This is a genomic window from Streptomyces sp. CB01249 (assembly GCF_001905735.1).
Classification (GTDB): domain Bacteria; phylum Actinomycetota; class Actinomycetes; order Streptomycetales; family Streptomycetaceae; genus Streptomyces.
Map to the genome: position 1 here is coordinate 121580 of NZ_LISW01000006.1, position 57009 is coordinate 178588.

A 57009-nucleotide genomic window follows, 5' to 3' on the forward strand; every position below is an offset into this window, starting at 1 on the left:
GACGCCCTGCCCCTCCGCGACGAACTGCGCGGCCAGTCCCCGTACGGCGCGCCCCAGCTCGACGTTCCCGTACGGCTCAACACCAACGAGAACCCCTACCCGCTGCCCGAGGCCCTGGTCGACCGCATCGCCGAACGGGTCCGCGAGGCCGCCCGCGACCTCAACCGCTACCCCGACCGGGACGCCGTCGAGCTGCGCACCGAGCTCGCCCGCTACCTCACCCGCACCGCCGGGCACCACGTCGAGGCCGCCAACGTCTGGGCCGCCAACGGCTCCAACGAGGTCCTTCAGCAGCTGCTCCAGACCTTCGGCGGGCCCGGCCGCACCGCGATCGGCTTCGAGCCCTCGTACTCGATGCACGCCCTCATCTCGCGCGGCACCGGCACCGGCTGGATCTCCGGTCCGCGCAACGAGGACTTCACCATCGACGTCGACGCCGCCCGCGCCGCCATCGCGGAGCGCCGCCCCGACGTCGTCTTCATCACCTCGCCCAACAACCCCACCGGCACCGCCGTCGACGCCGACACCGTCCTCGCGCTGTACGAGGCCGCGCAGGCCGCCAAGCCGTCGATGGTCGTCGTGGACGAGGCGTACGGCGAATTCAGCCACCACCCCTCGCTGCTCCCGCTGATCGAGGGCCGCCGCCACCTGGTGCTCTCGCGCACCATGTCGAAGGCGTTCGGCGCCGCCGGGCTCCGCCTCGGCTACCTGGCCGCCGACCCCGCCGTGGTCGACGCGGTGCAGCTGGTCCGGCTGCCGTACCACCTGTCCTCCGTCACCCAGGCCACCGCGCTCGCCGCCCTGGAGCACACCGATACGCTCCTCGGGTACGTCGCGCAGCTCAAGAGCGAGCGCGACCGGATCGTCACCGAGCTGCGCGGTCTCGGCTTCGACGTCACCGAATCGGACGCCAACTTCGTCCAGTTCGGCCGCTTCGCCGACAGCCACACCGCCTGGCGGCAGATCCTCGACCGGGGCGTCCTGGTCCGGGACAACGGCGTACCGGGATGGCTGCGGGTCTCCGCGGGGACCCCGGCAGAGAACGACGCGTTCCTCGACGCGGTTCGCGAAATTAAGAAGGAGCACGACGCATGAGCCCCCGCGTAGGCCGCGTGGAACGCACCACCAAGGAAACGTCCGTGCTGGTCGAGATCAACCTCGACGGCACCGGCAAGGTCGACGTCGCGACCGGGGTCGGCTTCTACGACCACATGCTCGACCAGCTCGGCCGGCACGGTCTGTTCGACCTCACCGTCAAGACCGACGGCGACCTGCACATCGACTCGCACCACACCATCGAGGACACCGCCCTCGCACTCGGCGCCGCCTTCAAGCAGGCGCTCGGCGACAAGGTCGGCATCTACCGCTTCGGCAACTGCACCGTCCCGCTGGACGAATCGCTCGCCCAGGTCACCGTCGACCTCTCCGGCCGCCCCTACCTGGTGCACACCGAGCCCGAGAACATGGCGCCGATGATCGGCGCCTACGACACGACGATGACCCGGCACATCCTGGAGTCGTTCGTCGCCCAGGCGCAGATCGCCCTGCACGTCCACGTCCCGTACGGGCGCAACGCGCACCACATCGTGGAGTGCCAGTTCAAGGCGCTCGCGCGCGCCCTGCGCTACGCCAGCGAGCACGACCCGCGCGCGGCCGGCATCCTCCCGTCCACGAAGGGCGCCCTGTGACCGGCCTCAACACCATCCTGATCCTGGTCGGCCTGTTCCTGGCCGGCGGGGTCTACTCCTTCTCCAAGCAGGGCATGCCCAAGGGCGTCATCGTCCTGCTCTCCATCGCATCGCTGATGTGCCTGGTGGCGGGCGTCCTGCGCATTCAAGGTCTCTGGGACTAGGAAGCGACGAGCGACACGTGGATACGAAGAAGAAGGTCGTCGTCTTCGACTACGGCTTCGGCAACGTCCGTTCCGCCGAGCGCGCCCTCGCCCACGTCGGCGCGGACGTCGAGATCACCCGCGACTTCGACGCCGCGATGAACGCGGACGGGCTGCTCGTGCCCGGCGTCGGCGCGTTCTCGGCGTGCATGGAGGGTCTGAAGAAGGCCCGCGGCGAGTGGGTCATCGGCCGCAGGCTGGCCGGCGGACGCCCCGTCATGGGCATCTGCGTCGGCATGCAGATCCTGTTCGAGCGCGGCATCGAGCACGGCGTGGAGACCGAGGGCCTGGACGAGTGGCCCGGCACGGTCGGCCCGCTGAAGGCCGACGTCGTCCCGCACATGGGCTGGAACACCGTCGAAGCCCCCGAGGACTCCCAGCTGTTCGCCGGGCTCGACGCCGGTGCCCGGTACTACTTCGTGCACTCGTACGCGGCGCACGACTGGGACCTCGAAGTCACCAACCCGAAGATCCGTGCCCCCAGGGTCACCTGGGCCACGCACGGCGAGCGGTTCGTGGCGGCCGTGGAGAACGGCGCGCTGTGGGCCACCCAGTTCCACCCCGAGAAGTCCGGCGATGCCGGCGCCCAGCTGCTGACCAACTGGATCGAGACGCTGTAATGCCGAAGCTTGAACTGCTCCCCGCCGTAGACGTCCGCGACGGCCAGGCGGTCCGCCTGGTGCACGGCGAGTCCGGCTCCGAGACCTCCTACGGCTCCCCGCTGGAGGCCGCACTCGCCTGGCAGCGCGCCGGCGCCGAGTGGCTGCACCTGGTCGACCTGGACGCCGCCTTCGGCACCGGGGACAACCGGAGCCTCATCGCCGAGGTCGCCGGCGCCATGGACATCAAGGTCGAGCTGTCCGGCGGCATCCGCGACGACGCCTCGCTCGCCGCCGCCCTCGCCACCGGCTGCCGCCGCGTCAACCTCGGCACCGCCGCCCTGGAGACCCCGGAATGGGTCGCCAAGGTCATCGCCGAGCACGGCGACAAGATCGCCGTCGGGCTCGACGTGCGCGGCACCACGCTGCGCGGCCGGGGCTGGACCCGCGACGGCGGCGACCTCTACGAGACGCTGGCCCGCCTCGACTCCGAGGGCTGCGCCCGCTACGTCGTCACCGACATCGCCAAGGACGGCACGCTCCAGGGCCCCAACCTGGAACTCCTGAAGAACGTCTGCGCCGCCACCGACAAGCCCGTCGTCGCCTCCGGCGGCGTCTCCTCGCTGGACGACCTGCGCGCCATCGCCTCGCTGGTCCCGGCGGGCGTCGAGGGTGCGATCGTCGGCAAGGCCCTGTACGCGAAGGCGTTCACCCTCGAAGAGGCGCTGGAGGCGGTCTCCGTATGACCGATTCCGCATCCGTGCGCCGCGTCTCCTCCGGCGCCCCCTGGGAGGAGAAGTTCGGCTACTCCCGCGCCGTCGAACTGCCGAACGGCCTGGTGCTCGTCTCCGGCTGTACGTCGGTGGTGGGCGGCGAGATCGCCGGGGGCGGCCCGTACGACCAGACGGTCACGGCCTTCAACGTCGCCCTCGACGCGCTGAAGGAGCTGGGCCTCGGCCGCGAGGACGTCGTCCGCACCCGGATGTACGTCATGCACGCCCGGGACACCGACGAGGTCGGCCGCGCCCACAAGGAGCTGTTCGACGCCGTGCGCCCCGCCGCCACCATGGTCGTGGTCTCCGGCTTCGTGGACCCGGGCCTGGTCGTCGAGGTCGAGGTCGAGGCCTACCGGGCGGGTGCGCGATGAGCCTCGCGGTACGCGTCATCCCCTGCCTCGACGTGGACAACGGCCGGGTCGTCAAGGGCGTCAACTTCCAGAACCTGCGGGACGCGGGCGACCCCGTCGAGATGGCGAAGCTGTACGACGCCGAGGGCGCCGACGAGCTGACCTTCCTGGACATCACCGCGTCCAGCGGCGACCGGGAGACCACCTACGACGTGGTGCGCCGCACCGCCGAGCAGGTCTTCATCCCGCTCACGGTGGGCGGCGGCGTCCGCACCCCGGACGACGTGGACAAGCTGCTGCGGGCCGGTGCGGACAAGGTGGGCGTCAACACGGCGGCCATCGCCCGGCCGGAGCTGATCCGGGAGATCGCCGAGCGCTTCGGCCGCCAGGTCCTGGTGCTCTCGGTGGACGCCCGGCGCACCCCCGAGGGCACCTTCGAGGTCACCACGCACGGCGGCCGCCGGGGCACCGGCATCGACGCCGTCGAGTGGGCCCACCGGGCGGCGGAGCTCGGTGCCGGGGAGATCCTGCTCAACTCGATGGACGCCGACGGGACGAAGGACGGCTACGACACCGAGATGATCGCCGCCGTCCGCAAGCACGTCCGCGTCCCCGTCATCGCCTCCGGCGGCGCCGGGCGGCTCGCGGACTTCGCGCCGGCCATCGACGCCGGGGCCGACGCGGTCCTGGCCGCGTCCGTCTTCCACTTCGGCGACCTGCGCATCTCCGAGGTCAAGGGCGCGCTGGCGGAGTCCGGGCACCCGGTGCGCTGACCCGCCGGTTGTGCGCGTGCACAGACATGGGGCGTCCTCCCCTGGGAGGGCGCCCCACGCTCGTCCGCGCACCTTCCGGGCCCCGGCCCGCGCGCCTAGCGTGCCGGGCGTGACTCCCCCCACGACCGTGCGCAGTCCGCTCCGGCTGTACGGCCGCAGCGGTGAAATCGCCGCCCTGGACGCCCTGCTGACGCGCCTTCACCACGGCGACGGCGGGGCGCTGGTCCTCACCGCCCCGCCCGGCTCGGGCCGCACGGCGCTCCTGGCCCACGCCGCCGCGACGCACCGGGACCGGGAGGCGGGACCCGTCCTCCACGTCGTCGCCGCCCCCGGCGAACGGTGGATGCCGTACAGCGGGCTGCACGCCCTGCTGGGCACCCCCGGCCCCGTACCGCCCGACGGTCTCCTCGCCCTGCTCCGGCGGACCGGTGGCGGGCGGCCGCTCCTCGTGTGCGTGGACGACGCCCACCTCTGGGACCCCGACTCCCGTGCCGCGCTCGCCTCCGCCGCCCGCCGGCTCGGCCCCGGCACCCCGGTCGCCGTGCTGATCGCCGCCGGGGACGGGGCCGGGTTCGCCGGGCTGCCCGCCCTCCGCCCCGGCCCCCTGGACGACGAGGCGGCCGCCGCGCTCCTGGACCGGCTCACCGGGGCGGACCGGGCCGACCCGGTCGTGCGCGGCGAAGTGCTCCGGGAGGCGGCCGGGAACCCCGGGCTGCTCACCGGTCTCACCGCCCGCCTCACCCCGGCCCAGCTCGCCGGGCGGACCCCGCTGCCCCACCCGCTGCCCGGCGGCGAGGAGGTCCTGGCCGCCCACGCCGACCGCGTCGGCCACCTCCCCGCCGCCTCCCGGACCCTGCTCCTCATCGCGGCCGCCGCCCACGCGCACGAGCCCGAGGGCGCGGGGGCGGACCTCGCCCTCGTACGCCGCGCCGCCGCGTCGGCCGCCGTCCCGCACACCCCGGGCCGGGCGACCGGCGTGCTCCGACTGGCCGGTGACCGCGTCCACTTCGGCGAGCCCCTGATGCGCCGCGCCCTTCTGCACCGGGCGCCCCCGGACCGCCGCCGCGCGGTGCACGCCCTGCTCGCCGGACTGCTCGCGCCCGGGTACGCCGCCCTGATCCAGCGGGCCTGCGCGTCCCCGGGCCCCGACGCCCCGCTCGCCGCCGCGCTGGAGGCGGCCGCCGCCCCGCCCCGCCCGCCCGCCGACCGCGCGACCGCCCTGGTCCACGCGGCCGCGCTGACCCCGGACGAGGCGGACCGGGCCTGCCGGTTCGCGGCGGCGGCCGAGCAGTACCGGCTCGCGGGCGATCCGGGGCGGGCCCGCGCCCTGCTGGCCCGGGCGGCCGCCCCACCCGGCCACGGCCCCGCCCACCGCACACGCGGCCTGCTCGCCCTCGCCGACGGGCCCGCCCCCGACGCCCAGGAGGCCCTGCTCACCGCCGCCGCGCTGCTCGCCCCGCACGATCCCGGAGGCGCCCGGGACGCCCTGCTCGGGGCTGCCGAGGCCGCCTGGGCGGCGGGCGACGCCCTCGGGTACCTCGACGCGCTGACCCGTATTCCCGCCGACGGCGCCGACCGGGACCTGGTCCCCTACCGGGACGGGATGTGCGCCGTGCTGCGCGGCCGGATCGGCGCGGGGCACCTGCTGCTGCGCCGCTGTCTCGACTCCGGCGCCCGCGATCCGGCGGCGCTGTTACGGGCCGGGGCGGCCGGTCTGGTGCTCGGCGACCTCGACGCCGCCTGCCGGGCCGGGGCCCGCGCCCTCGCCGCCGTAACCGCGAGCGGTGCCGAGGCCCTGCTGCCGCAGGCGCTGGAACACCTGGCCTACGCGGAGCTGCGCGCCGGCCGGCACGCCCGGGCCCGGGCCCACGCGCTGGACGGCCTGCGCGCGGCACGCCGTACCGGGCGGCCCAACACCGCCGCCCACCTGCACGCCGTACTCGCCCTCGCCGCCTCGGTGGAGAGCGGGGCGCGGGAGTGCGCGGCGCACGCCGGAGCCGCGCTCGCGGGCGCCGCGCCGCACGGGCTCGTCCAGGCGGAGACCCTGGCCACCTGGGCGCTGGCCCGGGCCGATCTGGCCGCCGGGCGCCCGGCGGAGGCGGCGGCGCGGCTCGCCCCGCTGGTCCGGCGCGGCCACTTCGCCACCCGGATGCTCGCCGTGCCCTGTTACGTCGAGGCGTCCGTGCTCGCCGGGCGGGCGGCGGTCCGGGGCGGGGGAGCGGACCCGGTGGCCGAGGCGGTCGCGGAGTTCGCCGTGTGGGCGACGCGCACCACGGACCCCCAGGTGCCGGCCCAACTCGCCCGCTGCCGGGCCCTGCTGGCACCGGAGGGCGAGGCCGCCGGGCGGTACGGGGAGGCCCTGGCCCATCACGACCGGGCCGGCGGCGACTTCGAACAGGCCCGGACCCGGCTGCTGTTCGGGTCCTGGCTGCGCAGGCGCCGCCGTACCCGCGAGGCCCGCGAGCCGTTGCGGGACGCCCTCGTCGGGTTCGAGCGGTGCGGGGCCCCGGCCTGGGCGGCCCGGGCGAGCGGCGAACTCCGGGCGGCCGGTGCGGCGGTGGATCCCCCGGGGTGTGCCGGGGCTGCCGCGCCGCTGGCCGGGCTCACCCCGCAGCAGGCCCGGATCGCCCGGTGCGTGGCCGAGGGGGCCACCAACCGGGAGGTCGCACGGCGGCTCTCGGTGAGCACCCGGACCGTCGACCACCACCTCCGCAACGTCTTCGCCGCCCTGGGCGTGCGCTCGCGGACGGAGCTGGCCGGACTGCTGGGGAACGGGCTCTGAGACCACCGGAGTTGCGGGACCGTGATGAGAAGGAGGCCGCACACCTCTAGGTACCGACTGGGCGGTATGTCATTCTGCGGGCGTCAGGATCATTCGCTGCGCCCGCGGCCCTGTCCTGGGCGGGGCGTGCCGGAGCCGGCCGTGCACCGAGCCGGCCGAATCCCGGTGGAGGCCGCCATGCCACAGGTCGTACGTTCGCGGGTCGGGGTGCCGCACGCTCCGCCGCCCGTCGCCCCGCCCCCGCGCCGCTTCCGTTCACTGGCCGACCGCGAGGCCGTCGCCGTCCTGCACCGGGCAGCCCGGGTCCTGGTCGCGGCGCTCCCGGAGCTGACGGACCGGATGGTGGAGGCGCTGCGGGAGCGGGAGCCCGGCTACCGCGCGGCGATCGAGGCCGACCCGGCGGAGATCTGGCAGGAGGTGCACCAGTCGCTGCGGCACAACGTCGGTTCGCTCATCCGGCCCCGCGAGTTCCGGGAGGCCGCGCACCGCACCTCGCGGCGGATCGGCGAGGTCCGGGCCGAGCAGGGGGTGCCGCTGGACGCGGTCCTGCACGCGTTCCGGATGGGCGGGGCGATGGTCTGGCAGGACCTGGTGGACGAGACCGCCCGCCGCCACCCCGAGGACATCCGGCTGCTGGTCCACGTCGCCGCGGACGTCTGGAACTTCGTGGACGAGCACTGCGGGCTCGTCGCCGACGCCTACCGCGGGGCGGAGCGCCGCCTCGCCTGGCGCCGGGAGAACCGGCACCGCCTGATGACCGCCGCGCTGCTCGACGGCACCGCCCGGGTCGCCGACCTCCCGGACACGGCGGCGGCCCTCGGCCTGCCGGAGGACGGCCGGTACGCGGTGCTCGCGCTCCGCGCCGCCCGCCGCTCCCCGCACGGCGCGGCGCACCCGCCCCTGGAGCTGCCCGCCGGTCCGGACGCCGTGTGGCACGCGGGGGCCGAGGCGGAGTACGCCGTGCTGTCGCTGGGCCGGGCCGACGGCACCGACCCGGCGGACGCCCTCGCCGAGCTGGCCGCCGGTCTGCGCGTGCCGCCCGGGGCCCGCGTCGGCATCGGTTCGGCGGTGGACGGTCTTGCGGCGGTCGGGGACGCCCGGCGCCTCGCGGACACGGCGCTGCGGGCCTGCCCGGCGGGCGGCGGGACCGTCCTGCTCGACGCGCATCTGCCCGCCGCCCTGGTCGTCTCCTCCCCGGTGCTCGGCGCGGCCCTCGCCGACCGGGTGCTCGGCCCGCTGGACCGGCTGGACGCGGCGGACCGGGACGTGCTCATCGACACGCTCACCGCCTGGTTCGACGCGGACGGCTCGGCGCCCCGGGCGGGCGCCCGCCTCTACTGCCACCGCAACACCGTCCTCAACCGCCTCCGCCGCTTCGAACAGCTCACCGGCCGCTGCCTGACCCGCCCCTCGGACGCGACCGAGGTCTCCCTGGCGCTCGCGGCCCGCCGCCTGCTGACCGGCTGAGGGGGCCGCGCCGGGGGGAGCGCGGGGCCGGACCAGATGTGCAGCTTTTCTTTCGCAAGAGATATTGCGCAACTTTTCTTTCCTATCTACGCTCCTCGGTATGGCACGCGAAGAATCACGCCGGGTCTCCGACCTCGGCACCCTCAAGGCGTTCGGACACCCCCTGCGGATGAAGCTCTACCGGGCCCTCTACATCGCCCGGCAGGCCACCGCGTCACAGCTCGCCGAGCAGGTGGACGAGGCGGTCTCGCTCGTCAGCTACCACCTGCGCAAGCTCGCCGACCACGGGCTGATCGAGGAGGCGGACCGGCAGGGCAGGGACGGCCGCGAGCGCTGGTGGCAGCCCGCGTCGGAGGGGCTGACCTTCCACGACGAGGACTTCAGCGACGCGCCCGAGAAGGCCGCGACGCACTCCGCCGTCACCCGCCTCTCCTTCGACCAGCACGTCGAGATGTACCGCCGCCACCTCGACGCGAACCGCACCTGGCCCGCCGACTGGCGCCGCGCCTCCTTCAGCTCCGAATACCTCGCCCGGCTGACCGCCGAGGAGCTCGCGGCGCTCTCCTCCGAGATGAACGACCTCATCAAGCGCTACGAGCAGCAGGGCCGCGCCCGCGAGGAGGCCGGCGACGGCGAGAACCGCGAGAACGTCGCGCTCCACGTGTACAGCTTCCCGTTCCGCACCTGACCAGGACCCCCGAGAGGACGAGACCGTGACCGCCACCCTGCCCGCCCCCGCCGAAGCCCCCGCCCGCCCGGCCCACCGCGACGGCAACATCCTGCGCTGGCTCGGCGCGTACACCGCGTCCATGATCGGCGACAGCGTCTACTACATGGCGCTCGCCTGGGCCGCCGCCCGCACCGGCAACGCCTCGCAGACCGGCCTGGTGCTCGCCGCCGGTTCCATACCCCGGGCGGTGCTCCTGCTCGGCGGGGGAGTGCTCGCCGACCGGCTGGGCCCGCGCCGCGTGGTCGTCGCCAGCGACACCGCCCGCTGCCTGGTGATCCTCGGCCTGGCCGGGGCCCTGCTGCTCACCTCGCCCACGGTGTGGATGCTGATCGCCGTCGCGCTCGTCTTCGGCGCCGTCGACGCCCTCTTCCTGCCCGCCGTCGGCGCCCTGCCGCCCCGGATCACCGCCGCGTCCCAGCTCGCCCGCGTCCAGGGCATGCGCGGTCTCGCCACCCGGACCGCCAACGTCGTCGGCGCTCCGCTCGGCGGCGTCGCCGTCGCCCTCGGCGGCCCGGTCCTCGCCTTCGCCGCGGCCGGGGTCCTCTTCGCCGTGTCGCTCCCGCTCCTGCTGGCCGTACGGATGGCCCCGCTGCCCGCGCCCGAGGCCGCCGCCCCCACCGGCAGCGCCTGGCACGAACTGGCCGACGGGCTCCGCCACATCCGCCGCCACCCGGTCCTCGGGCCCCTGATGCTCGTGGTCGCCGTCAGCGAACTCGGCTTCGTCGGCCCCCTCAACCTCGGCCTCATCCTGCTCAGCGACGAACGCGGCTGGGGCGCCTCCGGCATGGGCTGGGTCATCGCCGCCTTCGGCACCGGCGCGGGCGCCTCCGCCCTCCTCCTCGCCGTACGCGGCCGCGTCCCCAGGGCCGGACTGGTCATGTGCCTGACCGTCCTCGTCGGAGCCTGCGCCATCGCGGCCCTGGCCTACGTGCCCTCCGTACCGCTCGCCGCGGCCGTCGCGGTCCTCGTCGGACTCTTCGCCGGGCTCGGCGGCTCGCTGTGCGGCGCGCTCACGCAGACCGTCACCGAACCGGCCTACCTGGGCCGCGTCACCTCGGTCTCCACGCTCTTCACGCACGCCCTCGCGCCGCTCAGCTACCCCGTCACCGGCGCCGCCGTCGCCCTCTGGGGCACCGGCCCGGTCTTCGTCGCCAGCGCGGCCCTGTGCGCGACCGGCGTCGTCACCGGCCTCCTCATCGCCCCGCTCCGCCGGGCGGAACTCCCGGCCTGACCGGGGCCGCCCCAGCCCCTGCGCGTACCGGCTACATGCCCAGCTTCGCCGTCGTCACCCGGCCGACCGCCTCCGGCTCGCCCTCCAGCTCCACCCGCGCCGCGTCCTGCCGCCCGAACGCGAACAGCAGCAGCTCGCCCGGCTCACCGGTCACCGTCACCACCGGCGTCCCCCGGTGCGCCACCGCGGTCTGCCCGTCCGGGCGGCGCAGCACCAGGCCCACCGGCGCCTTCCGGCCCAGCATCCGCGCCGCCTTCTCCGTACGCGCCCACAGCACGTCCGCGAAGACCGGGTCCAGCTCACGCGGCGTCCAGTCGGGCTGCGCCCGGCGCACGTCCTCCGCGTGGATGTAGAACTCCACCGTGTTCGCCGCCTCGTCCAGCTGCTTCAGGCCGAACGGGGACATCCGGGGCGGGCCGGTCCGGATGAGCTGGATCAGCTCCTCGTACGGCTTCTCGGTGAACTCGGCCATGACCCGGTCCCGCCGGCCCTTCAGCGGCCCGATGAGCGTCCCGGCCGCCGCGTCCGGCCGCCGCTCCCGCACCACCACATGGGCCGCGAGATCACGGGCCGTCCAGCCGTGGCACAGGGTCGGGGCCTGCGGGCCCGCCGCCTCCAACAGGTCGGCGAGCAGAAGACGTTCGCGCTTCGCATGGGTCGACATGCCCGCCAGCGTACGGCCGCCGTCCCCCGTCCGCCCAGTGGACGCCCGCCCGGACACCCCGCGCCGCCACGGCACAATGGGGCCCATGAGCAGCACGCCCCCGCCCGGCACCCCCCGGACCGCCAGCGACCTCGACCCCGCCATCGCCGCCCGCCTCAAGCGCGGCGCCGACGGACTGGTCCCGGCCGTCGCCCAGCAGTACGACACCGGCGAGGTGCTGATGCTGGGCTGGATGGACGACGAGGCGCTGCACCGCACCCTCACCACCGGCCGCTGCACCTACTGGTCCCGCAGCCGCCAGGAGTACTGGGTCAAGGGCGACACCTCGGGCCACATCCAGCTGGTCAAGTCCGTCGCCCTCGACTGCGACGCCGACACCGTCCTCGTCAAGGTCGACCAGACCGGCGCCGCCTGCCACACCGGCGACCGCACCTGCTTCGACGCCGACGTCCTGTTCTCCGGACAGTAAGGTCTGCCGCCATGGACCTCGACACCTTCCGCAAGCTGGCCGTCGACCGGCGCGTCATCCCCGTCACCCGCCGCCTCCTCGCGGACGGCGACACCCCCGTCGGGCTCTACCGCAAGCTCGCGGGTGAGCGCACCGGCACCTTCCTGCTGGAATCCGCGGAGAACGGCCGCACCTGGTCGCGCTACTCCTTCATCGGCGTACGCAGCGCCGCCACGCTCACCACCCGCGACGGCGAGGCCCACTGGCTCGGCACCCCGCCTGTCGGCGTGCCCGTCGACGGCGATCCGCTGCACGCCCTGCGCGCCACCATCGAGGCCCTGCACACCCCGCACGACCGGGAGTCCGGCCTTCCGCCCTTCACCGGCGGCATGGTCGGCTACCTCGGCTACGACATCGTGCGCCGCCTGGAGAAGATCGGCGAGAGCGGCGGCGACGACCTGAAGCTCCCCGAGCTGACCATGCTGCTCACCTCCGACCTGGCGGTCCTGGACCACTGGGACGGCAGCGTGCTGCTCATCGCCAACGCCATCAACCACAACGACCTGGCCACCGGCGTGGACGAGGCGTACGCCGACGCCGTCGCCCGGCTCGACGCGATGGAGCGCGACCTGCGCCGCCCCGTCGAGAACGCCCCCGCCGCCCTGCCGCCCTCCGAGCTGCCCCCGTACACCGCGCTCTGGGGCGGCCAGGCGTACCAGGACGCCGTCGAGGACGTGAAGGAACGCATCCGGGCCGGGGAGGCCTTCCAGGTGGTGCCCTCCCAGCGCTTCGAGACCCCGTGCACCGCGAGCGCCCTCGACGTCTACCGGGTGCTGCGCGCCACCAACCCCTCGCCGTACATGTACCTCTTCCGGTTCGACGGCTTCGACGTCGCCGGGTCCAGCCCCGAGGCCCTGGTCAAGGTCGAGGACGGCCGGGCCATGGTCCACCCCATCGCCGGAACCCGGCACCGCGGCGCCACCCCGCAGGAGGACCAGGCCCTCGCCGACGAACTCCTCGCCGACCCCAAGGAACGCGCCGAGCACCTGATGCTCGTGGACCTCGGCCGCAACGACCTCGGCCGGGTCTGCGAGCCGGGCAGCGTCGAGGTGGTCGACTTCATGTCCATCGAGCGCTACTCGCACGTGATGCACATCGTCTCCACCGTCACCGGCAAGGTCGCCGAGGGGCGCACCGCCTTCGACGTGCTGACCGCCTGCTTCCCCGCCGGCACCCTCTCCGGCGCCCCCAAGCCCCGCGCCCTCCAGATCATCGAGGAGCTGGAACCCACCCGCCGGGGCCTGTACGGGGGCTGCGTCGGCTACCTCGACTTCGCCGGGGACTCCGACACCGCCATCGCGATCCGCACCGCCCTGCTCCGCGACGGCACCGCATACGTCCAGGCGGGCGCGGGCGTCGTCGCCGACTCCGACCCGGTCGCCGAGGACACCGAGTGCCGCAACAAGGCGGCGGCCGTCCTCCGCGCCGTCCACACCGCCAACCGCCTCGGCGGCGCCTGAGCCGTACGCCGGTGCCTCCCGGCCAGGGGCGCGGTGGGGCGTTCCGGGCCGGTGAGGGATAGTGGAGTACGTGAGTGCCGTCCCCGTACCCCAGCCCCGTACCGAAGCCGCCGCCGCGCCCGACAGTGCGGGGAGCCGCCGCACCCTGGCGGCCGGCCTGCTCCTCGGGGCGGCCGGAGCGACCGTCGTCCTGCTCGCCTCCGGGCAGACCTGGGCCGAGGGCAAGGCCTCCGTCGGCGGCGGCAGCCTGCCGCTGAGCGCCGACGGGCAGGACGTCACCGGACTCCCCGCCGCCCTCGCGATCGTCGGCCTGGCCGCCCTCGTCGCCGTCTTCGCCGTACGCGGCGGCGGCCGGCGCGTGGTCGCCGGACTCCTCGCGCTCAGCGGACTCGGCGCCGCGCTCAACGCCTTTTTCGGCGCGTCCGACAGCGGGGCGCTGGACGAGAAGGCCGCCCGGACCAGCGGCGACGCCGCCGCCGGCATCACGGCCCTCAGCCACACCGCCTGGCCGTACGTCACGGCGGCCGGCGGCCTGCTGATCCTGCTCGCCGGGCTGCTCGCCCTGCGCTACGGCAGCCGCTGGCCCACGATGTCCGGGCGCTACGAGCGCGACGGCACCCCCCGCCCCCGCAAGGCCCCCCGCCCGCTCGACCCCGACCGGCCCGAGGATCTGTGGAAGGCCCTGGACCGCGGCGAGGACCCGACGCGCGAGGCATGACCCCCCAGCTCACGTCCTACCCGTACGTACGGGACAATGACGGTGAGCTGGCACAGCGGCACGGGCCGTGGGCACAGCGACCCGAGCGATTCCAACAGCGCAACACCAACGAGGAGCAACTCATGGCGGGCAGCAGCCACGGACACACCCCGGCCGCCTGGACCGGTGTCATCATCGCCTTCATCGGCTTCTGCGTCGCGGGCGTCTTCATGGTCGCGGCCAACCCGGTCGGCTTCTGGGCCGGCATGGGCGTCGTCCTGCTCGGTGGTGTCGTCGGCCTCGCGATGAAGGCCGCGGGCCTCGGCATGCCGAAGGAGTCGGCCGAGCTGAGCGCCGCCCGCGCCCGCGCCGGACAGGCGCAGACCTCCTGACCCCCGCACCACGTACGCCGGAAAGGCGCGGCCCGGACCGGGCTGCGCCTTTCCGCGTCAGCGGCGACAATCACCGGGTGGACGCAACGCCAACGCCAAAGCCCGCCCCGGCTCCCGGGCCGCCGCCGCCCTTCGCCCCCGTGCGGGCCCCCCTCTTCCCCACGGCCCCCGCCGGCGCCTCGCGGCTGCGGCGGACCGCCGTCCCGGTGGGCGTGCTCGCCGCCGTCGTCGGCGCCTTCGGATACGTCGCCACCGTCGACCCGAACCAGCCCGGCCACTACCCCGTCTGCCCGCTGCTGCGGTTCACCGGCATCTACTGCCCCGGCTGCGGCGGCCTCCGCAGCGCCCACGCCTTCGCCCACGGCGACCTGGCCGCCGCCTTCGGCGCCAACGCGCTCGCCGTCGTCGGCTACGGGATCTTCGCCGTGCTGTGGGCCGTATGGCTGATCCGCGAGTCCCGCGGAAAGCCCCTGCGGATCGCGCTGCGGCCGGTGCACTGGTGGGCGATCGGCGCCGTACTGCTGCTTTTCACCGTCATCCGGAACCTCCCCTTCGGCTCCGCGCTCGCCCCGTGAAGTCCCAGGTAGTGGGACAGCCGCCGGGTGGATGCGGGCCCAGCGCCCTCCTGCGGATAACATCGGAGTGGCTGATCCTGTGGCCTGTTACGTTTTTTCACCGTTCCGGAAGGGGGCCGCTCGCGTGAGTGTGCTCGACGAGATCATCGACGGCGTACGCGCCGACCTCGCGGAGCGGCAGGCGCGCGTCAGCCTCGACGAGCTCAAGGAACGCGCCGCCCGTGCCCCCCAGGCCAAGGACGGCGTCGCCGCCCTGCGCGGCGAGGGCGTGACCGTCATCTGCGAGGTCAAGCGCTCCAGCCCCTCCAAGGGCGCGCTGGCCGCCATCGCCGACCCGGCCGCGCTCGCCGCGGACTACGAGGCCGGCGGGGCCTCCGTCATCTCGGTCCTCACCGAGGAGCGCCGCTTCGGCGGCTCGCTCGCCGACCTGGAGGCCGTCCGCGCCAAGGTCGACATCCCGATCCTCCGCAAGGACTTCATCGTCACCTCGTACCAGCTGTGGGAGGCGCGCGCGTACGGCGCCGACCTCGCGCTGCTGATCGTCGCCGCCCTCGAACAGGAGGCCCTGGTCTCCCTGATCGAGCGCGCCGAGTCCATCGGCCTCACGCCGCTGGTCGAGGCGCATGACGAGGAGGAGGCCGAGCGCGCGGTCGAGGCGGGAGCCCGGATCATCGGCGTCAACGCGCGCAACCTCAAGGACCTCAAGGTCGACCGCTCCACCTTCGAGCGCGTCGCCCCCGAGATCCCGGACCACATCGTCAAGGTCGCCGAGTCCGGCGTCCGCGGTCCGCACGACCTGATCGCCTACGCCAACGCCGGAGCGGACGCGGTGCTGGTCGGCGAGTCCCTGGTGACCGGCCGCGACCCGCGGACCGCCGTCGCCGACCTGGTCGCCGCCGGCGCCCACCCCGCCCTGCGCCACGGACGGGGCTGACCAGGCCGTGTCGTCCCTTCCGCATCCCGCTCCGGTGCGCTGCGCGCTGCCCTCGTGGCACCGCGGCTGCCGGGCGCCGGCGCGCCGGGTGCGCGGCCGGCGGGTGCGGTACGTGATCGGCGCCGAGCCCGGTCAGGTCAACGGCATGCGATGGCGCACGGGACGCGCGCTGTAGAGCGAGCCCGGCCGCGTTCCCGCGTGCCCGAAACCGCCCCGGTCCCGGACCGGGGCGGCGCTCCACTCACGGCGCAGACGGTGCAACCACCCCTGTGACGACGAGGAGCACGTCCCGCATGTCTTCCGACTTCTTCATCCCGGACCCGGAGGGTCTGATCCCCAGCGCCGAGGGCTACTTCGGCGCGTACGGCGGAAAGTTCATCCCGGAGGCGCTGGTCGCCGCCGTGGACGAGGTCGCCGTCGAGTACGAGAAGGCCAAGGCCGACCCCGCGTTCGCCGCCGAGCTCGGCGAGCTGATGGTCCACTACACCGGTCGGCCCAGCGCCCTCACCGAGGTGCCCCGCTTCGCCGAGCACGCCGGGGGCGCCCGCGTCTTCCTCAAGCGCGAGGACCTCAACCACACCGGATCGCACAAGATCAACAACGTGCTGGGGCAGGCCCTGCTGACCCGGCGCATGGGCAAGACCCGCGTCATCGCGGAGACCGGCGCCGGTCAGCACGGCGTCGCCACCGCGACCGCCTGCGCCCTCTTCGGCCTCGACTGCACCATCTACATGGGCGAGATCGACACCCAGCGCCAGGCGCTGAACGTGGCGCGCATGCGGATGCTCGGCGCCGAGGTCATCGCCGTGAAGTCCGGCTCCCGCACCCTCAAGGACGCCATCAACGAGGCGTTCCGCGACTGGGTCGCCAACGTGGACCGCACCCACTACCTCTTCGGTACGGTCGCGGGCCCGCACCCCTTCCCGGCGATGGTCCGCGACTTCCACCGCGTCATCGGCGTGGAGGCCCGGCGGCAGATCCTGGAGCAGGCCGGACGGCTGCCGGACGCCGCCGTGGCCTGCGTCGGCGGCGGCTCCAACGCCATCGGCCTCTTCCACGCCTTCGTGCCCGACGCGGACGTCCGCCTCATCGGCTGCGAGCCCGCCGGACACGGCGTGGAGACCGGGGAGCACGCGGCGACCCTGACCGCGGGCGAGCCCGGCATTCTGCACGGCTCGCGCAGCTACGTCCTCCAGGACGACGAGGGCCAGATCACCGAGCCGTACTCCATCTCGGCCGGTCTGGACTACCCGGGCATCGGCCCCGAGCACGCGTACCTCAAGGACGTGGGCCGCGGCGAGTACCGCGCCGTCACCGACGACGCGGCCATGCAGGCGCTGCGTCTGCTCTCCCGCACCGAGGGCATCATCCCGGCCATCGAGAGCGCGCACGCGCTGGCCGGGGCGCTGGAGGTCGGCAAGGAGCTGGGCAAGGACGGGCTGATCCTGATCAACCTCTCCGGGCGCGGCGACAAGGACATGGACACGGCGGCCCGCTACTTCGGGCTGTACGACACCGACGCGGCCGTCGAGGCGGACGCCGGCAGCCGGACCGCGGAGATCGAGGGGGACGCGCAGTGAGCGGCAACATCGAACTGCTGAACAGCACGCTCGCCGCGACGCGGGCCGAGAACCGGGCCGCGCTCATCGCGTACCTCCCGGCCGGCTTCCCGACCGTCGACGGCGGCATCGAGGCCGTCAAGGCCGCCGTCGCGGGCGGCGCCGACGTCATCGAGGTGGGGCTGCCGCACAGCGACCCGGTCCTCGACGGCCCGGTCATCCAGACCGCCGACGACATCGCGCTGCGCGGCGGCGTGCGGATCGCCGACGTGATGCGCACGGTGCGCGAGGCCCACGAGGCCACCGGGGCGCCGATCCTGGTCATGACGTACTGGAACCCGATCGACCGGTACGGCGTCGAGCGGTTCACGGCCGAGCTGGCCGAGGCGGGCGGCGCAGGGTGCATCCTGCCCGACCTGCCGGTCCAGGAGTCGGCGCTGTGGCGCGAGCACGCGGAGCGGCACGGCCTGGCCACCGTCTTCGTCGTCGCGCCCAGCAGCAAGGACGAGCGGATCGCCACCATCACCGACGCGGGCTCCGGCTTCGTCTACGCCGCGTCCCTGATGGGCGTCACCGGCACCCGTGCCTCGGTCGGCGCGCAGGCGCAGGACCTGGTCCGGCGGACCCGGGCCACCACGGAGATGCCGGTCTGCGTCGGACTCGGCGTGTCCGACGCCGCCCAGGCCGCGGAGGTGGCCGGCTTCGCCGACGGCGTCATCGTCGGCTCGGCGTTCGTCAAGTGCATGCTGGACGCCCCCGACGAGGCGGCCGGCCTCGCGGGCGTCCGTTCGCTGGCGGCCGATCTTGCCGAAGGTGTTCGAAAGCGCTGACACCTGGGGTAACCCGAACGGGTGGACCTCGGTCCGGGGAGGCACGCGAGTGCCTCCCCGGGTCGTTTGCGCGGTGTGAGCGAGAAGAACGAACAGGGTAAGAGGGCCGCGCGAGACCGGCTGATCCAGCAGCGCGAGCAGGCGAAGGCGCGCGACCGCCGGCGCCGCACGTTGATCGTGTCCACGGCCGTGGTGGGGGTCCTGGGCCTGGCCGCCGTCGTCGGCGTGATCGCGGCGAACACCGACGGCAAGAGCGACAAGTCCAAGGCGTCCGGACCCGCCGTCGCCCCGTCCGGGGCGACCGGCAAGGACGCCCTGGCCATCCGGGTCGGCGCGGACGACGCCCCGTCCACCCTCACCATCTGGGAGGACTTCCGCTGCCCGGTCTGCGCCCAGTTCGAGACCGCGTTCCGCGACACGATCCATGAGATGGAGCGCGACGGCCAGATCAAGGTCGACTACCACCTCGCCACGATCATCGACGGCAACATGGGCGGCAGCGGCTCCCTCAAGGCGGCCAACGCGGCCGCCTGCGCGCAGGACGCCGGGAAGTTCTCCGCGTACCACGACGTGCTGTACAGCAACCAGCCGGCGGAGACCGACGACGCCTTCGGCGACAACGACAAGCTGATCGAGCTCGCCAAGAAGGTCCCCGGTCTCGACACGCCCGGCTTCCGCGGCTGCGTCGAGGACGGCAAGCACGACGCGTGGGTGCAGAAGTCCAACAAGGCCTTCAGCGACGGCGGCTTCCAGGGCACTCCGACGGCCCTGCTCAACGGGGAGTCGATCTTCCCGAAGAAGGGCGACGAGGCGATCACCGTGGCCAACCTGAAGAAGTGGGTCGCCGAGGCCAACAAGGGCAAGAAACCGGCCACCCCCACGGCCACGCCGTAGGGCCCGGAGGCCGGCTCCGACGGGGCCGGCCGGGGGAATCGATGGCCCGCTCGTTACCCAGACGTTGCCGGGCGGGTTGTCCTCCCTCCCGTCCGGCAGGGTAGCGTCGACGCTGCCATGAACCTTGCCTACATTCCCAGCCCGTCGACCGGCGTGATCGATCTCGGACCGATCCCGCTCCGCGGCTACGCGTTCTGCATCATCATCGGTGTCTTCGTCGCCGTCTGGTTCGGCAACAAGCGCTGGATCGCCCGAGGAGGCACCGCCGGCACCGTTGCCGACATCGCCGTCTGGGCCGTGCCCTTCGGGCTCGTCGGCGGCCGGCTCTACCACGTCATCACCGACTACCAGCTGTACTTCAGCGAGGGTGAGGACTGGGTCGACGCCTTCAAGATCTGGCAGGGCGGCCTCGGCATCTGGGGTGCGATCGCGCTGGGCGCGGTCGGTGCCTGGATCGGCTGCCGCCGCCGCGGGATCCCGCTGCCCGCCTGGGCCGACGCCCTCGCCCCCGGCATCGTCCTCGCCCAGGCGTGCGGCCGCTGGGGCAACTGGTTCAACCAGGAGCTGTACGGCAGGGAGACCCACGTCCCGTGGGCGCTGAAGATCAGCGACGGCCCGAACCGGGTGGCCGGCACCTACCACCCGACGTTCCTGTACGAGTCGCTGTGGTGCGTCGGCGTGGCGCTCCTGGTGGTCTGGGCCGACCGCCGCTTCAAGATGGGCCACGGCCGGGTGTTCGCGCTGTACGTCGCGGCGTACTGCGCCGGGCGCGCGTGGATCGAGTACATGCGGGTGGACGAGGCGCACCACATCCTGGGCCTGCGGCTCAACGTGTGGACGGCGCTGATCGTGTTCGTGCTCGCGGTGACGTACATCGTGATCTCGGCGAAGCTCCGCCCGGGCCGCGAGGAGATCGTCGAGCCCGGGGCGCCGGAGGCGCCGGAATCCTCGGACAAGGCGGACGAGGCCAAGTCGGACGAGCCGGAGGCCGTGGAGGCGGAGGCCGATGCGAAGCCGGACGCCGACGCGGATGCGGACGCGGACGCGCCGAAGGCGGACGGTACGGCGGAGGCCGCGAAGGGCTGACGCCGCGCGCTAGCTGAGTGAGGGGCCGCCGAGGTTTTGGGCGGCCCCTCACCCATTTACAGCCCGTCCGGCGATTGAGGACAAAGCGGTCAGGTGGAGCGCCAGGTCACCGCTTCCGCTGGGCCAGCGCCAGCGTCCGCCGCGCCTGCGCAACCACCGCCGCGTCGACGAAGCGGCCGTCCGGGAGGGCCTGGGCGCCCGCCTGGTCGCGGGCCGCCTCCACGATTTGCCAGGCCGCTTCGACCTCCTGCGGTGTGGGGCGGAAGGCGCGTTCGATCACCGGGAGCTGGCGGGGGTGGATCGCCGCCCGGCCCAGGAAGCCCAGGGCCCGGCCGTGGGCGCAGGAGGTCCAGAGGCCGTCCAGGTCCCGGACGTCCGCGAAGACCGACTGCGTGGGCGGCGCCAGGCCCGCGGCCCGAGCGGCGACCACCACCCGGCTGCGCGACCAGTCGAGCCCCGCGTCCTCCCGTACGCCCAGATCCGCGCGGAGGTCCGCCTCGCCCAGGGCGATGGCCTGGACCTGGGGGTGGGCGGCGGCCACCGAGTACGCGTGCTCGATGCCGAGCGCCGACTCCAGGAGCGGGCACAGGGCCACCCCGGGGGCCCGCGCCGCGATGTGGTGCACGGACGCGGCGTGGGTGATCTTCGGCAGCCGCAGCCCGCCGAGCCCCGGCAGCCCGGCGAGCGCCAGCACGTCCGCCTCGTCGTTGACCCGCACGTGCACGGGCGGCGCCGCGCCGGACGGCGGGTCCGACAGCAGCTCCACCGTCGCCGCGCGGGCGTACTCCTTGCGGTCGGGGGCGACCGCGTCCTCCAGGTCCACGATCACCACGTCCGCCCCCGAGGCGGCCGCCTTGCGCACGACGTCCGGCCGGTCCCCGGGCACGTACAGCAGGGTGAGGGGGGCCGCCGCGCTCACAGCACCCGCTCCGCCCGCAGCGCCGAGATCTCGGGCCCGCTCAGCCCCAGCTCGGTCAGGATCTCCTCGGTGTCGGCCCCGTGCGGGCGGCCCGTCCAGCGGATCGCTCCCGGGGTCCGGGAGAGCCGGAAGAGGACATTCTGCATCCGCAGCGGGCCCAGCTCCGGGTCGTCCACCTCGGTGACCGTGTCCAGCGCCCGGTACTGCGGGTCCTCCATGACGTCCCGTACGTCGTGGATGGGCGCGATGGCGGCCTCCGCCTTCTCGAACGCGGACAGGGCCTCCTCCCGGCTGTGCCGGGCGATCCAGTGGCCCACGGCCTCGTCCAGCTCGTCGCTGTGCTCGGCGCGGGTGGCGCCCGAGGCGAACCACGGCTCCTCGATCAGGTCCGCCCGCCCGACCAGCCGCATCACCCGCTCCGCGACGGACTGCGCGGAGGTGGAGACGGCCACCCACTCCCCGTCCGAGGTGCGGTAGGTGTTGCGCGGGGCGTTGTTGCGCGAGCGGTTCCCGGTGCGCGGCTGTACGTAACCGAGCTGGTCGTACCAGAGCGGCTGCGGGCCGAGCACGGTCAGGATCGGCTCGATGATCGCCATGTCGACCACCTGCCCCTCGCCGGTCCGGTCGCGGCCGGCGAGGGCGGCCATCACCGCGTACGCCGTGGCGAGCGCGGCGATCGAGTCGGCCAGGCCGAACGGCGGCAGGGTCGGCGGCCCGTCCGGCTCCCCGGTGATCGCCGCGAAGCCGCTCATCGCCTCGGCGAGCGTCCCGAAGCCGGGCCGGTGGGAGTACGGGCCGAACTGGCCGAAGCCGGTGACGCGCACCAGCACGAGCCGGGGGTTGACCGCGTGCAGCTCGTCGGGCCCGAGCCCCCAGCGTTCCAGCGTGCCCGGCCGGAAGTTCTCGATGATCACGTCGGTGTCCGCGGCGAGCCGCAGCAGCAGATCGCGGCCCTCCGGGGCGGACAGGTCGAGCGTCAGGTTGCGCTTGTTGCGGCCGAGGAGCTTCCACCACAGGCCCACGCCGTCCTTCGCGGGCCCGTGGCCCCGGGAGGGGTCGGGGCGGACCGGATGCTCGACCTTGATCACCTCGGCGCCGAAGTCGCCCAGCATGGTCGCGCAGAGGGGGCCCGCGAAGAGCGTGGCGAGATCGACCACCCGCAGTCCGGTGAGCGGCGGCGCCGCGGGGGCGCTCACGCGCCGTCGATTTCGCTGCGGTACGGCATGGAGACCGAGGCGCCCGGCTTCTGCACGCAGAGCGCGGCGGCGGCCGAGGCCCAGGCGACGGCCTGCGGGACCGGGCGGCCCTCGCCGATCGCCACGGCCAGGGTGCCGACGAAGGTGTCCCCGGCGCCGGTGGTGTCGACGGCGGTCACGTCCGGGGCCGGGAAGTGGATGGTGCGGCTGCCCCGGGCCGCGTACAGGCTGCCCTTCGAGCCGAGCGTGATGAGCACCGCCGGGACCTGGCCGAGCAGGATCTCCGCCGCCGCGTGCGGGTCGTCGTAGCCGGAGAGTTCCGCGGCCTCGTGCTCGTTGGGGACCAGCAGGTCGACGTGGTCGAGGAGCTCGGAGGGCAGCTCCTGCACGGGGGACGGGGTGAGCACGGTCCGTACGCCCTGGGCGTGACCGGCGCGGGCGCCCTCGATCACGGCGGACATCGGCAGCTCCAGCTGGAGCAGCAGCAGATCCGCCTCGGCGATGGCGGCCACCTCGCCCGGGCCGAGCGCGGTCATGGTGCCGTTGGCGCCGGGGATGACCACGATCGCGTTGGAGCCCTTGGCGTCGACCACGATGTGGGCGGTGCCGCTGGGGCCCTCGGCGGTGTGCAGCAGGTCGGTGTCGACGCCGGAGTGCTCCAGGTTCTCCCGCATCCGTACGCCGTACTCGTCGTCGCCCACCGCGCCGATCATCAGCACGTCTCCGCCCGCGCGGGCGGCGGCGACGGCCTGGTTGGCGCCCTTGCCGCCGGGGATGGTGCGGAACTCCCGCCCGGTGACGGTCTGACCGCGTTCCGGAGCCCGGTCGACGTAGGCCACAAGATCCATATTGGTGCTGCCGAGCACCGCGATTCTGGTCATGGGCGGAGTGCCTCCTCGTGGGTGAGCCGATGGGTCAGGTCGGCCAGGGTGTCGAAGCCGGTCCCGTCGAAACCGGGGACGGACGTGGCGAGCCGGTTCTTCAGCGGGGTGGTCCACCGGTCGGGCAGCGCGTCCGGCCGCCCGGCGAGCAGTCCGGCGAGCGAACCGGCGGTCGCGCCGTTGGAGTCGGTGTCCCAGCCGCCGGACACCGCCTTGCAGACGGAACCGGTGAAGTCGCCGTCGGCGTGGGTGAGGGCGGCGGCCAGCAGGGCCGCGTTGGGCAGCACATGCACCCAGTGATACCTGCCGTACGCCGCGTGCAGCCGGTCCACGACCGTATCGAAGTCCCGTTCCTCGCGGGCGGCTTCGATGCCGTCGCGTACCGCCGCCGCGAACCGCGAGCGCGGCGGCACCACGCGCAGCCCGGTGGCCAGGCAGCCGTGCACATCGGTCTCGCCGCCGGCCGCCTCGGCCAGCGCCGCCGCCGTGAACATCGCGCCGTAGACGCCGTTCCCGGTGTGGGTGAGGACCGCGTCGCGGTACGCCTGTTCCGCCGCGCCCGCAGGGTCGCCGGGCCGGGTCCAGCCGTGCACGTCGGCCCGGATCTGCGCGCCGATCCACTCCCGGAACGGGTTGCGGTGCCGGGCGGTGTCCGGGGGCTCGATGCCGTCGAGCAGATTGCGGTACGCGACCCGCTCGGCGGTGAACGTACGCCCCGCCGGGAGCTCGTCCAGCCACAGCCGGGCCAGGTCCGCCGTGGTGAACGCGGCGCCGTGCCGCTGGAGCAGCAGGAGGGTCAGCAACGGGTGGTTGAGGTCGTCGTCCTCGGGCATCCCGTCGATGTTCTCGGCGAGCGAGGTGGCCGCGGAGCGCCGGTTCCACGGGTAGGTGGCGGCCAGCGGGGCGGGCAGGCCCCGGGCGGTGAACCAGGTGTTCAGCGGCCAGTTGCCGGTGGCCCGGGCCAGGGCGCGGATGCCTTCCAGCGGCAGCTTCTCGACCGGCTTGCCCAGCAGGCAGCCGGCGGCGCGGCCCAGCCAGGCCGCGTGCAGCCGCTCCGGGCCGGCCGGCCGCACGTCCCGGGCATGCGGCCACTGCGGGCAGGCGGCCCGGATCTCGTCCAGGCCGTCCGGCTCGTCACCGGCCAGCGGGGATTCCAGCAGGGCGAGTTCGTCCAGCAGCCGTTCGGCGACCGCGCGCAGCCCGGGCGGGGCGCCGGGGTCGGACGCGCCCGCGCGCTCCGGGGCGGGGGAGCCGCCGGCCTCGTACCACCGGCGGGCGAGGGCGCGCGCGTCGCGGCCGTCCTCGGCGGCCTGCCGCAGCTCGTGGCCCACCAGGTCCTCCGGCTGCACCCAGGTCACCCGCACCGCCGTGGTCACGGGGTGCCCGCCAGCGTCGCGAAGGCGGCCTCGTGGGCGCGGCGGCGGGCGGTGTCCCGGGCGAACACCTCGCGGGCCACCTCGGCCAGCGTCCGGGCCGGGGCGCGCAGATCGAGGCGGCTGGCCTCCGCGACCGTCGCGGCCCAGTCGGCGGGGACGGCGCTCTCGCCGTGCAGGGCGCCCGCGAGCGCGCCGCTCATGGTGGCGATCGAGTCGCAGTCGCGGCCGTAGTTGACCGAGCCGAGGACCGCCTGCCGGTAGTCCCCGTCGGCGGCGAGCAGCATGCCGAGGGCGACCGGCAGCTCCTCGATCGCGTGCAGCCGGGACGGGCGGCGGGCGCCGAGCGAGGGGGCGCGGTAGTCGGGGCCGACGGTGTCGAAGGGGGCGACGGCCGCGCGCAGCGGGACGAGCGCCGACTCGACGTCCCGGTGGCGGGAGGCCGCCTCGCAGACGGCCTCGATCGCGGCGCGGGTGCCGTCCTTGGCGAGCGCCAGGCACGCCTCCACGACCGTGGCGGGCGTCGCCCCGGGCGCGCAGGCGGCGGCGACCCCGGCCGCGAAGACGCCCGCCGCCTCCCTGCCGTAACTCGACTGGTGGGCGCCCGCGACGTCGATCGCCTCGGCGTACGCCGCCTGCGGATCGGCGGCGTTCACCAGGCCGACCGGCGCCATGTACATCGCCGCACCGCAGTTGACGATGTTCCCGGAGCCCGCCTCGCGCGGGTCGACGTGCCCGTAGTGCAGCCGGGCGACGATCCACTTCTCCGCGAGGAAGACCCGCTGGAGCGGCAGCGCCTCGGCCTCCAGCTCCGGAATCCAGCGCGGTTCGCCGATCATCTCCGGGACGAGGTGGTCGGCGACCGCGTACGCGTCGAGGTGGCCGCGCACCTTCCCGTACACCCGGACCAGCGCGTGCGTCATCAAGGTGTCGTCGGTGACGTGCCCGTCGCCCTTGTGGTACGGGGCGATCGGGCGGGCGGTGCGCCAGTCGTCGCCGTCCCAGGGGCCGACGATCCCGGTGATCCTGCCGCCGTGCCGGGCCGTGATCTGCTCCGGGGAGCGGCCCTCGACCGGGCCGCCCAGCGCGTCGCCGACGGCGGCGCCGACGAGGGCGCCGGCGATCCGGTCATCGAGCGTGGGCGCCCCGGGAGTCGCGGGCGTCGTGGCTGTCGTGGGGGAGGGGGACGTCGTGGGCGCCAGGGGCACGGTGGATGTCATGTCCGAATTGTCCACCCGTGGGGGCCGGTTCCGTGGCTGCCAGCAGTCCGGCGAGTTCCACCAGATCCGTGCCGGCGAACCGGGGGAGCGCGCAGCCGGCCAGCGTCCGGCAGGTCTCCCGCCAGCCGTCCGGCACGGAGCCGATGGTGCCCAGCGCCCCGGTCAGCGCCCCGGCCAGGGCGGGCGCGGAGTCCGCGACCCGGGACAGGCAGGCCGCCGCGGGCACGGCCTGCGCGATGTCGCCCCGGGACGCGGTGGCCAGGGCGAGGGCGACCGGTACGGTCTCGGCGGCAGCGATCCCGTAGCTGTAGACGTGGTCCACGATCTGGTGCTCCAGGACCGGGACGAGCGCGAACGCCCCGGCCCGCTCCCCGGCGAACTCCCGGGCGATCCGGACCGCGTGGGCCGCGTTGCGGGCGATCTCGGTGCCGTCCGGGAGCTGGGCCAGCGCCGCGTCGACCGCCGTGTCCACGTCCGCCCCGCCCAGCGCCTCGGCGCTCGCGGCGGCCATGGCCCGCGCCCCGTGCACCCCGTCGCCGTCCTGCGTGAAGCGCGCGTCGAACTCCGCGAGCTCCGCCGCCGCTTGCGGGTCGCCCGGGTGGACGACCGCCAGCACGGCCGCCCGTACGCACGCCGCGTCGTCGAAGTAGTGCGGATTGTCGTGCCCGGTGGCGGGCGGCCGCAGCCCGGCGGCGAGGTTCCCGAGCCCGGCCCGTACCGAGATCCGGGCCCGCAGCGGCAGCACCGCCGCCTCCACCTCGGTCGCGCGCGCCGCGGCGGCGGCGACCTCGGCGGCGAGCGCGTTCCAGGCCCCGGAGACGGCGGCGCGCACCCGCCCCGGTCCGGGGGCCGCCAGCACGGTCGCCGCCGCGAACGCCGCCCACTCGGCGTCGTCGGACGGCCCGAGCCGCAGCGGCTCGGGCGGCTGGTTGAGGGCGATGGGCACGGGGAGGGTGGTCGTCGCGTTCTGCTCGGCGAAGGCGTCCAGCTCCCGGGTCAGCCGCCGGGTCCACTCCGGCATCCGGGCCGCCCGGTGCCGGGCCGCGGGCCACCCGGCGGCGTCCCCGGCGGCCAGCCCGACGAGCAGCCCCTCGATCCGGGCGCGTCGCGTGCCGCTCATCGCCGCACCGCCCCTTCGCCACCGGCTTCGCCGTCCGCCGCGCCCGGCGCCAGCAGGTCCGCGATGTCCACCACGTGGTATCCCCGCATCGACGGCAGGCAGCTGCCGCGCACCGGGCCGATCGCGTCCGACCAGAGGCGCGGGATCGCCGACGCGCCGTGCAGCGCGCCGGAGAGGGCGCCCGCCACTGCGGCCGTCGTATCGGCGTCGCGGCCCATGTTGACGGCCATGAGCACCGCCGTACGGAAGTCGCCGCGCGCCGCCGCGAACGCGCCGAAGGCCAGGCCCACCGCCTCGGGGGCCAGGTCCGTCCAGGGGTAGCCGCCGACCACCACGGCCGAGCGGACCGCGCGTTCACCGGTGAGGCGGTCGGGGTACGGGCGCTGCGCCGCCGTCACCGCGCGGCGCAGGGAGCGGGCCGTCCAGGAGTCCATGGGGACGACCGAGAGCGCGGCGGCGATCACCGAGGTGACCGAGGCGCCGGACATCGCGGCGGCCACCCCGGCGGCCACCGCCTGGCCGCCGTAGATGCCCTCGCCCTCGTGGCTGACCCGGCCGTCGACCGCGACCAGCCGGGCCGCCTCGGCGGGGCGGCCTGCCGCGAAGACGCCGAAGGGCGCGGCGCGCATCGCCAGGCCGTCGCTCCACGCGTGCCGGTGCTGGGCGGAGATCGGCGCGGCCAGGCCCCGGCGCAGGTTCTCCAGGGTGCCGCGCTCGCTGAAACCGGCGCCCCGGAACGGCCCCTCGTCCAGATCGGCGATCCACAGCCGCCAGGCCCGCTCGACATCGGTGACGGTGAGCTCCGAGCCGTGCCGGGCCAGCAGCAGCCCGGAGAAGATCGCGTACTCCGTGTCGTCGGTGCCCGCCGGGTCGTCGCTGACGAAGCCCTCGATCCGGCCCCAGCGGCGGCGGATCTCGGAGGGCCGCATGTTCTCCGCCGGGGCGCCGAGCGCGTCGCCGACCGCGAGGCCGAGCAGCGCGCCCCTGGCCCGGTCGACGGGCCCGCCCGGTTCCGGATCCTCCGTAAGCCGTGCCGTCTGTGTGCCGCCCGCCCGCGGCGCCGTCGGATTTCCTGCGACCGTCTCCATCGCGTCGACCCTTCGCTCGTACCGAGCCAGTACTCGTGCCTGTGGGATCCGTTCCACGCCGAGCCCGGACGAAGGCCGGTTACGCACACAAAAGGGCCACTCGGATGACGCCTTCCGGACAGCAAGGCAAGCCGTACCTATCCGGTTACGCAGGGTGGTAAGTACGGCCTGCCTTGCTGGCAGGAGCGATTTTTCGTGCGTATTTTCGATGGTGTCGAGCGGGGGCGGGCGGGTAGGAGGCCCGTCTCCGGAACACCCGGACCAGGGGAGAGGGATAAGTCGTGGCCATCATCGAGACCGAAGCCGTACTGCACGAGGCGCACCGGGACAACCACACCCACCGTGACGTCAACGGCGGCTGGCTGCGCCCCGCGGTCTTCGGTGCGATGGACGGCCTCGTCTCCAACCTGGCCCTGATGACCGGCGTCGCCGGCGGCGACGTCTCGCACCGCACCATCGTCATCACCGGCCTCGCCGGACTGGCTGCCGGCGCCTTCTCCATGGCGGCCGGCGAGTACACCTCCGTGGCCTCCCAGCGCGAGCTGGTCGAGGCCGAGCTGGACGTCGAGCGGCGCGAGCTGCGCAAGCACCCCGTGGACGAGGAGCGGGAGCTCGCCGCGCTCTACGCGTCCCGGGGCGTCGAGCCCGCGCTCGCCCGCGAGGTCGCCCGCCAGCTCTCGCGCGACCCGGAGCAGGCCCTCGAAATACACGCCCGCGAGGAGCTGGGCATCGACCCGGGCGACCTGCCGTCGCCCCTGGTGGCCGCCTTCTCCTCGTTCGGCGCCTTCGCGCTGGGCGCCCTGCTGCCGGTGCTGCCGTTCCTGCTGGGGGCGAGCGCGCTGTGGCCGGCCGTGCTGCTGGCGCTCGCCGGGCTGTTCGGCTGCGGCGCGGTGGTGGCCCGGGTGACCGCCCGCAGCTGGTGGTTCAGCGGACTGCGCCAGCTGGCGCTGGGCGGCGCGGCCGCCGCGATCACGTACGGCCTGGGCGCCCTGTTCGGCGTGGCCATGGGCGGCTGACCCCGCCCGCTTCTCCCTCGCGCTTCCTCCGCGTAACGGGCCGGTTCACGCAATCGGCCCGTTACGCGTACGCCACGCGTGTGACGTACGTCTTGGCCCGCGCCTCTGGGCGCGACCACGCCGCGCACCGTAAAATGAGTCTCTATGCAGGGCTGCACATAAGTAGCCACTACCCGGCGGTTTCGTTTTCCCCGCCACCGGGCATGAGCCGTAGACACCGCAGGCAACGACGCCTGCTCTCCGCGTCTCCCGGGCGCCGATCCTCCGACAGCGACCCACTCCACCGTCGTCGACGGTGTCCGCATGTTGGAATGGTTCATCCGCTTTTTGAGAAGCGCCCCATCATGTAATCTGCACGAAATTTCGCAGAGGGCCAACGTCGTCCCTCGGCACTGCATATGCCACGACGACGACGGGAGAGCCGATGCGCACCGACGCCTGGTCGCCCATGGACGGTCGCCCCGCCCCCCAGGGGATGTACGACCCCCGCAACGAGCACGACGCCTGTGGCGTGGGGTTCGTAGCCACTCTGACCGGTGTGCCCGGCCACGAGATGGTCGAGCAGGCTCTGACCGTGCTCCGTAACCTCGAACACCGCGGTGCCACCGGATCGGAGCCCGACTCCGGTGACGGTGCCGGCATCCTGCTCCAGGTCCCGGACACGTTCCTGCGCGCCGAGGTCCCCTTCGCGCTCCCCGAGGCCGGTGGCTACGCCGTCGGCATCGCCTTCCTGCCCGCCGACGACTCCACCGGGGCCGTCCGCGAGCTGGAGAAGATCGCCGGCGAGGAGGGCCTGACGGTCCTCGGCTGGCGCGAGGTCCCGGTCACCCCGGACATCCTCGGCAACGGCGCCCGCGCCACCATGCCCGAGTTCCGCCAGCTCTTCGTCTCGGACGGCGAGAGCACCGGCATCGCCCTGGACCGCAAGGCGTTCCTGCTGCGCAAGCGCGCCGAGCGCGAGGCCGGGGTCTACTTCCCGTCGCTCTCCGCCCGCACCATCGTCTACAAGGGCATGCTCACCACCGGTCAGCTGGAGCCCTTCTTCCCGGACCTCTCCGACCCCCGGTTCGCCACCGCGGTCGCCCTGGTCCACTCGCGCTTCTCGACCAACACCTTCCCGAGCTGGCCGCTCGCCCACCCGTACCGCTTCGTCGCGCACAACGGCGAGATCAACACGGTCAAGGGCAACCGCAACTGGATGAAGGCCCGCGAGTCCCAGCTCGCGTCCGGCCTCTTCGGCGACGCGCCGCTCGACCGGATCTTCCCCGTCTGTACGCCGGACGCCTCCGACTCCGCGTCCTTCGACGAGGTCCTGGAGCTGCTCCACCTCGGCGGCCGCTCGCTGCCGCACTCGGTGCTGATGATGGTCCCCGAGGCGTGGGAGAACCACGACTCCATGGACCCGGCACGCCGCGCGTTCTACCAGTACCACTCCGCGATGATGGAGCCCTGGGACGGCCCGGCCTGCGTCACCTTCACCGACGGCGTCCAGGTCGGCGCGGTCCTCGACCGCAACGGTCTGCGCCCCGGCCGCTACTGGGTCACCGACGACGGCCTCGTCGTGCTGTCCTCCGAGGTCGGCGTCCTGGACATCGACCCGGCCAAGGTCGTCCGCAAGGGCCGCCTGCAGCCCGGCCGCATGTTCCTCGTGGACACCGCCGAGCACCGCATCATCGAGGACGACGAGATCAAGGCGTCCCTCGCTGCCGAGCACCCCTACCAGGAGTGGCTGGAGAGCGGTGAGATCGAGCTGGAGGACCTCCCCGAGCGGGAGCACATCGTCCACACGCACGCCTCCGTCACCCGCCGCCAGCAGACCTTCGGGTACACCGAGGAGGAGCTGCGCGTCATCCTCGCCCCGATGGCCCGCACCGGCGGCGAGCCCCTGGGCTCCATGGGCACCGACTCGCCGATCGCCGCGCTCTCGGCCCGCCCCCGGCTGCTGTTCGACTACTTCACCCAGCTGTTCGCGCAGGTCACCAACCCGCCGCTGGACGCCATCCGCGAGGAGCTCGTCACCTCGCTGCGCTCCGTGCTCGGCCCCTCGGGCAACCTCCTGGAGCCGGGCGCCGCGTCCTGCCGCAGCGTCGCGCTGCCCTTCCCGGTGATCGACAACGATGAGCTGGCCAAGCTCATACACATCAACGCCGACGGTGACATGCCGGGCATGAAGGCCGCCACGCTCTCCGGCCTCTACCGGGTGCACGGCGGCGGCGACGCGCTGGCCGCCCGGATCGAGGAGATCTGCACCGAGGTCGACGCCGCCATCGAGGACGGCGCCCGCCTCATCGTCCTCTCCGACCGGCACTCCGACGCCGAGCACGCGCCGATCCCGTCGCTGCTGCTCACCTCGGCCGTCCACCACCACCTCATCCGCACCAAGCAGCGCACCCAGGTGGGCCTGCTGGTCGAGGCCGGGGACGTCCGCGAGGTCCACCACGTCGCGCTGCTGATCGGCTACGGCGCCGCCGCGGTCAACCCGTACCTCGCCATGGAGTCCGTCGAGGACCTGGTCCGGGCCGGCACCTTCATCGAGGGCATCGAGGCCGAGGACGCCATCCGCAACCTGATCTACGCGCTGGGCAAGGGCGTCCTGAAGGTCATGTCCAAGATGGGCATCTCCACGGTCGCCTCCTACCGCGGCGCCCAGGTCTTCGAGGCGGTCGGCCTCGACCAGTCCTTCGTGGACCGCTACTTCAACGGCACCGCCACCAAGATCGGCGGCGCCGGTCTCGACGTCGTCGCCAAGGAGGTCGCCGCCCGGCACACCAAGGGCTACCCCGCCTCCGGCATCTCCGCCTCGCACCGCGCGCTGGAGATCGGCGGCGAGTACCAGTGGCGCCGCGAGGGCGAGCCGCACCTGTTCGACCCGGAGACGGTCTTCCGCCTCCAGCACGCCACCCGCAACCGCCGGTACGACATCTTCAAGAAGTACACGGACCGGGTGAACGAGCAGTCCGAGCGGCTGATGACGCTCCGCGGCCTGTTCGGCTTCACCTCGGACCGCCCCTCGATCGACATCGAGGAGGTCGAGCCCGTCTCGGAGATCGTCAAGCGGTTCTCCACCGGTGCCATGTCCTACGGCTCCATCTCGCGCGAGGCCCACGAGACCCTCGCCATCGCGATGAACCAGCTGGGCGGCAAGTCCAACACCGGTGAGGGCGGCGAGGACGCCGACCGGCTCTACGACCCGGCCCGCCGCTCGTCCATCAAGCAGGTCGCCTCCGGCCGCTTCGGTGTCACCAGCGAGTACCTGGTCAACGCGGACGACATCCAGATCAAGATGGCCCAGGGCGCCAAGCCCGGCGAGGGCGGCCAGCTGCCCGGCCACAAGGTCTACCCGTGGGTCGCCAAGACCCGGCACTCCACCCCGGGCGTCGGCCTGATCTCCCCGCCGCCGCACCACGACATCTACTCCATCGAGGACCTGGCTCAGCTGATCCACGACCTCAAGAACGCCAACCCGCAGGCCCGCATCCACGTGAAGCTGGTCTCCGAGGTCGGCGTCGGCACCGTCGCGGCGGGCGTCTCCAAGGCGCACGCGGACGTGGTCCTGATCTCCGGCCACGACGGCGGCACGGGCGCGTCCCCGCTCACGAGCCTCAAGCACGCGGGCGGCCCCTGGGAGCTCGGCCTCGCCGAGACCCAGCAGACCCTGCTGCTCAACGGCCTGCGCGACCGCATCGTGGTGCAGACCGACGGCCAGCTCAAGACCGGCCGCGACGTCGTCATCGCCGCGCTGCTCGGCGCCGAGGAGTTCGGTTTCGCGACCGCGCCGCTCGTCGTCTCCGGCTGCGTCATGATGCGCGTCTGCCACCTCGACACCTGCCCCGTCGGCATCGCCACCCAGAACCCGGTGCTGCGCGACCGCTTCTCCGGCAAGGCCGAGTACGTCGTCAACTTCTTCGAGTTCATCGCGCAGGAGGTCCGCGAGCTCCTCGCCGAGCTGGGCTTCCGCACGATCGAGGAGGCCGTCGGCCACGCCGAGCTGCTGGACACCGACCGCGCCGTCACGCACTGGAAGGCGCAGGGCCTGGACCTCGCCCCGCTGTTCTACGTCCCCGAGCTGCCCGAAGGCGCGGTCCGGTACCGGAGCACCGAGCAGGACCACGCCCTCGACAAGGCCCTCGACAACGAGCTGATCAAGCTCGCCGCCGACGCCCTCAAGGCCGACAGCCCCGAGGCCGCCCAGCCGGTCCGCGCGCAGATCGCGATCCGGAACATCAACCGGACCGTCGGCACGATGCTCGGCCACGAGGTCACGAAGAAGTTCGGCGGTGCGGGCCTGCCCCAGGACACCATCGACATCACCTTCACCGGCTCCGCGGGCCAGTCCTTCGGCGCCTTCCTGCCCAGCGGGGTCACCCTGCGCCTGGAGGGCGACGCCAACGACTACGTCGGCAAGGGCCTGTCCGGCGGCCGCGTCGTCGTCCGCCCCGACCGCGGCGCCGACCACCTCGCCGAGTACTCCACGATCGCGGGCAACACCATCGCCTACGGCGCGACCGGCGGCGAACTGTTCCTCCGCGGTCGCACCGGTGAGCGCTTCTGCGTCCGCAACTCCGGCGCCACCGTCGTCTCCGAGGGCGTGGGCGACCACGGCTGCGAGTACATGACCGGCGGCCACGCCGTGGTGCTCGGCGAGACCGGGCGCAACTTCGCGGCCGGCATGTCCGGCGGTGTCGCGTACGTCATCGACCTCAACCGCGACAACGTCAACGCCGGCAACCTCGGCGCGGTCGAGGAGCTGACCGACACCGACAAGCAGTGGCTGCACGACGTCGTGCGCCGCCACCAGGAGGAGACCGGCTCCACCGTCGCCGGGAAGCTCCTCGCCGAGTGGGACACCTCGGTGGCCCGCTTCAGCAAGATCATCCCGTCCACCTACAAGGCAGTGCTCGCCGCCAAGGACGCCGCTGAGCTCGCCGGTCTCTCCGAGCAGGAGACCACCGAGAAGATGATGGAGGCGGCGACCAATGGCTGACCCCAAGGGCTTCCTGACCACCGGCCGCGAGGTCGCGCAGACCCGCCCGGCCGGCGAGCGCGTCAAGGACTGGAACGAGGTCTACGTTCCGGGCTCGCTGCTCCCGATCATCAGCAAGCAGGCCGGCCGCTGCATGGACTGCGGCATCCCGTTCTGCCACAACGGCTGTCCGCTCGGAAACCTCATCCCCGAGTGGAACGACTACGCCTACCGCGAGGACTGGACCGCCGCGTCCGAGCGCCTGCACGCCACGAACAACTTCCCGGAGTTCACCGGGCGGCTCTGCCCGGCGCCCTGCGAGTCCGCGTGCGTGCTCGGCATCAACCAGCCGGCCGTCACCATCAAGAACGTCGAGGTTTCGATCATCGACCAGGCGTGGGACCGCGGCGACGTAACCCCGCAGCCGCCGGAGCGCCTGTCCGGCAAGACCGTCGCCGTCATCGGCTCCGGTCCGGCCGGCCTCGCCGCCGCCCAGCAGCTCACCCGGGCCGGTCACACGGTCGCCGTCTACGAGCGCGCGGACCGCATCGGGGGCCTCCTCCGGTACGGCATCCCCGAGTTCAAGATGGAGAAGTCGCACATCAACCGCCGCATCGAGCAGATGCGCGCGGAGGGCACCAAGTTCCGCACCGAGACCGAGATCGGCCGGGACATCGACGCCGCGAAGCTGCGCCGCCGCTACGACGCCGTGGTCATCGCCGCCGGTGCCACCGTCTCGCGCGACCTGCCCGTCCCGGGCCGGGAGCTGAACGGCGTGCACTACGCGATGGAGTACCTGCCGCTCGCCAACAAGGTGCAGGAGGGCGACCTGACGGTCTCCCCGATCACCGCCGAGGGCAAGCACGTCGTCGTCATCGGCGGCGGCGACACCGGCGCCGACTGCGTCGGCACCGCGCACCGCCAGGGCGCCCTGTCCGTCACCCAGCTGGAGATCATGCCCCGGCCGGGCGAGGAGCGGAACGCCAACCAGCCCTGGCCGACCTTCCCCATGCTCTACAAGGTCACCTCCGCGCACGAGGAGGGCGGCGAGCGGGTCTACTCCGTCTCGACCACCCACTTCGAGGGCGACGAGGACGGCAACGTCCAGGCCCTCCACCTGGTCGAGGTGGAGTTCAAGGACGGTAAGCTGGAGCAGAAGCCCGGCACCGAGCGGGTCATCCCCGCGCAGCTGGTCACGCTCGCGATGGGCTTCACCGGCACCGACCAGGCCAACGGTCTGGTCCAGCAGTTCGGTCTGGAGCTCGACGAGCGCGGCAACATCGCCCGCGACCAGGACTACGCGACCAACGTCGACGGCGTCTTCGTCGCCGGGGACGCGGGCCGCGGCCAGTCCCTCATCGTGTGGGCCATCGCCGAGGGCCGCTCCGCGGCACGCGGCGTGGACCGCTTCCTGACCGGAGCCAGCGCCCTGCCGGCCCCGATCCGCCCGACGGACCGTGCCCTGACGGTCTGATACGGCACACAGACGTCCCGCACAACGGCGTGCGGAACTGAACGCGGCGCCTGCCCGTCCCCGACCGGACGAATCGGCAGGCGCCGTGGCGCATTCGGAGGCAGGCGACTCAGGCGGTCAGCGCCAGCGCGCAGGTCGCCGCCGCCGTCGCCGTCACCGCGAGGACCAGGCCGGTCAGCGCGAAGCGCCGTACCCCGATCCGCGTCCCCTGGAACCGGCACCGCTCGAACCACAGCAGCGTCGCCAGCGACCCCCACGGGGTGACCAGCGGGCCCGCGTTGACCCCGATCAGCAGGGCCAGCAGCTGATGGTGGTTGTCCGCCGGGACGACCGCCTCGCCCGCCACGTACGCCGGAAGGTTGTTCAGTACGTTGGCGAGCCCCGCGCCCACCCCGGCGGTGCGGAGCATGCCCGCGAGGCCGTCGTCCGAGCCGAGCGCCCGCACCAGCAGCTCGTGCAGCCCGTGCGCGTTGACGGTCTCCACCACCAGGAACATCCCCGGCACCAGGACGAGCAGCCGCCACGGGATCAGCGAGAGCCGCAGCTCCTCGCGCCGCCGCACCGCGTACGCCACCACCACGACGACCATCGCCACCAGCGAGGCCGACCACAGCGGCACGTCCACCACCAGGATCGCCAGCAGGAACCCGGCGCACGCCACCGAGCAGACCCCCAGCAGCACCCGGTCCTCGGGCGAGGGCACCGGCGGCGGGGTGTACGTGTCGGCGCCCCGCCGCCCCCGGCGCCAGTAGAAGACCCACAGGCACAGCGCCGTCATCCCGATCGCGGCCAGCTGCGGCAGCCACATCACGGCGGCCAGACCGGCCGGGGACAGCGCCACCCGGTCCGCCGCCAGCAGATTGGTCAGATTCGATACGGGGAGCAGCAGGCTCGCCGTGTTGGCCAGCCAGACCGTGGTCATCGCCAGCGGCACCGCCGCGATGCCCACCCGCCCGGCCAGCGCCAGCATCACCGGGGTGAGCAGCACGGCCGTCGTGTCGAGGTTCAGGGTGATCGTGGTCAGCGAGGCGAACGCCACGCACAGCGCGAACAACAGCGGATACCGCCCGCGCCCGGCCCGCGCCACCCACGCCGCGACCACGTCGAAGACCTGCGCCCGGCCCGCCAGCTCCGCCAGCACGATCACCGTCGCCAGGAACGCGAGCAGCGGCCCGATGCGCCGCAGCTGGTCCTGCGCGGGCCCGGACGGCAGCAGCCCGGTCGCCGCGAAGACCACTCCGAGCAGGAGCAGACCGCCGGCCAGCCAGTCCAGGGGATGCAGCCGCCGCACCAGGGCACGCGAGCGCTCCGTGAAGTGATCATTCCGCATGCGCTCATCGTGTCAGACCCGAATACCTGACAGAGGATGACGGGATTCTCCGGTTCCATGGCCTCATGACCACCAGCACCTGGACCGACTTCCGCACCGCCGAGCCCGACTTCGCCGACACCGTGCGACGGCGGTTCGCGCCGTACAAGCACCATGTCCTCGCCACCCTCCGCAAGGACGGGTCGCCCCGGCTCACCGGCCTGGAGGTGGACTTCTGGGAGGACGAGCCGCACCTCGGCATGATGCCGAACTCCCGCAAGGCCCTCGACCTGCGCCGCGACCCCCGCTTCTGCGTGCACGCCAACCCCGGGCCCGACGCCGAGATGGCCGACGGGGACGTCCGGATCTCCGGGCGCGCCGTCGAGGTGACCGACCCCGCCGTCCTCGCCCGCTTCATCGGGGAGCGCACCCCGCCCGAGCCCTTCCACCTGTTCCGCGTCGAGCCCACCGAGGTGGTGCGCGTGGGCCTGGAAGGAGGCGACACGCTCGTCATCAGCACCTGGCGTCCCGGCCGCCCGCTGCGCACGATCCGACGGGGCAACGACGACTGACCGACCCTCCTCCCGACATCCGGCGGCGGCTCGTGCTACGGTGGTCGTGTTGCAGTTTTGGTACCCATGAACTTTATGTGCGCCTGACGGGAATGCTTCGTCAGGCGCTTTATTGTTTTCCGGCTTTCTCCGGATGGGGCTCAATGCGGCGACTTGGAATTCGTAAAGTGCGAATTTCCGGCACTGCACCTCCTTAGGAGATCGACATGGCTACTGGAACCGTGAAGTGGTTCAACTCTGAAAAGGGCTTCGGCTTCATCGAGCAGGACGGCGGCGGCGCCGACGTCTTCGCCCACTACTCGAACATCAACGCCCAGGGCTTCCGTGAGCTCGTCGAGGGCCAGAAGGTCAGCTTCGACGTCACGCAGGGCCAGAAGGGCCCGCAGGCGGAGAACATCGTCCCGGCCTAATTTTCGCCGGACGCGTACCTCGCAGCCGGGGCCCGCACCATCAAGGTGCGGGCCCCGGCTCGTGCTGTCCCAGGAGGACAATCCCGATATGACCCGCTCCGAACGCCAGGACCGTCCCGCTCGCAACCGCCCGTCCAGGGCGCGCGGCACGGACCGGGCACAGGCAACCGCACAGGGTTCCGGCAAGGGAACCGGAAAGGCGTCGCCCCGTCGCAGGGCCACGCCGCCGCAGGGCGAATTCGCGCTGCCCGAGACCATCACCCCCGCACTGCCCGCCGTCGAGGCGTTCGCCGAGCTGGACATGCCCGCAGCCCTGCTGAAGACCCTTGCCGCGCAGGGCGTGACCGAGCCGTTCCCGATCCAGGGCGCCACGCTGCCCAACTCGCTGGCCGGCCGTGACATCCTCGGCCGGGGCCGCACCGGCTCCGGCAAGACCCTCGCCTTCGGGCTCGCGCTCCTGGCCCGCACCGCCGGCCGCCGCGCCGAGCCGAAGGCACCGCTGGCCCTCGTCCTCGTCCCGACCCGCGAGCTCGCCCAGCAGGTCACCGACGCGCTGACCCCGTACGCCACCTCGGTCAACCTGCGCCTGGCCACCGTCGTCGGCGGCATGTCGATCACCCGGCAGTCCGCCACGCTGCGGCGCGGCGCCGAGGTGCTGGTGGCGACCCCGGGCCGGCTCAAGGACCTCATCGAGCGCGGCGACTGCCGCCTGGACCAGGTCGCGATCACGGTCCTGGACGAGGCCGACCAGATGGCCGACATGGGGTTCATGCCCCAGGTCACCGCCCTGCTCAAGCAGGTCGAGGCGGGCGGTCAGCGGATGCTGTTCTCCGCGACCCTGGACAAGAACATCGACCGCCTGGTCAAGATGTTCCTGACCGACCCCGTCGTGCACTCGGTCGACCCGTCCGCCGGTGCGGTCACCACCATGGAGCACCACGTCCTCCATGTCCTGGACGAGACCGACAAGAAGGCCGTCGCGACCCGGATCGCCGCCCGCGAGGGCCGCGTGATCATGTTCGTGGACACCAAGCGCGCGGCGGACCGTTTCGCCAAGCGGCTCCTCGCCAGTGGGGTACGCGCTGCCGCGCTGCACGGCGGGCGCTCGCAGCCGCAGCGCAACCGGACCCTGGACCAGTTCAAGAACGGCCAGGTCACGGCCCTCGTCGCGACGAACGTGGCGGCCCGTGGCATCCACGTGGACGACCTCGACCTCGTCGTCAACGTGGACCCGCCCACCGACCACAAGGACTACCTCCACCGGGGCGGCCGCACCGCCCGGGCCGGGGAGTCCGGCAGTGTCGTCACCCTCGTCCTGCCCGACGAGAAGCGCGACATGACCCGTCTGATGCGCGACGCGGGCATCGACCCGCGCACCACGCGCATCCGCTCCAGCGACGAGGAGCTGACCCGCATCACGGGCGCCCGCGAACCGTCCGGGGTCGCGGTGGTCATAGAGGTTCCGCAGCCGACGCAGCCGAAGCCGCGGCCGGCGGGAGCCCGCTCGGGCAGCCGGGGCCGAGGCCGGGGGGCGGGTGCGTCCCGGGGCTCCGCCCCACGGACAGGGGCCGCTCGCGGAAGCGCACAGCGCACCCGCCGCGCCGCGTAACACCCGTCGCCGGAGGGGCCGAAATCAAGCCCCTCCGGCGATTGAGGAGCGGGGGTCCGGGGGCAGCGCCCCCGGGACGGTGACCGGTCACGTCGTGCAGTCCAGTACCGCGCGACACAGCGCGCACCGCACCCGTACCCGCCCCCGCACCGGGACCCGGTTGCGCTGGTGGCAGACGGGGCACGGGAACGCCACCCGCAATCCGTCCGCCGCCGTCTCGAAGGCGTACGACCCGCCGGGCCCCTCGGACCCGGTCCGTCGGTCCAGTGCGTAGCGGCGCCGCCCCGCCCACCCCGCCGCCGTCAGCGGCGCCCGCGCCGCATCGCGCAGCGCTCGGGCCCGCCCCTCCGCGTACGCGGTGTACGCCTGCGGACTGGTGAACCAGGGCGAGGGGTCCTCGCCGAACACCAGCGCGCGCTCGGCCAGCACGTACCCGAACTCCTCCGGCGTCAGGTACCCCAGCTTCTGGCTGGACGTCGCGTCCTCGCGGAACGCGTCGAGGAGCAGCCACCCCGCCCCCAGGTAGGCCGCCGCCGTGTCGGTCAGGATCTCGTTGTCGCGGGTGCCGGGGAACTCCAGGCCCAGCCGGTGCAGCAGCACATGCGCGACCTCGTGCGACAGGGCCGCCCCGATGTCCCGGCGATGGGTGCGGAAGCGGTCGTTCAGCTCCACGAAGTACTCCGGCCCCGCCGCGAGTTCGACGCTGCCCGCGTGCTCCATCGACCGGAACGCCACGATCACCCGGGCATCCGGCAGCCGGTAGTGGTGCACCATCGCCCGCGCCACCCGCTGCGCGCCCAGGTGCAGATCGTCCGCGTCGGCGAACGCGGCGTCGACCGGGGCGAGGCTCGTCGCGAACCGCTGGACGCCGTCGGCCGACAGCCTGCGGTACAGCGCGGTGATCGCCGAGCGGACCGTCTCCAGATGCGGGAACCCGTGCTCGACCGGGCTGCGGCGGGGGCTGTCCGGCACGTTCGTACCCCCGCTCGTCCGCCAGGCCGACTCCTCACCAATGTAGACCGGGAAGAGCGCCCCGGGGTTGTCAGCCGCCGGTCCGGACCGGCAGCCCCGGGCCCAGCCGGACGAACGGCGCGCCCGCGCCCTCCGTCTCCAGCACCCACACCTCGTTGACCCCGTCCCGCAGCACCGGCCCCGGCACGTACAGCGTGTGCTGCGGGCCCTCCGACCAGTACCGGCCCAGGCAGAAGCCGTTCACCCAGACGAACCCCCGCGTCCAGCCCGGGAGTTCGAGCCCCGCGTGGTCCGCCCCGGCCGTCAGCTCGAACGTGCCCCGGTACAGCCCCGTCCCGCCCTCCCCGTCGACCGGTGCGAACGGCACCCCCGCGACCGCGCCCGGCTCCTCGAACGCGTCCAGGCGCAGCGCCCGCGCCCGCACCCCGTGCAGATACTGGCGCTCGTGCAGCACGCCCCCGGTGATGCCCTTCGGCTCGCCCAGGCGCGGCCCGTAGTTGACCCGGCCCAGCGACTCCACCCACAGCTCCACCTCGGCGGGCCCGGCCACCGGCTCCTCCAGGGTGGCGGCCCCCTCGCTCAGGACGCCCCGGCGCACCCCGTCCACGTACACCACCGCACGGTCCCGCAGCCCCGAGACGCCCAGCGGGTACGGGCGGCGCGGCCCCGGCACGGCGACCCGGTAGCGGACCAGGCCGCGGTCCACGCCCAGCTCCTCGAACGTCGGCGGCACCCCGGACTCCGCAGCCTCCTCGTCGCCCAGCGCCTCCAGCACCGTGCGCAGCGGCGCCCACTCGGTCAGCTCCGCCCGGACCGGGGCGGCGAGCCCGGCCGGCTCCGGCGGCAGCGGGGGCAGCGGCCCGTCCGCGTAGGCGGCGAGGACCTTCCGGAACAGCCGGAACTTCTCCGTGGCCCGGCCGTACTCGTCCACCGGCGCGTCGTAGTCGTACGACGTCACCGTCGGCAGCAGCTCCTGGTCCTGGAGCGGGCCGGAACGGTTCGCGCCCGCCCACCCGGCGAAGTTCGTGCCGCCGTGTGCCATGTAGACGTTCACCGACGCCCCGCACTCCAGGATCTCCGCCAGCGCACCGGCCGCCTGCGCCGGATCCCGGACCACCGGCGGCGCGCCCCAGTGCTCGAACCAGCCGCACCAGAACTCCATGCACATCAGCGGGCCCGACGCCTGGTGGCGGCGCAGCACCCGGAACGCCTCACGGGCGCCCGAACCGAAGTTGGCGGTGGCGAGCAGCCCGGGCACCGAGCCGCCGGTGAGCATGTGGTCCTCCGGCCCGTCCGAGGTGAACAGCGGCACGCTCACCCCGTACGCGCGCAGCAGCTCCGCCACCCGGCGCAGATACACGCCGTCCGTGCCGTAACTCCCGTACTCGTTCTCGGCCTGCACCATGATCACCGGGCCGCCGCGGTGGATCTCCCGCTCGGCGACCTGCGGCAGCAGCTCCGCGAACCAGGACCGGACCGCGTCGAGATACCCCTCGTCGCGGGTCCGCACCCGGCGCTCGAACCGCCCGGTCACCCACGCGGGCAGACCGCCGTTCTCCCACTCCGCGCAGATGTACGGGCCCGGGCGCACGATCGCCCACAGACCGGCCCGGTGCGCCGCGTCCAGGAAGCGGCCCAGCGCCCCGGTGTCCCGGAAGCGGCCGGGCACCGGCTCGTGGAGATTCCACGGGACGTACGTCTCCACGCAGTTCAGGCCCATCGCGCGCAGCATCGCGAGCCGGTGGTCCCACTGGCCCTCGTGCACCCGGAAGTAGTGCAGGGCCCCGGACAGCAGCCGTACGGGCTTCCCGTCGATCCGGAAGCCGTCGTCCTCGACGGTGAAGTCAGCCATGGTGCCCGTTCTCCTGATGCGCGGAATGTCTCGGTCCAGCCTCAGCCCTGGCGTGCGGCCGGTCCATGGACAAAGATCTTGGCTGTTTGGACGCGAGTTGCCCGGACCGGGCGAGAGGGAGCCCATGTACCACACCTGGATGCGCTTCTTCACGCCCAGCCCGCTCCACCACCGCCTGGGCCTGGTCTGTCTCGGCGTCGGCCTCCAGCACGGCACCCTGCCGACCGTCGGACCGCGCACCCTGGACCACCATGTGGCCGTCGTCGTGCACGCGGGCAGCGGCTGGTTCGCCGGGCCGGACGGGCGGCGGGTCCCGGTCACCGCGCCCAGCCTCATCTGGCTGACCCCGGGCACCCCGCACCACTACGGCGCCGACCCGGGGACCGGCTGGGACGAGAGCTTCGTGGACTTCACCGGGCCCGCCACCGCCACGTACACCGAGCTCGGCTACATCGAGCCCGACCGCCCCCTGGTCCCCCTCGCCGACACCGCCGCCCCGCGTGCCGCGATCGGCCGGATGGTCCGGGCGGCCCGGCGCGGCAACCCGCTCCTGGAGGTCGAGACGGGGGCCGCCGTGCACGAACTCCTCGTCGCCCTGCGCCGGGCCCGCGCCGACGTCGGCCCCGACGGCGACCCGGTGCTCCAGGCGCTCGCCCGGGACGCCTTCCAGCCGCTGTCCGTCGCCGAGCACGCCGCCCGGCACGGGATGACCTCCGCCGAGCTGCGGACGGCGGTGCGCCGGGGCGCGGGATGCAGCCCGAAGGACTACCTCCTCACCATCCGGCTCGGGCGCGCGAAGGAGCTCCTGGCCACGAGCGACCTGCCGGTCGCGGCCGTCGCCCGCCGCGTCGGCTACGACGATCCGGCCTACTTCTCCCGGCTCTTCGCGCGGCGCGTCGGCATCGCCCCGGTCCGCTTCCGCGAACAGCAGGGGCGTACGGTGCCGGGCGGCTGGAGCGACCGCGTCCCGGACCCCGAACACCCGCCGACGATCTCCTCGTAGCCCCGTAAGCTCGCTGCCCATGACCACGAACGACATCGACGCCTCCGTACGCGTCGAACTCGACCGGCTGCGCCAGAGCATCGACAACATCGACGCCGCCGTCGTCCACATGCTGGCCGAACGCTTCAAGTGCACCCAGCAGGTCGGCCACCTCAAGGCCGCCCACCAGCTCCCCCCGGCCGACCCGGCCCGCGAGGCCCGCCAGATCACCCGTCTCCGCGAGCTCGCGGAGAGCGCCCACCTCGACCCGGCCTTCGCCGAGAAGCTGCTCAACTTCATCGTCGCGGAGGTCATCCGCCACCACGAACGCATCGCGGAGGAGTCCGCGAACGGCACGGAGGCGACCGGGGGGCGTTAGGGGTTTTGCGCCCCGGCCCCGGCCGCCTCCGCGCCCGCGTTCCGCCTCCGTCAGGGGGAGATCTCCTCCAGGGGCCGGTTCGCCGTCTCCTCCGCCAGGGTGCCGGCGACCACCGCGCCGAGCACCGCCACCGCGGCGAGCATCACGAAGACCGCGACCACGCTGTCGTTCGCCGCGTAGACGACGCCGACCAGGATCGGGCCGAGGATCACGCCCAGGCGGTTGACCGCGCCGCCGACGCTGCATCCGAGCGCCCGCATCCGGGTCGGGTACAGCTCCGGGGTGTACAGGTACAGGCAGATGTTGGAGCCGAAGAAGCCGACCGCCGACAGCGAGGTCCAGATCAGCACCTGGACGGGGGAGCCGGCGCCGAGCGCGGCCAGGGTGAGCAGCAGGGCGGCCGAGGCGCCGAGGCAGATCGCGAAGACCTTGCGGCGGCCCAGGACGTCCACGGTGAGCGCGACGATCAGGCAGCCGAGCAGTCCGGCGACCGAGGTCACCGTGGAGTAGAGGAGGGCGTCGGAGAGGCCGAGGCCGTACTCGTCCTTGTAGATGCTCGGCAGCCAGGACGTCACGCCGTAGTTCACGAAGTAGCCGGTGAACCAGATCGCGCCGACGACCAGGGTGCGGCGCCGGTAGCGGCCGGTGAACAGGCCGCGCACGCCGGTCGCGGCCCGCTCCGCCGCGGTGGCCGCGGCGGATGCCTTCTCCGGAGCCCGCACAGCGCCCGGCGCCGGGAGCGGCCGGCCCGTCGCGGCCGCCACCTTCGCCTCGATCCCGGCCATCACCGCTTCCGCCTCCGCGAGGCGGCCCCGGTCCGCGAGCCAGCGCGGGGACTCCGGGACGCGGCGCTGCACGAGGAAGGCCAGCAGGCCGGGGACGGCGGCGACCACGAACATCGTGCGCCAGCCCGCGGCCGGGACGACCCAGGCCGCGACCAGCGCGCCGACGGTGAGCCCGGCCGGGAAGACCAGCTCGTACAGCAGGACGAAGCGGCCCCGCTTGAAGCTGCGGGTGATCTCGCTGATGAAGGCCGCCGCCACCGGCACCTCGCCGCCGATCGCCAGCCCCTGCACGAACCGGAGCGCCAGGAACGGGGTGAGCGAGGTGCAGGCGGTGAGGGCCAGGCTCACCAGGCCCGATACGGCGATGCAGTACGCGATGACCTTCACCCGGCCGTAGCGGTCGGCCAGCCGCCCCGAGAGCAGGGCGCCGACGAGCATCCCGACCGAGCCGACGGTCAGGACGGCCGTGGCGTCGCCGGTGCTGAGGTGCCACTCGTCCCGGAGTTCGGGCAGCGCGTAGGCGATCAGGAGCTGGTCGAACGCCTCGAAGAAGGTGACCACACCCACGATCAGGCGGACGGTGACGTGCCAGCGGGACGGCGGCAGCCGCTCGAACCGGGCCGCGATGGCGGTGCGGGTGGTACCGGCGGGCGAGGGGCCCGGCGCGGCGTCCTGTGAGATGTCGGTGCTCATCCAGGGTTCCTCCTGCTCCGCGGGGGGCCCGGAGCGGTTGGGGGAGCCAGGTGTACGTGTTCGCAGAGGATGCGGTGGGCCGAGCGTACGGGTGGGGGAGCGGCACGCGGTGCCCGTGAGGCGGTGACATCGCCCACGAACCTCTGTAAGCACCTAGCTTCTTAGGGCTTAAGTTCTACCGGTCCGGGGGCGGCGGCCGTCAAGGGCCGGGGAGCAAAAGACTTTTTGCCCGGGCTTTTTGTCCAGGGGGGCTTGCGGGCAATTACTTAAGTGCTTAGCTTTTTAGGCCTGAGGTACCGGCTCCGGCCGGACCGGGAACCGATCACGACCGCAGGAGGCCAACCGATGCTTGCCGACGAGGTGTTGGTCGCAGGACAGTGGCGCCAGGGCCGGGGCGCCCCCATCGAGACCGCCGACCCGGCCACCGGCCAGGTCATCGCCACCGTGCACGCCGCGTCCCTCGAAGACGTCGAGGAGGCCGCCGCCGCAGCCGCCCGGGCCGCCCGGGACCCCGCCTGGCGCGACCTGCCCGCCCACCTCCGCGCCCGGCTGCTGCACCGCGTCGCCGACCTGATCGAGCAGGGCGCCGACCGGCTCTCCGCCCTCCAGACCGCCGACACCGGCAAGTGCCGCACCGAGACCCGCGCCCTCGTCCTCAGCGCCGCCGGCACCTTCCGCTACACCGCCGCCGCCCTGGAGACCGCCGAGGACGCGCTCACCCCGGCCCGCGGCCCGTACGTCACGATGAGCGTCCACGAACCCCTCGGCGTCGTCGGCGCGATCACCCCCTGGAACTCGCCGATCGCCAGCGACGCCCAGAAGCTCGCCCCCGCCCTCGCCGCCGGAAACGCCGTCCTCCTCAAGCCCGCCGAGTGGACCCCGCTCGTCGCCCTCGCGCTCGGCCGCCTGGTCCACCAGGCGCTCACCGAGGCCGGGCTGCCGACCGCCCTGCTCTCCGTCCTGCCGGGCCGCGGCAGCGTCATCGGCGACGCGATCGTCCGTCACCCCGCCGTCGGCAAAGTCACCTTCACCGGCGGTACGGAGACCGGCCGCACCCTCGCCCACGCCGCCGCCGACAAGCTGATGCCGCTCTCCCTCGAACTCGGCGGCAAGTCACCGACGATCGTGCTGGAGGACGCCGACCTCGAACAGGCCCTCGCCGGCGTCATGTACGGGATCTTCTCCTCCAGCGGCCAGAGCTGCATCGCCGGTTCCCGCCTCTTCGTGCACCGCTCCCGCTACGAGGAGTTCCTCGGCGAACTCGTCGCCCGTACGGAGAAACTGCGCGTCGGCCCCGGCACCGACCCGGACACCCAGGTCGCCCCGCTGGTCCACCACCGCCACCGCGACAGCGTCGCCGCCTACGTCGACCTGGCCCGCGCGGAGGGCGCCACCGTCCGGTGCGGGGGAGCGGCCCCCGAGGGCGAGCGCTACCGGGACGGCGCCTACTACCTGCCCACCGTCCTGGACGGCCTGCCGAACACGGCCCGGGTCTGCCGGGAGGAGATCTTCGGACCGGTCCTGGTCGCCCTGCCCTTCGAGGACGAGGACGACCTCGTCGCCCAGGCCAACGACAGCGTCTACGGCCTTGCCTGCGGCATCTGGACCCGCGACCACGCCCGCGCCTGGCGCCTCGCCCGCCGCATCGACGCGGGCACCGTCTGGATCAACACGTACAAGCAGTTCAGCATCTCCACCCCGTTCGGCGGGCTGAAGGACAGCGGCATCGGCACCGAGAAGGGCCGCGACCTCATCCGCGGCTACCAACGGCAGAAGTCCCTCTACTGGGCCACCGACACCACCCCGCTGCCCTGGGCCGCCGCCCACTGACACCGCACGCGCCCCACCCAACCGAGCGGGAGGCACCATGCCCCACGACCACCCCCACGACCGGCCGATCGCCCGGCTCCGCGCCCTGCGCTCCGTCGAACTCCACACACCCGCCCTCACCGAGTCCGCCGACTTCTACGCCGAGGTCTGGGGCCTGGACCCCGTCGAACGCGACACCGACGCCACCTGGCTGCGCGGCACCGGCGAGGAACACCACGTCCTGCACCTCACCCGAGCCGAGCGCAACGGCCTCGGCCGCATCAGCTTCGCCGTCGCCACCCCCGCCGAGATCGACGAGGCCGCCCGCCGCCTCCTCGCCCGCGGCATCGTCCCCGTCGCCGGACCCGGCCCCCTCGACCAGGTCGGCGGCGGCTACGGACTCCGCTTCACCGACCCCGAGGGCCGGCTGATCGAACTCAGCGCCCAGACCCACGCGGTCACCCCGCGCGGCCGGGACGGCGCAGTCCCCGTCGGCGTCACCCACACCGTCCTCAACACCACGGACATCGACGCCGCCGTCGCCTTCTACACCTCCGTGCTCGGGCTGCGGGTCTCCGACTGGTCCGAGCACCAGATGGCCTTCCTGCGCTGCAACGCCGACCACCACTGCATCGCCTTCAACCAGGCCGAGTGGGCGTCCCTCAACCACGTCGCCTACGAGATGCCGTCCGTCGACCACTTCATGCGCGGCCTCGGCCGGCTCCGCCACCACGGCATCACCCCCCAGTGGGGCCCCGGCCGCCACGGACCCGGCAACAACACCTTCTCCTACTTCACCGACCCGGCCGGACTCGTCTGCGAATACACCTCCGAGGTCGCCCAGATCGTGGAGGACGCCTGGATCGCCAAGGTCTGGCGCCGCACCCCCGACCTCTCCGACCTCTGGGGCACCGCCGGACCCCCGTCCCCCGCAATCCGCCGCCACATGGCCGGCACCCCCGACCCCGGCCCGCTCGCCACCACACCGGAAGAGGTGACCGCGTGACCACCGTCCTCAACTCCCGCCCGGACACCCCCACCCGCCCCGGCCCCACCGTGCGCCGCGTCGGCCTCGTCGGCTGGGGCGCCATCGGACGCGTCGTCGGCACCGCCCTCGCCGAGGGCCGCATACCCGGCGCCGAACTCACCTGCGTCATCGACAACCGGCCCCTCGTGGACGCCCCCGCCCCCCAGCTGTCCTTCGAAGACGCCCTCGCCGTCTGCGACCTCGTGGTCGAAGCCGCCGGCCAGGCCGTCGTACGGGAATGGGCCGAGCGCGTCCTCACCAGCGGCGCCGACCTCCTCATCGCCTCCACCGGCGCCCTGGTCGACCCCGAGCTCACCGCCCGCCTGCGCGCCGCCGGACCCGGCCGCGTCTACTTCACTGGCGGCGCCGTCGGCGGCCTCGACCTCCTCCAGGCCGTCCGCGGACTCGGCCCCCTCACCTCCGTCACCCTCACCACCACCAAGCTTCCCGCCACCCTCCACCAGCCCTGGATGGACGACGCGCTCACCACCCGGCTGCGCACCACCACCGAACCCGTCGAGGTCATGCGCGGCACCGCCCGCGACGTCCCGGTGAAGTTCCCCAAGTCGACCAACGTCGCCGCCTCGGTCGCCCTCGCCACCGGCGACCCGGACCTCGTCGAGGTCGTCGTCGTCGCCGACCCGGCCGCCACCCTCACCCGGCACGTCATCGAGGCGGCGGGCCCGCACGGCAGCTACCGCTTCGAGGTCGCCCACCGTCCCGACGCCGCCAACCCCGCCACCAGCCAGGTCGTCCCGCACGCCGTGCTCCGCAGCCTCGGCGCCGTCGTCGGACGGGCGGGGCAGATCCTGTGACCGCCGCGACGCTCACCGCCGGGGCCGTCCACACCCGCGAGGCCGGCGACCCGGACGCCCCGCTCCTGCTCTGCCTGCACGGCATCGGCTCCTCCTCCGCCGCCTTCGCCCCCCAGCTCGACGGCCTCGCCGACCAGGTCCGCGTCGTCGCCTGGGACGCCCCCGGCTACGCGGACTCCGCCGACCCGGACCACGCCCCCGGCCTCGACGGCTACGCCGACACCGCCGCCGCCCTCATCCGCGAACGCGGCGGCCCCGCCCACGTCCTCGGCGTCTCCTGGGGCGGCGTCATCGCCCTGCGCCTCGCCACCCGCCACCCCGACCTCGTCGCCTCCCTGATCGTCGCCGACTCCAGCCGGGGGTCCGGCACCGACCCGGACAGGGCGAAGGCCATGCGCGGGCGCGCCGGACAATTCGCCGCCCAGGGGCCCGAGGCGTTCGCCGCCGCCCGGGGGCCCCGGCTCGTCTCGGACGGCGCACCCCCCGAACTCGTCGCCCGCGTCGTCGCCACCATGGCCGGCTCCGTCCGCAGCCCTGGCTACGGCTACGCCGCCGAGGCCATGGCGGACGCCGACCTCACCGACGACCTGCCCGCCATCACCGCCCCGGCCCTCGTGCTGTGCGGCGAACAGGACACGGTCACTGGCACCGACGAGTCCCAGGCCATCGCCGGGGGCCTGGCGAAATCCGTCTACGTCACCCTCTCCGGCGCCGGACACCTCGCCAACCAGGAACGCCCCGAGGCGTTCAACGCCTGGGTCCGCGCCCACCTCCACGTCGTCGCCCGCGTACCCGCGTAACGACGAACCCCCCACCCATCCCGACCGAACCCAGGAGCATCCCGTGCCCATCGACAAGGCCCCGTACGAGAACAACGGCGACCTCGCGAAGTTCACCGACTCCCTCATCGCCACCAAGGACTCCCGCGAACCCGACTGGAACACCCTCTCCTTCCAGGAGAAGGCCGGCGCCCAGTACCGCCGCGCCCAGATCCGGTACGTCGGCTCCGGCGCCACCGGCAACCACGAGGGCGACAACCGCATCCTGCCCTCGGGCGGCTTCACCCTCTCCAACATGCTGCTCCCGCCGGGCGCCGAGGGCCCCGAGCACACCCACCACGACGTGGAGGAGGCGTTCTTCGTCCTGGAGGGGCAGGTCAGGGTCGGCATCCACCGCGGCGCCGACGAGACCGAATACCGCACCCTCGGCTACCGGGACATGATCGTCGTCCCCGCCGGAGTCGCCCGCTCCCTGAAGAACGAGGGCGACACCGACGCCCTGTTCTGCGTCATCATCGGCACGCAGAAGCCGCAGGTGCCGACCTACCCCGAGCACTCGCCGATGCACGGCGTCACCCGCGACTGATGGCCGCCGACGACACCCCCCGCACGGTCGTCGTCACCGGCGCGGGCCGCGGCCTCGGACTGGCCGCGGCCCGCCGGATCGGCGGCGACGGACACCGCGTCGTCATCGCCGAACTGGACGAGGCCACCGGCCGGCAGGCGGCCGCGACCCTGCGCGCCGACGGCATCACCGCGGACTACCACCCGCTCGACGTCGCCGACCCGGACTCCGTCGCCGCCCTCGCCGACACCCTCGCCCGTGCCGGCAGCCGGCTGTACGGGCTGGTCAACAACGCCGGACTGGCCAACGCGGTGGGCGGCAAGCCGTTCCACGAGATCGACGTCGAGGCGTGGGACCGCATCATGACGGTCAACGCGCGCGGGCCGTGGCTCGTCGCCCGCGCCCTCCTCCCGCTCATGCGGGACCACGGCGCCGGACGCATCGTCAACCTCGCCTCGGACGCCGCGCTCTACGGCTCGCCCCGGCTCGCCCACTACATCGCGTCCAAGGGCGCCGTGATCTCCCTGACCCGGGCGATGGCCCGCGAGACCGGCGACCACGGCATCACCGTCAACGCGGTGGCGCCCGGCCTCACGGAGGGGGAGTCCGCTGTGGACATCCCCGCCGAACGCCACGAGCTGTACCGGCTGAACCGGGCGATCTCCCGCCCCCAGCAACCGTCCGACCTGGTCGGCCTCATCGCCTTCCTCATCGGCGAGGAATCCGGCTACATCACCGGCCAGACGTTCGCCGTGAACGGCGGCTTCACGATGCAGTGACGAATCAAAGCCCGTCCGCCATCTCCAAGCCTGTCCGGCGATTGAGGACACCACCCACCGCCCGCACTCACCCGCAAGGAGCCCGCACCCATGGACCTCCAGCTGAAAGGCCACCGCCTGCTCGTCACCGGCGGCAGCTCCGGCGTCGGACTCGCCACGGTCCGCGCGCTCCTCGCGGAGGGCGCCCGCGTCGCCACCTGCGGCCGCCGCCCCGACACGCTCGCCGCCGCCCTCGACGGCCTCGCCGGACCCGACACGCTGTACTACGCCCCCTGCGACGTCACCGACGAGGCCGCCGTACGCGCCTTCACCGACGCCGCCGCCGACCACCTCGGCGGACTCGACGGCCTCGTCAACAACGCCGGCGCCTCCCGGATGAAACCCTTCGCCGAGACCACCGCCGCCGACTGGCGCGAGGAGCTGGAGCTCAAGTTCTTCGGCGTCCTCAACCCGCTGAACGCCGCCCTGCCCCACCTCCGCGCCTCCGGCGCCGCCCGCGCCGCCTCCGTCGTCAACATCAACGCCGTCCTCGCCAAACAGCCCGAGACCCGGCTGATGACCACCAGCGCCGCCCGCGCCGGCATCCTCAACCTCTCCACCTCACTGTCCAAGGAACTGGCCCCCGACGGCATCCGCGTCAACTCCGTCTGCCTCGGCCTCATCGACACCGGGCAGTGGGAACGCCGGTACGCCGCCTCCGGTTCCCCGCTGGACTACCCCGCCTGGCAGGCGGAACTCGCCGCCGACCGCGGCATCGCCCTCGGCCGCCTCGGCAACGCCGACGAAGTCGCGTACGCCGTCACCGCCCTCCTCTCGCCCCGCGCCTCGTACATCACCGGCACCACCGTCGACGTCTGCGGCGGCGTCAACCGCGCCGTCGCGTAACCCCATCCGCCACCCCTCACCAGGAGCACCCGACATGACCCGACCCAACGGCGGCGACCTGCTCGTCGAGACGCTACGAGGACTGGGCGTCGACACGGTGTTCGGCATCGTCAGCGTGCACAACCTGCCGCTCGTCGAAGCCGTCGACCGCGACCTGCGCTTCGTCCCCGTCCGCCACGAGGCCGCCGCGGTCAACGCCGCCGACGGCTACGCCCGCGCCACCGGCCGGCTCGGCTGCGCCCTCACCAGCACCGGTACGGGGGCGGGCAACGCCGCCGGTTCCCTCATCGAGTCCCTCAGCTCCGGCACCCCCGTCCTCCACGTCACCGGACAGATCGACAGCGCGTACCTCGGCTCCGGGCGCGGCTTCATCCACGAGACCAAGGACCAGCTCGGCATGCTCCGCGCGGTCTCCGCGCACGCCGTCACCGTCACCGACGCCGAGAGCGCCGGGGACCTGCTGCGCGAGGCGGCCGCCCGCGCCCTGACCGCCCCGCACGGCCCGGTCAGCGTCGAGTGGCCCATCGACCTCCAGTTCGCCCCCCAGCGGCTCACCGGCACCCCCGTCCCCGCGCCCGCCGCCCCGGCCCTGCCCGACGCGGCGCTCCTGGACGAGGCGGCCGCCCTGCTGTCCGCCGCCCGCCGCCCCCTCCTCTGGGCCGGCGGCGGCGCCAACACCGCCCGCCCCGAGGTCGCGGCCCTCCTCGACGCCCTCGACGCCGGGCTCGTCACCTCCAACTCCGGGCGCGGCGCGGTCCCCGAGTCCGACGAGCGGGTCCTCGGCAACTACGCCACCGCCCCGGCCGGCCGCGCCCTGCTCGCCGAAGCCGACGTCCTGCTCACCATCGGCACCCACTTCCGCTCCAACGAGACCGCCGACTACGCCCTCGAACTCCCCGCCACCCACCTCCAGATCGACCTGGACCCGGCCGCCCCCGGCCGCGTCTACCCGGCGACCGTCGCCCTCCACGGCGACGCCTCCGCCGTCCTCGCCGCCCTCCTCGGCCGCGTCACCAGCGGCAGTACGGAGACGAGCTGGCCCGGCCGCGTACGCGAGGCCCGTACCGCCGCCCGCGCCGCGCAGCGCCACGCCATCGGCCCGCAGGCCGCGATCAACGACGCGATACGCGACGCCTGCCCGCCCGGGTCCGTCATCGCCCGGGACGTCACCATCCCGTCCTCCACCTGGGGAAACCGGCTCCTGGAGATCACCGACCCGGCCACCAACGTCTTCCCGCGCGGCGGCGGCATCGGCCAGGGGCTCGCCATGGGCATCGGCGCCGCACTCGGCCGCCCCGGCACCCCCACCGTCGTCATCGCCGGCGACGGCGGCCTCGCCGTCCACCTCGGCGAACTCCTCACCCTCGCCCAGGAGAAGCCCGACCTCACCCTCCTCGTCTTCAACGACGGCGGCTACGGCGTCCTGCGCAACATGCAGGACGACCACTTCCCCCGCCGCTCCGGCGTCGACCTCGCCACCCCCGACTTCGCCCTCCTCGCCGCCGCCACCGGCATCCCGTACGCGCGGATCGCCGCCGAGGCCGACGCCGGACCCGTCATCAAGGAAGCCACCACGACCCCGGGCCCCACCCTCGTGGAGATCGACCTCACCGCACTCGGCCCGATGAACACCCCCTTCACCCCGCCCGTCAAACTCCCCGCCGCCGCCACCGACACCCCCGCAGAAGGAGGCAACCCGTCATGACACCCGCCGAGGAGCCCCGGCTCGACCTGCTCGTCCACCGCATGACGTGGGAGGCCGACGGAGTCCTGAGCATCGAACTCACCCACCCCGACGGCAAACCCCTCCCCGCCTGGCGGCCCGGCGCCCACATCGACGTCCACACCGGCGGCCACGTCCGCCAGTACTCGCTGTGCTCCGACCCCGCCGACCCCACCCACTGGCGCATCGGCGTCCTGCGCGAACCCGCGTCCCGCGGCGGCTCCGCCCACATCCACAGCGAACTCCGCCCCGGCCGGACCGTCCACGTCCAGGGCCCCCGCAACCACTTCGCGCTCGACCCCGACGCCCCCGGCTACCTCTTCGTCGCCGGCGGCATCGGCATCACCCCGCTCCTGGCCATGGCCCGCGAGGCCGCTCGCACCCGCACCCCCTGGCGCCTCGTCCACGGCGGCCGCACCCGCGCCTCCATGGCCTTCACCGCCGAACTCACCGCGCTCGCCGGACAGCCCGGCGGCAGCGTCGAGTTCATCCCCCAGGACGAACAGGGCCACCCCGACCTGGACACCCTGCTCACCGGCCTCGCACCCGGCACCCAGGTCTACTGCTGCGGCCCCGAACCCCTGCTCGCCGCCGTCGAGGAACGCTGCCCCGACGCCCGTACCGAACGCTTCGCCGCACCCGCCGCCGCACCCCGCGACGGCGAGGACACCGGCTTCGACCTCGTCTGCTCCCGCACCGGCCGCACCGTCGAGGTCGCCCCCGGCACCTCCGCGCTCGACGCCCTGGAGAACGCCGGGATCCCCGTCGCCTCCTCCTGCCGCGACGGCATCTGCGGCACCTGCGAGACCAAGGTCCTCGAAGGCACCCCCGACCACCGCGACTTCCTCCTCAGCGAGGGCGAACGCGCGGCCGGCGCCTCGATGATGCTCTGCGTCTCCCGCTCCCGCACCCCCCGCCTCGTACTCGACCTCTGACCCGCCCGAAGGGAGCCGACATGACCGGCCCGCAGTACCTCGACCCGCACCAGGCCCGCACCGCCGAGCCCACCCCGTACGAGAAGAAGCTCGCCGCCGTGATCGAGGAGGTCTTCGGCGGCGGGGCCCACGACCTGCCCGGACTCGTCGCCGGACTCAACGCCCGCGACCTGCCCGCCCCCGACGGCAGCCCCTGGACCGAGGACACCTTCCGCGCCGAGATGCGCCGACTGGGAGCGTGAGACAGCCATGACCACCGCCACCACCCGCCCCTCCGAGGTCGCCCGCCCCGGCGACCGCACCGCCGACCGCCTCTTCGCCACCGGCATCCGCAACCAGTGGTACGCCGTCTGCCCCTCGGACTTCGTGCCCGCGGGCGGCATGAAACGGCTCACCCTCCTCGGCGAGGAATGGCTCCTCTTCCGCCGCGCCGACGGCACCCTCCACATGCTGGAGGACCGCTGCCCCCACCGCGGCGCCCGCCTCTCCCTCGGCAAACACCTCGGCGACCGCATCGCCTGCTGGTACCACGGCGTCCAGGTCGACGGCACCGGCACCGTCGCCGCCGTCCCCGGCCTCCCCGGCTGCAACCTGGAGGGCAAGCAGCTCGTCGCCGCCCCCCACCTCAGCGAGACCGGCGGCGCGATCCTCGCCTACTTCGGCGACCACGCCCACGCCGAACCCGTCCCGCTCACCCTGCCCGAACCCCTCACCGACCCCGGCACCTCGGCGTTCCTCTGCTACGCCGAGTGGAACGTCAACTGGCGCTACGCCGTGGAGAACCTGCTCGACCCCATGCACGGCTCGTTCCTCCACCGCGACTCGCACAGCATGGCCGAGGGCCAGACCACCGCCCGCTTCCGCATCCGCGAGACCGAACGCGGCTTCTTCTTCGAGAAGACCGACCAGAGCGGGGTCAACTTCGACTGGGTCGAGCTCTGCCGTACCGGCGTCGACTGGGTCGACCTCACCATCCCCTACCCGCCGACCGCGGGCCCCGGCGGACCCTTCGGCATCGTCGGCATGGCCACCCCCATCGACGAGGACCGCTGCGCCGTCTTCTTCTGGCGCTACCGCAAGGTCACCGACTGGCAGCGCGACACCTGGCGCTTCCTCTACAAGACCCTCCTGGAGGACCGCCACTGGGAGGTCCTCGAACAGGACCGCGTCATGCTGGAGGACCTGCGCGCCGACGCCGACCAGGCGGAGAACCTCTACCAGCACGACCTGGGCGTGGTCCGCGTCCGCCGCATGTACCGCACGGAGGCGGAGTCCCAGGCCACGGCCTCCTGACACCGGCGGGGGTGTCCTCCTTCGAAGCCCGTCCGGCGATCGAGGACATCCCCGCACCGGGATCCCGGAGCGCCTACTCCCCGCCCTCCGCGGAAAGCACCGACCGCTCCAGCTTCCCCAGCAACCGCGCAAGCTCCACGCACTCCGCCTCCGACAGCCCCGCCAGCATCCGCCGCTCGTTCTCCAGATGCTCCGAGAACAGCGCGTCGATCAGCGACAACCCCTCGTCCGTCAGCCGCGAGTGCACCACCCGCCGGTCCTGCGGATCACGCTCCCGCCGGATCAGCCCGTCCTTCTCCAGCCGGTCTATCCGCAGCGTCACGCCCGCCGAGCTGATCAGCCCCGAATCCGCCAGCTCACCCGCCGTGCGCCGGAACGGCGCCCCCGCCCTGCGCAACGCCGTCAGCACATCGAAACCGGCCATCGACAGACCCTTGCGTTCCACGGGCCGCGAGATCGCCGTGCTGTACCGCAGGAACGCCCGGTGCAGCCGGCCGAAGACCTCCAGGGGAGCCGTGTCCAGCTCCGGCCGCTCCCGCTGCCAGTCCGCCACGATCGACGCCACCGCGTCCGCCTGCTCCGCCATCCCGGCCACACCTCCGTGCAGGTACACCATGGGCTAAGAATCTTAGCCCTCAAAGGACCCCGGGCGGCCGTCCGCCCCCAGCGGAACCCGCCTGCGCGCCGCCCGGGCGATACGGCAGCATGTCCCCATGTCCGTACTGACGCGCGATGAAGCGCAGGCCCGAGCCCAGATCCTCGACGTACAGCGATACACGATCGAACTCGATCTCACCGCGGGGGAGGAGACCTTCGACTCCCGTGCCGTGATCGAGTTCACCGCCCGCGCGGCCGGTGACACCTTCATCGAGCTCAAGCCCGCCACCCTGCGCTCCATCAGCCTCGACGGACAGCCGCTGGACCCCGCGGACCTCACCGGGAACCGGTACCCCCTCACCGGCCTCACCGAAGGACCGCACGAGATCCGCGTCGACGCCGCCATGCGCTACTCCCGCACCGGCGAGGGCATGCACCGCTTCACCGACCCCAGCGACAACGAGACGTACGTCTACACCCAGCTCTTCATGGAAGACGTCCAGCGCGTCTTCGCCGCCTTCGACCAGCCCGACCTCAAATCGGTCTTCGCCCTCACCGTCACCGCCCCCGAAGGCTGGACCGTCCTCGGCAACGGCGTCACCGAGCACACCGGAGACGGCCGCTGGACCATCGCCCCCACCCCGCCGCTCTCCACCTACCTCGTCGCCGTCGCCGCCGGCCCCTGGCACTCCGTGACCACCGAGCACGCCGGACTGCCCTTCGGCATCCACTGCCGCCGCTCCCTCGCCCCCCACCTCGACGCCGACGCCGACGAGATCCTCGACATCACC

General features: G+C 73.7%; 55 protein-coding genes (2 of these 55 only partly in view). 42 read left to right on the forward strand and 13 right to left on the reverse strand.

Features of this window, described 5'->3' with window-relative positions:
• From AMK18_RS25410 to AMK18_RS25455, 11 genes are all read left to right on the forward strand, one after another.
• Window positions 1-1095 carry the 3' portion of a histidinol-phosphate transaminase gene (locus tag AMK18_RS25410; protein WP_073864621.1) on the forward strand. Its footprint begins 42 nt before the window's first position, so 1095 of the gene's 1137 nt are visible here — the last part of the coding sequence; its start codon lies beyond the left edge, outside the window; it ends in the stop codon at window positions 1093-1095.
• Window positions 1092-1688, forward strand: coding sequence for an imidazoleglycerol-phosphate dehydratase HisB (gene hisB, locus AMK18_RS25415; protein WP_037786278.1), 597 nt, complete (start codon window positions 1092-1094; stop codon window positions 1686-1688). The genes AMK18_RS25410 and hisB overlap by 4 nt, the downstream gene beginning before the upstream one ends.
• A complete protein-coding gene (locus AMK18_RS34960; RefSeq protein WP_018104487.1) occupies window positions 1685-1852 on the forward strand; it encodes a hypothetical protein in 168 nt (55 codons plus the stop codon). The genes hisB and AMK18_RS34960 overlap by 4 nt, the downstream gene beginning before the upstream one ends.
• 17 nt (window positions 1853-1869) lie before the next feature.
• Entirely contained in the window at window positions 1870-2511 is a 642-nt protein-coding gene (gene hisH, locus AMK18_RS25420; RefSeq protein WP_073864622.1) for an imidazole glycerol phosphate synthase subunit HisH, read from the forward strand.
• Window positions 2511-3236, forward strand: a complete 726-nt coding sequence (priA, locus tag AMK18_RS25425) for a bifunctional 1-(5-phosphoribosyl)-5-((5-phosphoribosylamino)methylideneamino)imidazole-4-carboxamide isomerase/phosphoribosylanthranilate isomerase PriA (protein ID WP_018104489.1) — start codon at window positions 2511-2513, stop codon at window positions 3234-3236. The genes hisH and priA overlap by 1 nt, the downstream gene beginning before the upstream one ends.
• The gene (locus tag AMK18_RS25430; protein WP_073864623.1) at window positions 3233-3637 is read left to right on the forward strand and encodes a RidA family protein; all 405 of its coding nucleotides are present in this window, start codon (window positions 3233-3235) and stop codon (window positions 3635-3637) included. The genes priA and AMK18_RS25430 overlap by 4 nt, the downstream gene beginning before the upstream one ends.
• Window positions 3634-4389 (forward strand): imidazole glycerol phosphate synthase subunit HisF, encoded by a 756-nt coding sequence (gene hisF, locus AMK18_RS25435; RefSeq protein WP_018104491.1) that lies wholly within the window; start codon window positions 3634-3636, stop codon window positions 4387-4389. The genes AMK18_RS25430 and hisF overlap by 4 nt, the downstream gene beginning before the upstream one ends.
• A 127-nt stretch (window positions 4390-4516) precedes the next feature.
• Window positions 4517-7171 carry a helix-turn-helix transcriptional regulator gene (locus AMK18_RS25440; protein ID WP_073864624.1) on the forward strand — a complete coding sequence of 885 codons (2655 nt, stop codon included), beginning with the start codon at window positions 4517-4519 and terminating at the stop codon, window positions 7169-7171.
• Window positions 7172-7348: 177 nt separating this feature from the next.
• Entirely contained in the window at window positions 7349-8638 is a 1290-nt protein-coding gene (locus AMK18_RS25445) for a PucR family transcriptional regulator (protein ID WP_073864788.1), read from the forward strand.
• 100 nt (window positions 8639-8738) lie between these two features.
• Entirely contained in the window at window positions 8739-9326 is a 588-nt protein-coding gene (locus AMK18_RS25450; protein WP_073864625.1) for an ArsR/SmtB family transcription factor, read from the forward strand.
• A gap of 25 nt (window positions 9327-9351) precedes the next feature.
• The gene (locus AMK18_RS25455; protein WP_073864626.1) at window positions 9352-10599 is read left to right on the forward strand and encodes an MFS transporter; all 1248 of its coding nucleotides are present in this window, start codon (window positions 9352-9354) and stop codon (window positions 10597-10599) included.
• 31 nt (window positions 10600-10630) lie between these two features.
• Here the strand turns inward: AMK18_RS25455 and AMK18_RS25460 are convergent, their stop codons facing one another.
• The gene (locus AMK18_RS25460) at window positions 10631-11263 is read right to left on the reverse strand and encodes a TIGR03085 family metal-binding protein (RefSeq protein ID WP_073864627.1); all 633 of its coding nucleotides are present in this window, start codon (window positions 11261-11263) and stop codon (window positions 10631-10633) included.
• A gap of 85 nt (window positions 11264-11348) precedes the next feature.
• Here AMK18_RS25460 and hisI point away from each other — a divergent pair, with 85 nt between their 5' ends.
• From hisI to lgt, 11 genes are all read left to right on the forward strand, one after another.
• On the forward strand, window positions 11349-11732 hold the full coding sequence (hisI, locus tag AMK18_RS25465) for a phosphoribosyl-AMP cyclohydrolase (protein ID WP_018104497.1): 384 nt from the start codon (window positions 11349-11351) through the stop codon (window positions 11730-11732).
• An 11-nt stretch (window positions 11733-11743) separates the two neighbouring features.
• Window positions 11744-13231 carry an anthranilate synthase component I gene (locus AMK18_RS25470; protein ID WP_073864628.1) on the forward strand — a complete coding sequence of 496 codons (1488 nt, stop codon included), beginning with the start codon at window positions 11744-11746 and terminating at the stop codon, window positions 13229-13231.
• 61 nt (window positions 13232-13292) lie between these two features.
• The gene (locus tag AMK18_RS25475) at window positions 13293-13949 is read left to right on the forward strand and encodes a TIGR02234 family membrane protein (protein WP_073864629.1); all 657 of its coding nucleotides are present in this window, start codon (window positions 13293-13295) and stop codon (window positions 13947-13949) included.
• A 122-nt stretch (window positions 13950-14071) separates the two neighbouring features.
• On the forward strand, window positions 14072-14320 hold the full coding sequence (locus tag AMK18_RS25480; protein ID WP_018104500.1) for an HGxxPAAW family protein: 249 nt from the start codon (window positions 14072-14074) through the stop codon (window positions 14318-14320).
• Window positions 14321-14460: 140 nt separating this feature from the next.
• On the forward strand, window positions 14461-14895 hold the full coding sequence (locus tag AMK18_RS25485) for a DUF2752 domain-containing protein (RefSeq protein WP_018104501.1): 435 nt from the start codon (window positions 14461-14463) through the stop codon (window positions 14893-14895).
• A gap of 124 nt (window positions 14896-15019) precedes the next feature.
• Window positions 15020-15829: an indole-3-glycerol phosphate synthase TrpC gene (gene trpC, locus AMK18_RS25490; RefSeq protein WP_018104502.1), complete on the forward strand. Its 810-nt coding sequence runs from the start codon at window positions 15020-15022 to the stop codon at window positions 15827-15829.
• 103 nt (window positions 15830-15932) lie between these two features.
• Window positions 15933-16004, forward strand: coding sequence for a hypothetical protein (locus AMK18_RS35710; protein ID WP_383740198.1), 72 nt, complete (start codon window positions 15933-15935; stop codon window positions 16002-16004).
• A 118-nt stretch (window positions 16005-16122) separates the two neighbouring features.
• Window positions 16123-17409: a tryptophan synthase subunit beta gene (trpB, locus tag AMK18_RS25495; protein WP_073864630.1), complete on the forward strand. Its 1287-nt coding sequence runs from the start codon at window positions 16123-16125 to the stop codon at window positions 17407-17409.
• Entirely contained in the window at window positions 17406-18218 is an 813-nt protein-coding gene (gene trpA, locus AMK18_RS25500) for a tryptophan synthase subunit alpha (RefSeq protein ID WP_018104504.1), read from the forward strand. The genes trpB and trpA overlap by 4 nt, the downstream gene beginning before the upstream one ends.
• A gap of 75 nt (window positions 18219-18293) precedes the next feature.
• Window positions 18294-19112, forward strand: coding sequence for a thioredoxin domain-containing protein (locus tag AMK18_RS25505; protein WP_018104505.1), 819 nt, complete (start codon window positions 18294-18296; stop codon window positions 19110-19112).
• A gap of 117 nt (window positions 19113-19229) precedes the next feature.
• Window positions 19230-20198, forward strand: coding sequence for a prolipoprotein diacylglyceryl transferase (lgt, locus tag AMK18_RS25510; RefSeq protein ID WP_073864631.1), 969 nt, complete (start codon window positions 19230-19232; stop codon window positions 20196-20198).
• Between the two features lie 106 nt (window positions 20199-20304).
• Here the strand turns inward: lgt and AMK18_RS25515 are convergent, their stop codons facing one another.
• Genes AMK18_RS25515 through AMK18_RS25545 form a run of 7 tightly spaced genes read right to left on the reverse strand, consistent with a single transcriptional unit; the run spans window position 20305 to window position 27995 of the window.
• A complete protein-coding gene (locus tag AMK18_RS25515) occupies window positions 20305-21117 on the reverse strand; it encodes an HpcH/HpaI aldolase/citrate lyase family protein (protein WP_073864632.1) in 813 nt (270 codons plus the stop codon).
• On the reverse strand, window positions 21114-22313 hold the full coding sequence (locus AMK18_RS25520) for a CaiB/BaiF CoA transferase family protein (RefSeq protein ID WP_073864633.1): 1200 nt from the start codon (window positions 22311-22313) through the stop codon (window positions 21114-21116). The genes AMK18_RS25515 and AMK18_RS25520 overlap by 4 nt, the downstream gene beginning before the upstream one ends.
• Entirely contained in the window at window positions 22310-23194 is an 885-nt protein-coding gene (gene rbsK / locus AMK18_RS25525) for a ribokinase (protein ID WP_073864634.1), read from the reverse strand. Before rbsK ends, AMK18_RS25520 begins: the two co-directional genes overlap by 4 nt.
• Window positions 23191-24570: an ADP-ribosylglycohydrolase family protein gene (locus AMK18_RS25530; RefSeq protein WP_073864635.1), complete on the reverse strand. Its 1380-nt coding sequence runs from the start codon at window positions 24568-24570 to the stop codon at window positions 23191-23193. The genes rbsK and AMK18_RS25530 overlap by 4 nt, the downstream gene beginning before the upstream one ends.
• Window positions 24567-25787, reverse strand: a complete 1221-nt coding sequence (locus tag AMK18_RS25535) for an ADP-ribosylglycohydrolase family protein (RefSeq protein WP_073864636.1) — start codon at window positions 25785-25787, stop codon at window positions 24567-24569. Before AMK18_RS25535 ends, AMK18_RS25530 begins: the two co-directional genes overlap by 4 nt.
• Window positions 25696-26907 carry an ADP-ribosylglycohydrolase family protein gene (locus AMK18_RS25540; protein ID WP_073864637.1) on the reverse strand — a complete coding sequence of 404 codons (1212 nt, stop codon included), beginning with the start codon at window positions 26905-26907 and terminating at the stop codon, window positions 25696-25698. The genes AMK18_RS25535 and AMK18_RS25540 overlap by 92 nt, the downstream gene beginning before the upstream one ends.
• Window positions 26904-27995 (reverse strand): ADP-ribosylglycohydrolase family protein, encoded by a 1092-nt coding sequence (locus AMK18_RS25545; protein WP_073864638.1) that lies wholly within the window; start codon window positions 27993-27995, stop codon window positions 26904-26906. Before AMK18_RS25545 ends, AMK18_RS25540 begins: the two co-directional genes overlap by 4 nt.
• A gap of 281 nt (window positions 27996-28276) precedes the next feature.
• Between AMK18_RS25545 and AMK18_RS25550 the strand changes: the two genes are divergently transcribed.
• The 3 genes from AMK18_RS25550 (at window position 28277) to AMK18_RS25560 (ending at window position 35448) form a co-directional block, all read left to right on the forward strand.
• Entirely contained in the window at window positions 28277-29011 is a 735-nt protein-coding gene (locus AMK18_RS25550) for a VIT1/CCC1 transporter family protein (RefSeq protein WP_018104514.1), read from the forward strand.
• Window positions 29012-29435: 424 nt separating this feature from the next.
• Window positions 29436-33995, forward strand: a complete 4560-nt coding sequence (gltB, locus tag AMK18_RS25555; protein ID WP_018104515.1) for a glutamate synthase large subunit — start codon at window positions 29436-29438, stop codon at window positions 33993-33995.
• Window positions 33988-35448, forward strand: coding sequence for a glutamate synthase subunit beta (locus AMK18_RS25560; RefSeq protein WP_018104516.1), 1461 nt, complete (start codon window positions 33988-33990; stop codon window positions 35446-35448). Before gltB ends, AMK18_RS25560 begins: the two co-directional genes overlap by 8 nt.
• A 109-nt stretch (window positions 35449-35557) precedes the next feature.
• On the opposite strand, the gene AMK18_RS25565 is transcribed toward AMK18_RS25560, so the two are convergent.
• A complete protein-coding gene (locus AMK18_RS25565) occupies window positions 35558-36778 on the reverse strand; it encodes an SLC13 family permease (RefSeq protein ID WP_073864639.1) in 1221 nt (406 codons plus the stop codon).
• Window positions 36779-36843: 65 nt separating this feature from the next.
• Here AMK18_RS25565 and AMK18_RS25570 point away from each other — a divergent pair, with 65 nt between their 5' ends.
• The 3 genes from AMK18_RS25570 (at window position 36844) to AMK18_RS25580 (ending at window position 39348) form a co-directional block, all read left to right on the forward strand.
• Window positions 36844-37329 (forward strand): pyridoxamine 5'-phosphate oxidase family protein, encoded by a 486-nt coding sequence (locus AMK18_RS25570; protein ID WP_018104518.1) that lies wholly within the window; start codon window positions 36844-36846, stop codon window positions 37327-37329.
• A 206-nt stretch (window positions 37330-37535) separates the two neighbouring features.
• Entirely contained in the window at window positions 37536-37739 is a 204-nt protein-coding gene (locus tag AMK18_RS25575) for a cold-shock protein (protein WP_018104519.1), read from the forward strand.
• 88 nt (window positions 37740-37827) lie between these two features.
• A complete protein-coding gene (locus AMK18_RS25580) occupies window positions 37828-39348 on the forward strand; it encodes a DEAD/DEAH box helicase (RefSeq protein WP_073864640.1) in 1521 nt (506 codons plus the stop codon).
• Window positions 39349-39435: 87 nt separating this feature from the next.
• Here the strand turns inward: AMK18_RS25580 and AMK18_RS25585 are convergent, their stop codons facing one another.
• Together AMK18_RS25585 and AMK18_RS25590 are read right to left on the reverse strand one after the other, a co-directional pair.
• Window positions 39436-40320 carry a hypothetical protein gene (locus AMK18_RS25585; protein ID WP_073864641.1) on the reverse strand — a complete coding sequence of 295 codons (885 nt, stop codon included), beginning with the start codon at window positions 40318-40320 and terminating at the stop codon, window positions 39436-39438.
• 70 nt (window positions 40321-40390) lie between these two features.
• On the reverse strand, window positions 40391-42172 hold the full coding sequence (locus tag AMK18_RS25590; RefSeq protein WP_073864642.1) for a glycoside hydrolase family 35 protein: 1782 nt from the start codon (window positions 42170-42172) through the stop codon (window positions 40391-40393).
• A gap of 124 nt (window positions 42173-42296) precedes the next feature.
• On the opposite strand from AMK18_RS25590, the gene AMK18_RS25595 reads away from it, so the two are divergent.
• Both AMK18_RS25595 and AMK18_RS25600 read left to right on the forward strand, forming a co-directional pair.
• On the forward strand, window positions 42297-43175 hold the full coding sequence (locus AMK18_RS25595; RefSeq protein ID WP_073864643.1) for a helix-turn-helix domain-containing protein: 879 nt from the start codon (window positions 42297-42299) through the stop codon (window positions 43173-43175).
• Between the two features lie 19 nt (window positions 43176-43194).
• Window positions 43195-43533, forward strand: coding sequence for a chorismate mutase (locus tag AMK18_RS25600; RefSeq protein ID WP_018104524.1), 339 nt, complete (start codon window positions 43195-43197; stop codon window positions 43531-43533).
• A gap of 50 nt (window positions 43534-43583) precedes the next feature.
• Here the strand turns inward: AMK18_RS25600 and AMK18_RS25605 are convergent, their stop codons facing one another.
• Window positions 43584-45011 (reverse strand): MFS transporter, encoded by a 1428-nt coding sequence (locus AMK18_RS25605; RefSeq protein ID WP_073864644.1) that lies wholly within the window; start codon window positions 45009-45011, stop codon window positions 43584-43586.
• A gap of 345 nt (window positions 45012-45356) precedes the next feature.
• On the opposite strand from AMK18_RS25605, the gene AMK18_RS25610 reads away from it, so the two are divergent.
• The 11 genes from AMK18_RS25610 to AMK18_RS25660 all read left to right on the forward strand — a co-directional run bounded on the left by AMK18_RS25610 (window position 45357) and on the right by AMK18_RS25660 (window position 55621).
• Entirely contained in the window at window positions 45357-46841 is a 1485-nt protein-coding gene (locus AMK18_RS25610) for an aldehyde dehydrogenase (RefSeq protein ID WP_073864645.1), read from the forward strand.
• 37 nt (window positions 46842-46878) lie between these two features.
• Entirely contained in the window at window positions 46879-47826 is a 948-nt protein-coding gene (locus AMK18_RS25615) for a VOC family protein (protein WP_073864646.1), read from the forward strand.
• Window positions 47823-48662, forward strand: a complete 840-nt coding sequence (locus AMK18_RS25620; protein WP_073864647.1) for an aspartate dehydrogenase domain-containing protein — start codon at window positions 47823-47825, stop codon at window positions 48660-48662. Before AMK18_RS25615 ends, AMK18_RS25620 begins: the two co-directional genes overlap by 4 nt.
• A complete protein-coding gene (locus AMK18_RS25625) occupies window positions 48659-49462 on the forward strand; it encodes an alpha/beta fold hydrolase (protein WP_073864648.1) in 804 nt (267 codons plus the stop codon). Before AMK18_RS25620 ends, AMK18_RS25625 begins: the two co-directional genes overlap by 4 nt.
• A gap of 43 nt (window positions 49463-49505) precedes the next feature.
• Window positions 49506-50027 carry a cupin domain-containing protein gene (locus AMK18_RS25630; RefSeq protein WP_073864649.1) on the forward strand — a complete coding sequence of 174 codons (522 nt, stop codon included), beginning with the start codon at window positions 49506-49508 and terminating at the stop codon, window positions 50025-50027.
• Window positions 50027-50785: an SDR family oxidoreductase gene (locus AMK18_RS25635; protein ID WP_073864650.1), complete on the forward strand. Its 759-nt coding sequence runs from the start codon at window positions 50027-50029 to the stop codon at window positions 50783-50785. The genes AMK18_RS25630 and AMK18_RS25635 overlap by 1 nt, the downstream gene beginning before the upstream one ends.
• Window positions 50786-50875: 90 nt before the next feature.
• The gene (locus AMK18_RS25640) at window positions 50876-51670 is read left to right on the forward strand and encodes an SDR family oxidoreductase (RefSeq protein WP_073864651.1); all 795 of its coding nucleotides are present in this window, start codon (window positions 50876-50878) and stop codon (window positions 51668-51670) included.
• A 34-nt stretch (window positions 51671-51704) separates the two neighbouring features.
• Complete coding sequence (locus tag AMK18_RS25645; protein ID WP_073864652.1) at window positions 51705-53375, forward strand: thiamine pyrophosphate-binding protein; 1671 nt, start codon at window positions 51705-51707, stop codon at window positions 53373-53375.
• Window positions 53372-54328, forward strand: coding sequence for a PDR/VanB family oxidoreductase (locus AMK18_RS25650; protein WP_073864653.1), 957 nt, complete (start codon window positions 53372-53374; stop codon window positions 54326-54328). The genes AMK18_RS25645 and AMK18_RS25650 overlap by 4 nt, the downstream gene beginning before the upstream one ends.
• Window positions 54329-54348: 20 nt before the next feature.
• Window positions 54349-54570 carry a recombinase-like helix-turn-helix domain-containing protein gene (locus AMK18_RS25655; RefSeq protein WP_018104535.1) on the forward strand — a complete coding sequence of 74 codons (222 nt, stop codon included), beginning with the start codon at window positions 54349-54351 and terminating at the stop codon, window positions 54568-54570.
• Window positions 54571-54577: 7 nt separating this feature from the next.
• Entirely contained in the window at window positions 54578-55621 is a 1044-nt protein-coding gene (locus tag AMK18_RS25660) for an aromatic ring-hydroxylating oxygenase subunit alpha (RefSeq protein ID WP_073864654.1), read from the forward strand.
• Window positions 55622-55694: 73 nt separating this feature from the next.
• On the opposite strand, the gene AMK18_RS25665 is transcribed toward AMK18_RS25660, so the two are convergent.
• Window positions 55695-56207 (reverse strand): MarR family winged helix-turn-helix transcriptional regulator, encoded by a 513-nt coding sequence (locus AMK18_RS25665; protein ID WP_073864655.1) that lies wholly within the window; start codon window positions 56205-56207, stop codon window positions 55695-55697.
• Between the two features lie 127 nt (window positions 56208-56334).
• Here AMK18_RS25665 and pepN point away from each other — a divergent pair, with 127 nt between their 5' ends.
• A protein-coding gene (gene pepN, locus AMK18_RS25670; protein ID WP_073864656.1) for an aminopeptidase N crosses the window boundary here: on the forward strand, window positions 56335-57009 show its start. 1827 nt of this gene lie beyond the right edge of the window; 675 of the gene's 2502 nt are visible here — the first part of the coding sequence; it begins with the start codon at window positions 56335-56337; its stop codon lies off the right edge, out of view.

Coding starts and splice junctions, on each gene's coding strand:
- hisB (WP_037786278.1), top strand. CDS start 1,092: ATGAGCCCCCGCGTAGGCCGCGTGGAACGCACCACCAAGGAAACGTCC.
- priA (WP_018104489.1), top strand. CDS start 2,511: ATGCCGAAGCTTGAACTGCTCCCCGCCGTAGACGTCCGCGACGGCCAG.
- AMK18_RS25430 (WP_073864623.1), top strand. CDS start 3,233: ATGACCGATTCCGCATCCGTGCGCCGCGTCTCCTCCGGCGCCCCCTGG.
- hisF (WP_018104491.1), top strand. CDS start 3,634: ATGAGCCTCGCGGTACGCGTCATCCCCTGCCTCGACGTGGACAACGGC.
- AMK18_RS25445 (WP_073864788.1), top strand. CDS start 7,349: ATGCCACAGGTCGTACGTTCGCGGGTCGGGGTGCCGCACGCTCCGCCG.
- AMK18_RS25450 (WP_073864625.1), top strand. CDS start 8,739: ATGGCACGCGAAGAATCACGCCGGGTCTCCGACCTCGGCACCCTCAAG.
- AMK18_RS25460 (WP_073864627.1), bottom strand. CDS start 11,263: ATGTCGACCCATGCGAAGCGCGAACGTCTTCTGCTCGCCGACCTGTTG.
- hisI (WP_018104497.1), top strand. CDS start 11,349: ATGAGCAGCACGCCCCCGCCCGGCACCCCCCGGACCGCCAGCGACCTC.
- AMK18_RS25470 (WP_073864628.1), top strand. CDS start 11,744: ATGGACCTCGACACCTTCCGCAAGCTGGCCGTCGACCGGCGCGTCATC.
- AMK18_RS25480 (WP_018104500.1), top strand. CDS start 14,072: ATGGCGGGCAGCAGCCACGGACACACCCCGGCCGCCTGGACCGGTGTC.
- trpB (WP_073864630.1), top strand. CDS start 16,123: ATGTCTTCCGACTTCTTCATCCCGGACCCGGAGGGTCTGATCCCCAGC.
- lgt (WP_073864631.1), top strand. CDS start 19,230: ATGAACCTTGCCTACATTCCCAGCCCGTCGACCGGCGTGATCGATCTC.
- rbsK (WP_073864634.1), bottom strand. CDS start 23,194: ATGACCAGAATCGCGGTGCTCGGCAGCACCAATATGGATCTTGTGGCC.
- AMK18_RS25535 (WP_073864636.1), bottom strand. CDS start 25,787: ATGACATCCACCGTGCCCCTGGCGCCCACGACGTCCCCCTCCCCCACG.
- AMK18_RS25540 (WP_073864637.1), bottom strand. CDS start 26,907: ATGAGCGGCACGCGACGCGCCCGGATCGAGGGGCTGCTCGTCGGGCTG.
- AMK18_RS25545 (WP_073864638.1), bottom strand. CDS start 27,995: ATGGAGACGGTCGCAGGAAATCCGACGGCGCCGCGGGCGGGCGGCACA.
- gltB (WP_018104515.1), top strand. CDS start 29,436: ATGCGCACCGACGCCTGGTCGCCCATGGACGGTCGCCCCGCCCCCCAG.
- AMK18_RS25560 (WP_018104516.1), top strand. CDS start 33,988: ATGGCTGACCCCAAGGGCTTCCTGACCACCGGCCGCGAGGTCGCGCAG.
- AMK18_RS25565 (WP_073864639.1), bottom strand. CDS start 36,778: ATGCGGAATGATCACTTCACGGAGCGCTCGCGTGCCCTGGTGCGGCGG.
- AMK18_RS25570 (WP_018104518.1), top strand. CDS start 36,844: ATGACCACCAGCACCTGGACCGACTTCCGCACCGCCGAGCCCGACTTC.
- AMK18_RS25575 (WP_018104519.1), top strand. CDS start 37,536: ATGGCTACTGGAACCGTGAAGTGGTTCAACTCTGAAAAGGGCTTCGGC.
- AMK18_RS25580 (WP_073864640.1), top strand. CDS start 37,828: ATGACCCGCTCCGAACGCCAGGACCGTCCCGCTCGCAACCGCCCGTCC.
- AMK18_RS25590 (WP_073864642.1), bottom strand. CDS start 42,172: ATGGCTGACTTCACCGTCGAGGACGACGGCTTCCGGATCGACGGGAAG.
- AMK18_RS25595 (WP_073864643.1), top strand. CDS start 42,297: ATGTACCACACCTGGATGCGCTTCTTCACGCCCAGCCCGCTCCACCAC.
- AMK18_RS25600 (WP_018104524.1), top strand. CDS start 43,195: ATGACCACGAACGACATCGACGCCTCCGTACGCGTCGAACTCGACCGG.
- AMK18_RS25605 (WP_073864644.1), bottom strand. CDS start 45,011: ATGAGCACCGACATCTCACAGGACGCCGCGCCGGGCCCCTCGCCCGCC.
- AMK18_RS25610 (WP_073864645.1), top strand. CDS start 45,357: ATGCTTGCCGACGAGGTGTTGGTCGCAGGACAGTGGCGCCAGGGCCGG.
- AMK18_RS25615 (WP_073864646.1), top strand. CDS start 46,879: ATGCCCCACGACCACCCCCACGACCGGCCGATCGCCCGGCTCCGCGCC.
- AMK18_RS25635 (WP_073864650.1), top strand. CDS start 50,027: ATGGCCGCCGACGACACCCCCCGCACGGTCGTCGTCACCGGCGCGGGC.
- AMK18_RS25640 (WP_073864651.1), top strand. CDS start 50,876: ATGGACCTCCAGCTGAAAGGCCACCGCCTGCTCGTCACCGGCGGCAGC.
- AMK18_RS25645 (WP_073864652.1), top strand. CDS start 51,705: ATGACCCGACCCAACGGCGGCGACCTGCTCGTCGAGACGCTACGAGGA.
- AMK18_RS25650 (WP_073864653.1), top strand. CDS start 53,372: ATGACACCCGCCGAGGAGCCCCGGCTCGACCTGCTCGTCCACCGCATG.
- AMK18_RS25655 (WP_018104535.1), top strand. CDS start 54,349: ATGACCGGCCCGCAGTACCTCGACCCGCACCAGGCCCGCACCGCCGAG.
- AMK18_RS25660 (WP_073864654.1), top strand. CDS start 54,578: ATGACCACCGCCACCACCCGCCCCTCCGAGGTCGCCCGCCCCGGCGAC.
- AMK18_RS25665 (WP_073864655.1), bottom strand. CDS start 56,207: ATGGCGGAGCAGGCGGACGCGGTGGCGTCGATCGTGGCGGACTGGCAG.